The 57,478-nt window shown below is 61.2% G+C and carries 58 protein-coding genes (1 of these 58 cut by a window edge); 11 read left to right on the top strand and 47 right to left on the bottom strand.

Translation table 11 applies throughout. The annotated features are described in order from the left end of the window. Positions 1-108, top strand: the 3' portion of a protein-coding gene (tyrS, locus tag ABJ363_07850; GenBank protein ID MEP4378901.1) for a tyrosine--tRNA ligase. The gene continues 1,146 nt to the left of window position 1, outside the view; the window shows 108 of its 1,254 coding nt (coding positions 1,147-1,254); its start codon lies beyond the left edge, outside the window; the stop codon is at positions 106-108. Between the two features lie 16 nt (positions 109-124). Here tyrS and ABJ363_07845 read toward each other — a convergent pair whose 3' ends face one another. Further along, positions 125-3,220: an AsmA-like C-terminal domain-containing protein gene (locus ABJ363_07845; GenBank protein MEP4378900.1), complete on the bottom strand. Its 3,096-nt coding sequence runs from the start codon at positions 3,218-3,220 to the stop codon at positions 125-127. Positions 3,221-3,378: 158 nt separating this feature from the next. On the opposite strand from ABJ363_07845, the gene ABJ363_07840 reads away from it, so the two are divergent. From ABJ363_07840 to ABJ363_07825, 4 genes are read left to right on the top strand one after another with little or no spacing between them, the layout of a single operon-like run. Continuing rightward, positions 3,379-6,381: a bifunctional [glutamine synthetase] adenylyltransferase/[glutamine synthetase]-adenylyl-L-tyrosine phosphorylase gene (locus tag ABJ363_07840; GenBank protein MEP4378899.1), complete on the top strand. Its 3,003-nt coding sequence runs from the start codon at positions 3,379-3,381 to the stop codon at positions 6,379-6,381. Beyond that, positions 6,381-6,845, top strand: coding sequence for a thioredoxin-dependent thiol peroxidase (gene bcp, locus ABJ363_07835; GenBank protein ID MEP4378898.1), 465 nt, complete (start codon positions 6,381-6,383; stop codon positions 6,843-6,845). Before ABJ363_07840 ends, bcp begins: the two co-directional genes overlap by 1 nt. Continuing rightward, positions 6,842-7,690 (top strand): ferritin-like domain-containing protein, encoded by an 849-nt coding sequence (locus ABJ363_07830; protein MEP4378897.1) that lies wholly within the window; start codon positions 6,842-6,844, stop codon positions 7,688-7,690. Before bcp ends, ABJ363_07830 begins: the two co-directional genes overlap by 4 nt. A gap of 7 nt (positions 7,691-7,697) precedes the next feature. Further along, entirely contained in the window at positions 7,698-8,651 is a 954-nt protein-coding gene (locus ABJ363_07825) for a DMT family transporter (GenBank protein MEP4378896.1), read from the top strand. On the opposite strand, the gene prfB is transcribed toward ABJ363_07825, so the two are convergent. The 3 genes from prfB to ABJ363_07810 form a co-directional block, all read right to left on the bottom strand. After that, positions 8,648-9,794 (bottom strand): peptide chain release factor 2 gene (gene prfB / locus ABJ363_07820; GenBank protein MEP4378895.1). Its coding sequence is split into 2 segments (ribosomal slippage): positions 8,648-9,724 and positions 9,726-9,794, totalling 1,146 coding nucleotides; the frame shifts between segments, so codons are not numbered across the junction. The genes ABJ363_07825 and prfB overlap by 4 nt on opposite strands. Positions 9,795-9,879: 85 nt before the next feature. Beyond that, entirely contained in the window at positions 9,880-12,294 is a 2,415-nt protein-coding gene (locus ABJ363_07815) for a penicillin-binding protein 1A (GenBank protein ID MEP4378894.1), read from the bottom strand. 101 nt (positions 12,295-12,395) lie between these two features. Next, a complete protein-coding gene (locus tag ABJ363_07810) occupies positions 12,396-13,550 on the bottom strand; it encodes an N-acetylmuramoyl-L-alanine amidase (GenBank protein MEP4378893.1) in 1,155 nt (384 codons plus the stop codon). A gap of 492 nt (positions 13,551-14,042) precedes the next feature. Between ABJ363_07810 and ABJ363_07805 the strand changes: the two genes are divergently transcribed. Beyond that, a complete protein-coding gene (locus ABJ363_07805; protein MEP4378892.1) occupies positions 14,043-16,502 on the top strand; it encodes an Rne/Rng family ribonuclease in 2,460 nt (819 codons plus the stop codon). A gap of 26 nt (positions 16,503-16,528) precedes the next feature. Here ABJ363_07805 and ABJ363_07800 read toward each other — a convergent pair whose 3' ends face one another. Beyond that, entirely contained in the window at positions 16,529-17,677 is a 1,149-nt protein-coding gene (locus ABJ363_07800) for a pyridoxal phosphate-dependent aminotransferase (protein ID MEP4378891.1), read from the bottom strand. 7 nt (positions 17,678-17,684) lie between these two features. Further along, complete coding sequence (locus ABJ363_07795) at positions 17,685-19,208, bottom strand: gamma-glutamyltransferase (GenBank protein ID MEP4378890.1); 1,524 nt, start codon at positions 19,206-19,208, stop codon at positions 17,685-17,687. A 66-nt stretch (positions 19,209-19,274) separates the two neighbouring features. On the opposite strand from ABJ363_07795, the gene ABJ363_07790 reads away from it, so the two are divergent. Together ABJ363_07790 and ABJ363_07785 are read left to right on the top strand one after the other, a co-directional pair. Further along, positions 19,275-20,627, top strand: coding sequence for a M48 family metalloprotease (locus ABJ363_07790; protein MEP4378889.1), 1,353 nt, complete (start codon positions 19,275-19,277; stop codon positions 20,625-20,627). A gap of 122 nt (positions 20,628-20,749) precedes the next feature. Then, positions 20,750-21,559: a DsbA family protein gene (locus tag ABJ363_07785; protein MEP4378888.1), complete on the top strand. Its 810-nt coding sequence runs from the start codon at positions 20,750-20,752 to the stop codon at positions 21,557-21,559. Between the two features lie 6 nt (positions 21,560-21,565). On the opposite strand, the gene maiA is transcribed toward ABJ363_07785, so the two are convergent. Genes maiA through ABJ363_07765 form a run of 4 tightly spaced genes read right to left on the bottom strand, consistent with a single transcriptional unit; the run spans position 21,566 to position 27,840 of the window. Then, positions 21,566-22,210, bottom strand: coding sequence for a maleylacetoacetate isomerase (gene maiA / locus ABJ363_07780; protein ID MEP4378887.1), 645 nt, complete (start codon positions 22,208-22,210; stop codon positions 21,566-21,568). A gap of 24 nt (positions 22,211-22,234) precedes the next feature. Next, positions 22,235-24,157, bottom strand: coding sequence for a S9 family peptidase (locus ABJ363_07775; GenBank protein MEP4378886.1), 1,923 nt, complete (start codon positions 24,155-24,157; stop codon positions 22,235-22,237). Continuing rightward, entirely contained in the window at positions 24,154-25,551 is a 1,398-nt protein-coding gene (mgtE, locus tag ABJ363_07770; protein ID MEP4378885.1) for a magnesium transporter, read from the bottom strand. Before mgtE ends, ABJ363_07775 begins: the two co-directional genes overlap by 4 nt. A gap of 6 nt (positions 25,552-25,557) precedes the next feature. Continuing rightward, positions 25,558-27,840 (bottom strand): NADP-dependent malic enzyme, encoded by a 2,283-nt coding sequence (locus ABJ363_07765; GenBank protein MEP4378884.1) that lies wholly within the window; start codon positions 27,838-27,840, stop codon positions 25,558-25,560. A 185-nt stretch (positions 27,841-28,025) separates the two neighbouring features. Between ABJ363_07765 and lipB the strand changes: the two genes are divergently transcribed. Next, positions 28,026-28,667 carry a lipoyl(octanoyl) transferase LipB gene (lipB, locus tag ABJ363_07760; protein MEP4378883.1) on the top strand — a complete coding sequence of 214 codons (642 nt, stop codon included), beginning with the start codon at positions 28,026-28,028 and terminating at the stop codon, positions 28,665-28,667. 8 nt (positions 28,668-28,675) lie between these two features. Here lipB and ABJ363_07755 read toward each other — a convergent pair whose 3' ends face one another. After that, entirely contained in the window at positions 28,676-28,966 is a 291-nt protein-coding gene (locus tag ABJ363_07755) for an acylphosphatase (protein MEP4378882.1), read from the bottom strand. Then, on the bottom strand, positions 28,966-30,954 hold the full coding sequence (locus ABJ363_07750; GenBank protein ID MEP4378881.1) for an acetyl/propionyl/methylcrotonyl-CoA carboxylase subunit alpha: 1,989 nt from the start codon (positions 30,952-30,954) through the stop codon (positions 28,966-28,968). The genes ABJ363_07755 and ABJ363_07750 overlap by 1 nt, the downstream gene beginning before the upstream one ends. Before the next feature lie 107 nt (positions 30,955-31,061). Here ABJ363_07750 and ABJ363_07745 point away from each other — a divergent pair, with 107 nt between their 5' ends. Both ABJ363_07745 and ABJ363_07740 read left to right on the top strand, forming a co-directional pair. Next, positions 31,062-32,927, top strand: coding sequence for an adenylate/guanylate cyclase domain-containing protein (locus ABJ363_07745; GenBank protein MEP4378880.1), 1,866 nt, complete (start codon positions 31,062-31,064; stop codon positions 32,925-32,927). 10 nt (positions 32,928-32,937) lie between these two features. Continuing rightward, positions 32,938-33,672: a DUF1698 domain-containing protein gene (locus ABJ363_07740; protein ID MEP4378879.1), complete on the top strand. Its 735-nt coding sequence runs from the start codon at positions 32,938-32,940 to the stop codon at positions 33,670-33,672. Positions 33,673-33,687: 15 nt separating this feature from the next. Here ABJ363_07740 and ABJ363_07735 read toward each other — a convergent pair whose 3' ends face one another. From ABJ363_07735 to tuf, 35 genes are all read right to left on the bottom strand, one after another. Further along, on the bottom strand, positions 33,688-35,220 hold the full coding sequence (locus ABJ363_07735; GenBank protein ID MEP4378878.1) for an acyl-CoA carboxylase subunit beta: 1,533 nt from the start codon (positions 35,218-35,220) through the stop codon (positions 33,688-33,690). A gap of 79 nt (positions 35,221-35,299) precedes the next feature. Then, on the bottom strand, positions 35,300-36,034 hold the full coding sequence (locus tag ABJ363_07730; GenBank protein ID MEP4378877.1) for an ATP12 family protein: 735 nt from the start codon (positions 36,032-36,034) through the stop codon (positions 35,300-35,302). Continuing rightward, on the bottom strand, positions 36,009-38,924 hold the full coding sequence (locus ABJ363_07725; protein MEP4378876.1) for an AsmA family protein: 2,916 nt from the start codon (positions 38,922-38,924) through the stop codon (positions 36,009-36,011). The genes ABJ363_07730 and ABJ363_07725 overlap by 26 nt, the downstream gene beginning before the upstream one ends. A 129-nt stretch (positions 38,925-39,053) precedes the next feature. Continuing rightward, complete coding sequence (locus tag ABJ363_07720; GenBank protein MEP4378875.1) at positions 39,054-40,028, bottom strand: RluA family pseudouridine synthase; 975 nt, start codon at positions 40,026-40,028, stop codon at positions 39,054-39,056. Further along, positions 40,025-40,405: a fluoride efflux transporter CrcB gene (crcB, locus tag ABJ363_07715; GenBank protein MEP4378874.1), complete on the bottom strand. Its 381-nt coding sequence runs from the start codon at positions 40,403-40,405 to the stop codon at positions 40,025-40,027. The genes ABJ363_07720 and crcB overlap by 4 nt, the downstream gene beginning before the upstream one ends. Positions 40,406-40,445: 40 nt before the next feature. Next, complete coding sequence (locus tag ABJ363_07710; protein MEP4378873.1) at positions 40,446-41,783, bottom strand: replication-associated recombination protein A; 1,338 nt, start codon at positions 41,781-41,783, stop codon at positions 40,446-40,448. Next, positions 41,780-43,153 (bottom strand): Do family serine endopeptidase, encoded by a 1,374-nt coding sequence (locus tag ABJ363_07705; protein MEP4378872.1) that lies wholly within the window; start codon positions 43,151-43,153, stop codon positions 41,780-41,782. The genes ABJ363_07710 and ABJ363_07705 overlap by 4 nt, the downstream gene beginning before the upstream one ends. A gap of 145 nt (positions 43,154-43,298) precedes the next feature. Then, positions 43,299-43,730: a 50S ribosomal protein L17 gene (rplQ, locus tag ABJ363_07700; GenBank protein ID MEP4378871.1), complete on the bottom strand. Its 432-nt coding sequence runs from the start codon at positions 43,728-43,730 to the stop codon at positions 43,299-43,301. A 27-nt stretch (positions 43,731-43,757) separates the two neighbouring features. Further along, a complete protein-coding gene (locus ABJ363_07695) occupies positions 43,758-44,777 on the bottom strand; it encodes a DNA-directed RNA polymerase subunit alpha (protein MEP4378870.1) in 1,020 nt (339 codons plus the stop codon). 94 nt (positions 44,778-44,871) lie between these two features. Then, positions 44,872-45,264, bottom strand: coding sequence for a 30S ribosomal protein S11 (rpsK, locus tag ABJ363_07690; protein MEP4378869.1), 393 nt, complete (start codon positions 45,262-45,264; stop codon positions 44,872-44,874). A gap of 24 nt (positions 45,265-45,288) precedes the next feature. Then, positions 45,289-45,660, bottom strand: a complete 372-nt coding sequence (rpsM, locus tag ABJ363_07685; GenBank protein MEP4378868.1) for a 30S ribosomal protein S13 — start codon at positions 45,658-45,660, stop codon at positions 45,289-45,291. A 102-nt stretch (positions 45,661-45,762) separates the two neighbouring features. Continuing rightward, positions 45,763-46,341 carry an adenylate kinase gene (locus ABJ363_07680; GenBank protein MEP4378867.1) on the bottom strand — a complete coding sequence of 193 codons (579 nt, stop codon included), beginning with the start codon at positions 46,339-46,341 and terminating at the stop codon, positions 45,763-45,765. Between the two features lie 22 nt (positions 46,342-46,363). After that, positions 46,364-47,704, bottom strand: coding sequence for a preprotein translocase subunit SecY (gene secY, locus ABJ363_07675; protein MEP4378866.1), 1,341 nt, complete (start codon positions 47,702-47,704; stop codon positions 46,364-46,366). Between the two features lie 73 nt (positions 47,705-47,777). Beyond that, positions 47,778-48,332 (bottom strand): 50S ribosomal protein L15, encoded by a 555-nt coding sequence (rplO, locus tag ABJ363_07670; protein ID MEP4378865.1) that lies wholly within the window; start codon positions 48,330-48,332, stop codon positions 47,778-47,780. 12 nt (positions 48,333-48,344) lie between these two features. Next, positions 48,345-48,539 (bottom strand): 50S ribosomal protein L30, encoded by a 195-nt coding sequence (gene rpmD / locus ABJ363_07665; GenBank protein MEP4378864.1) that lies wholly within the window; start codon positions 48,537-48,539, stop codon positions 48,345-48,347. Continuing rightward, positions 48,532-49,146: a 30S ribosomal protein S5 gene (gene rpsE / locus ABJ363_07660; protein ID MEP4378863.1), complete on the bottom strand. Its 615-nt coding sequence runs from the start codon at positions 49,144-49,146 to the stop codon at positions 48,532-48,534. The genes rpmD and rpsE overlap by 8 nt, the downstream gene beginning before the upstream one ends. A 12-nt stretch (positions 49,147-49,158) precedes the next feature. After that, the gene (gene rplR / locus ABJ363_07655; GenBank protein ID MEP4378862.1) at positions 49,159-49,521 is read right to left on the bottom strand and encodes a 50S ribosomal protein L18; all 363 of its coding nucleotides are present in this window, start codon (positions 49,519-49,521) and stop codon (positions 49,159-49,161) included. After that, the gene (gene rplF, locus ABJ363_07650; GenBank protein MEP4378861.1) at positions 49,518-50,051 is read right to left on the bottom strand and encodes a 50S ribosomal protein L6; all 534 of its coding nucleotides are present in this window, start codon (positions 50,049-50,051) and stop codon (positions 49,518-49,520) included. The genes rplR and rplF overlap by 4 nt, the downstream gene beginning before the upstream one ends. Positions 50,052-50,081: 30 nt before the next feature. Further along, positions 50,082-50,480, bottom strand: a complete 399-nt coding sequence (rpsH, locus tag ABJ363_07645) for a 30S ribosomal protein S8 (GenBank protein ID MEP4378860.1) — start codon at positions 50,478-50,480, stop codon at positions 50,082-50,084. Between the two features lie 12 nt (positions 50,481-50,492). Beyond that, positions 50,493-50,798: a 30S ribosomal protein S14 gene (rpsN, locus tag ABJ363_07640; GenBank protein ID MEP4378859.1), complete on the bottom strand. Its 306-nt coding sequence runs from the start codon at positions 50,796-50,798 to the stop codon at positions 50,493-50,495. Between the two features lie 24 nt (positions 50,799-50,822). Continuing rightward, a complete protein-coding gene (rplE, locus tag ABJ363_07635; protein ID MEP4378858.1) occupies positions 50,823-51,365 on the bottom strand; it encodes a 50S ribosomal protein L5 in 543 nt (180 codons plus the stop codon). A gap of 7 nt (positions 51,366-51,372) precedes the next feature. Beyond that, complete coding sequence (gene rplX / locus ABJ363_07630) at positions 51,373-51,690, bottom strand: 50S ribosomal protein L24 (protein MEP4378857.1); 318 nt, start codon at positions 51,688-51,690, stop codon at positions 51,373-51,375. A 17-nt stretch (positions 51,691-51,707) separates the two neighbouring features. Then, complete coding sequence (gene rplN / locus ABJ363_07625; GenBank protein ID MEP4378856.1) at positions 51,708-52,076, bottom strand: 50S ribosomal protein L14; 369 nt, start codon at positions 52,074-52,076, stop codon at positions 51,708-51,710. A gap of 36 nt (positions 52,077-52,112) precedes the next feature. Then, positions 52,113-52,352 (bottom strand): 30S ribosomal protein S17, encoded by a 240-nt coding sequence (gene rpsQ / locus ABJ363_07620; protein ID MEP4378855.1) that lies wholly within the window; start codon positions 52,350-52,352, stop codon positions 52,113-52,115. Between the two features lie 11 nt (positions 52,353-52,363). Beyond that, complete coding sequence (rpmC, locus tag ABJ363_07615) at positions 52,364-52,558, bottom strand: 50S ribosomal protein L29 (protein ID MEP4378854.1); 195 nt, start codon at positions 52,556-52,558, stop codon at positions 52,364-52,366. Positions 52,559-52,563: 5 nt separating this feature from the next. Continuing rightward, a complete protein-coding gene (gene rplP / locus ABJ363_07610; protein MEP4378853.1) occupies positions 52,564-52,977 on the bottom strand; it encodes a 50S ribosomal protein L16 in 414 nt (137 codons plus the stop codon). A gap of 18 nt (positions 52,978-52,995) precedes the next feature. Continuing rightward, on the bottom strand, positions 52,996-53,688 hold the full coding sequence (gene rpsC, locus ABJ363_07605) for a 30S ribosomal protein S3 (protein ID MEP4378852.1): 693 nt from the start codon (positions 53,686-53,688) through the stop codon (positions 52,996-52,998). A 2-nt stretch (positions 53,689-53,690) separates the two neighbouring features. Next, a complete protein-coding gene (gene rplV / locus ABJ363_07600) occupies positions 53,691-54,068 on the bottom strand; it encodes a 50S ribosomal protein L22 (protein ID MEP4378851.1) in 378 nt (125 codons plus the stop codon). Positions 54,069-54,070: 2 nt separating this feature from the next. After that, positions 54,071-54,349, bottom strand: a complete 279-nt coding sequence (gene rpsS / locus ABJ363_07595; GenBank protein ID MEP4378850.1) for a 30S ribosomal protein S19 — start codon at positions 54,347-54,349, stop codon at positions 54,071-54,073. Positions 54,350-54,361: 12 nt separating this feature from the next. Next, complete coding sequence (gene rplB / locus ABJ363_07590; protein MEP4378849.1) at positions 54,362-55,186, bottom strand: 50S ribosomal protein L2; 825 nt, start codon at positions 55,184-55,186, stop codon at positions 54,362-54,364. A gap of 10 nt (positions 55,187-55,196) precedes the next feature. After that, positions 55,197-55,526, bottom strand: coding sequence for a 50S ribosomal protein L23 (locus ABJ363_07585; protein ID MEP4378848.1), 330 nt, complete (start codon positions 55,524-55,526; stop codon positions 55,197-55,199). Next, positions 55,523-56,143, bottom strand: a complete 621-nt coding sequence (gene rplD, locus ABJ363_07580; GenBank protein ID MEP4378847.1) for a 50S ribosomal protein L4 — start codon at positions 56,141-56,143, stop codon at positions 55,523-55,525. Before rplD ends, ABJ363_07585 begins: the two co-directional genes overlap by 4 nt. A 5-nt stretch (positions 56,144-56,148) precedes the next feature. Next, the gene (gene rplC / locus ABJ363_07575; protein MEP4378846.1) at positions 56,149-56,961 is read right to left on the bottom strand and encodes a 50S ribosomal protein L3; all 813 of its coding nucleotides are present in this window, start codon (positions 56,959-56,961) and stop codon (positions 56,149-56,151) included. Positions 56,962-56,970: 9 nt separating this feature from the next. Beyond that, a complete protein-coding gene (gene rpsJ / locus ABJ363_07570) occupies positions 56,971-57,279 on the bottom strand; it encodes a 30S ribosomal protein S10 (GenBank protein MEP4378845.1) in 309 nt (102 codons plus the stop codon). A gap of 60 nt (positions 57,280-57,339) precedes the next feature. Further along, positions 57,340-57,478, bottom strand: a 139-nt coding sequence (gene tuf / locus ABJ363_07565) for an elongation factor Tu (protein ID MEP4378844.1), incomplete at its 5' end; no start/stop codon positions are given.

The raw sequence follows: 57,478 nt of genomic DNA, 5'->3' as shown, positions 1-57,478 counted from the left end.
GCCATTAACGCGGAAACCCATGAAGTCGGCGTCGATGCCATCAATCCGGACGGGGTGATCAAGCTTTCGGCGGGCAAGAAGCGCCACGCGCTGGTCCGCCCGGTTTAGAACCCAGTCGCGCGCATCAACCGCCTTCGTCGGCGGACGGCTCGAGTTCTTCGTCGTTGCCCGCCCCGGGGCCATCCTCACGGCCGAAGCCCGTCAGCAAACGGCGCACAAATCCCGGCGTCAGCACCGACAGGGGATTCACCGATACGTCGGGATCGTCTATCGAGCCGCTGACCCGGAACGTCGCCGCGAAAATGCCGTCCGCCCCGCCGGACAACACAGTCCCGATCAACGGAATGTTCGCGAGCAGAGAATTCAGGGTGTAGGCCGGCGCAATTTCTCCCGTCAACTCCAGCTGGTCGGTTACCCGGTCGATCCGGCCGCTTGCCAGAATGCCGATATCCGCGCCGCGCGCCTTACCTTCCTTGATGATGATTTCGCTGTCCGTGAGCGTGAACGGAACTTCGACCCGCCGGAATGTGAGCCCCTGCCCGCCGAGCACATCGGCGATCCCCGAAAATGACGTGAGTGCCAGGATCTGGGCGCCCACCGGGCCCTCCGTGAGCAGAAAGTTCTGCATGTCCAGTTGGCCGGTGATTACTTCTTCATCGCCCGAGCCGGACATCTGTCCCTGCACGCGCATCTCGCCGCCACGAATTGTATCGATCCAGTCCAGCGCACTCAAAACGCCACCGGCATCGTCGGATTCGAAGTTCAGGCGCCGCACACCATCCAATGGTTCGACCCGCAGAAATATGCGTCCGCCCTGCGAAAGCCGCGCACGCAGGTCAACATCGTTCCAGTCAGTGCCGTCATTGAAGAACGTGCCGAAGGCGCCCAGTAATCGTGTTTCTTCGCCGAGGCGAATTTCGCCGACTGGCGATTGTTCACTGATCACGATCCGCATCGCTTCGTCGTCATCGCTTTCTTCCGATTCCTCGAACAGGCCTTCCATGACAGGGCGCAGATCAAGCGCGGCACCACCCACCGAAATGACCTGCGGCACGCCGTCGGGCAACTCGATATTCACGAAAGCATCCGTCTCGCCGAAGACCAGGCGCTCAAGCGTCAATCGCTGCAATTCCGGGCCGTCGCCGCCCTGTCTGAAAAGACCCGCGCCATCGATTTCCAGATCGCCTGCACGCACCGAAAGCTCGGGCATGGAGGTCAGCACCTGGTCCTGCACCAGGAACCGGACAAACGCCCGCCCCTCTTCTCCCGGCAGCTTCATCCAACCGAATGGATCCAGATCCACCGTTACGTCGGTGAGATCAATTTCAGCCGCCCCGACCGCCGTGCCGTCCCAGCCAATGGCGTATGTCAGCCCCAGCCCCGCCGGGCCGGACACGAACGGAATGCCGTCCAATCCCAACTCGGCACGGGCCGCATCGTCGAGATTGGCCCGCACCTTGTAACGGGTGCGAACGGTATCCCCTTCTTCGAAGCGTTCGCTCCAGGTCAGACCAACCGGCACACGACCGATCGCGGCGGTGCCGCTGACTTCCATCCCGTCGCGATTCACATTCAGCGTCAAATCGCCTTCGGTGACCGGCAACTCGAACACGGCATCCTCGGCACCGAATTCCACCAACCGCGACGCCGTCGCGACGGCAATCTGATCTATCAGGACATCATCGAGAAGCGGAAAGGCGAAAACGGCGTTCGTCCGGTGACTGCCGCTGGTGCGCCCGGGATCAAGCCCGAATCCCGAGATGAAGCCAAGCGGCTCCGCATCCAGAATTTCCAATGCATCGCGCACGGGTCCGGAGATCGTCACCTCGATCTTGATGCTTTCGCCCCGGGGCGGGCCATCAAGACCCAGGATCTCGACCCTGCCGGACTCGGCCACGAGATCGCGCAGCGTTCCACCACCGAGATCAATATTGAAAGCTCGTGTGTCGAAGCGTGCGACGCCGAACACATCGCGCACGGGCGGCAAGGGTCGCAGGTAGTGCACGGCCGTGCCCCGAAACCGTATTTCGCCGTCAAAATCCAGAACCTCGGCATCGGCCGGCGCCGCCTCCGGGACCTTTGCACGTACGCGCAAAACGGCGCTGTCGACATGCCCGTCTCTCAGATTTTCGGTAACCCAGGAACGCACGTTGGGCTCGACCTCCGCCGGCCAATAGGTCTCGATCGAGTTGACCGGAAGGCTGCGCACCTCGGCGATGACGCCCAAGTTCCACTGATCGAGCACATGACGCGCGGTGCCATTCAGCAAAATGGTCGATGAACCCATTTCGAGATGTGCGTTCTCAAGCACGAACGCATTGAAGCCACGTTCCGAGCGCACACGAAAATTTCCGGCATCAAACGGAACAGGCTCATCGAACATTGTGTCGAGATGGACCCGGCCCGCGCCTGCGCGCACGTCAACGCTCATACCCGACGGCTCCAAATCGGAATCCAGGGACAATGTCAGCGTACCCTCGAGCAGGGTGTCGAGTTGGGCGAGCGGTTCGAGTTCCGGCGCGAACTGCGACAGTGTGGCCGGCGCCACGTCGCTAAACACTAATCCGAGTTCGGTCGCACCGGACTCGACGCGGTAAATTCCCGACAGATCGGCGCGAATAGCCTTGTCCGACTCGCCGAATACAACGGACCCCTCGGCACTAATCCCTTCGGCGTCCCGCACGAGCGCGACGTTCGCGCGCGGCGTGCGCAATCGCATTCCGCGTTGAAAATCATCGAACTCGATCAATGCGCTGCGCACCGCCACACGCGTCAGATAACCGCTCGCCAGATCGGGGTTGGGCACTTGCAGAAGTTCTTCGATCAACCCCGGCGATGTTGCCGGGCCGCCATCCGCTTGCGGGCTATTGCCGATATCCATGCTGATATCGCCATTGGCTTCGCGGACGACCCGTACGCGCGGGCCGAACAATTCCAGGCTGGTCGGCGCCACGAGGCCCCGCATCAAAGCCCGGCCGCTGAACTTGACCGACATCTCCGGGATCGTTGCGCGAACGCTGTCACTCGAATCGACGAACTGCAGCCCGACGGCACGGATGTCCAGTTCTCGCTCGTCGGCAGCCCATGTCAGAATCGTATCGTGCAGGCGAATGCTGGCGTTGCCGCGCCCCGTGTCCAATGCGCGTTCGATGAGCGGCGTCAGAAAACTGAGGCTGATGGGACCGCGGCTGAGTTGCCAGATCAAAACGCTGAAGATCATCGCCAATCCAACAAGGGCGGCGGCGAAAAACAACAGCAACCATCGAGAGCTTCGGACGATCAATGGGGGACCTTTCGTAAAGCCCGACGCGGCCAAGCGAGAGCGCTTGACCGTCCCCCACGCCATACAGCAGTGTGCGTGAAAATCAAGCGGCCCTCATGAGCTTTGCATTCTCGCCAGATCCCGACCAGTTGCCGCGCCCCGCCGATCCCGAAAAGGTGGAACGGGGACTGGAGCGTTTTCGCGACGCCGCTGCCGCGTCGGATGACCCTGCCGTCTCGGCGATCGCCAACGATCTTGCCGACGATCAAGCCATGCACGGCTTGCTCGCTGGCGTCTTCGGAAACAGCGGTTTCCTCGGTCAATGTCTTGTCCGCGATATCGCGTTTGTTCCGCTGATTTTCAATGAAGGGTTCGATCACGCCTTCGACAGTGTAATGCAGGATCTTGCGACATTCGATCCACACGCTAGTTTCGCTGATACCGGCGTCGCATTGCGTCGCGCAAAGCGGCGCGTCGCCCTCCTTACGGCATTGGCCGACCTGTCAGGTATCTGGCCTCTGGCCACGGTCACGGAACGGCTGAGCCAGTTCTGCGGCGCCGCCCTTTCGACAGCGATCCGTCATTTGCTGACGGCGGAACATGCGCGCGGCCGGCTGCAACTGTCCCATCCGGATTCCTCCGAGACGGAGTCCGGCTACATCGTCCTTGGCATGGGAAAACTCGGTGCATTCGAACTCAACTATTCCAGCGATATCGACTTGATCGTACTGTACGACCCGGATGTCGTATCCGCTGCGGATGACGGAAAAATGCAGCAAGTTCTGGTGCGCATGACCCGCGAACTCGTCAAGCTGATGGATGAGCGCACCGGCGAAGGCTATGTCTTCCGCACCGATTTGCGTTTGCGCCCGGACCCGGGCGCCACACCGGTCGCGCTGTCCACTTTTGCCGCGGAAACCTACTACGAGAGTCTGGGACAGAACTGGGAGCGTGCGGCGATGATCAAGGCGCGGCCCGTGGCCGGAGACCTCGCCGCCGGGGAACGGTTCCTGGAGGCCCTGCAGCCATTTATATGGCGGCGCCATCTGGATTTCGCAGCCATCGACGATATTCAGTCGATCAAGCGGCAAATCCATGCCCACAAGGGCGGCAGCACGGTCGCCGTCGCCGGCCACAACGTCAAACTGGGGCGCGGCGGAATTCGCGAAGTCGAGTTTTTTACCCAGACACAGCAACTCATCTGGGGCGGCCGCGATCCCGAGCTGCGATCGCCATCCACGATTAAGTCCATCGAAGCCCTTGTCACGGCCGAGCGCGTCGCGCCCGAGGTCGCGCAAGACATGATCGGGGCGTATCGGTATCTGCGGCGGCTCGAGCATCGTCTGCAGATGGTCGAAGACCAGCAGACCCATAGCTTGCCCGACAGCGCCGAGGACCTGGAAGACATCGCGGCTTTCATGGGCTATGCGGACCGTGAGAGCTTCGAGGCGGAACTGATGCGCACCTTGCGCACGGTCGAAAATCACTACGCCGAACTCTTCGAAGAATCGGAATCGCTCGGCGGAAGCGGCACACTGGTCTTCACCGGCGGAGAGGATCATCCCGATACGCTGACCACTTTGCGCGGCATGGGCTTCTCCGACCCCGAAACGATTTCGACCGCAATTCGCGGCTGGCACCACGGGCGACATCGCGCCACCCGGACCACCCGTTCGCGTGAAATCCTGACCGAACTGATGCCCGTGATCCTGGAGGCATTGTCGAACACGGCAAACCCGGACGCCGCATTCCGGCGATTCAACGAATTTATTGCCGGCTTGCCTTCGGGCGTTCAGCTCTTTTCGCTGTTTCAGGCAAACCCGTCCCTGCTGACCCTGGTAGCCGATATTACAGGGGGCGCGCCGCGAATGGCCGAATGGCTCGGCCGGAACCCGCTCCTCCTCGATGGCGTCCTGGCCACCGATTTCTTTGACAGCCTGCCCGATGCGGACGCGATGGCGGCGGAACTTTCCGAGCGCATGGACCAGGCCAACGACATGCAGGATATTCACGACATCGCGCGGCGCTGGGTCAATGATGCGAAGTTCCAGGTCGGCGTTCAGATTCTGCGCAACAAGACAGATATCGACCGGGCGGACCGCGCCTACTCGGATATTGCCGACACGGCTATCCGGGCCTTGCTCCCGCCCATCATCGCGGAGTTTGCCGCACAACATGGTCAATGTTCCGGCGGCGGCCTGGCCGTCCTCGCGCTGGGAAAGCTGGGAGGCCGCGAACTCTCTGCCACCTCGGATCTCGATCTGGTCTTCCTCTACGACAGTCCCGCGTCAGCCGACGACACACCGATCATGTCGGATGGACCCAAGCCCCTTTCGATATCGCACTACTATCAGCGTCTTGGGCAGCGGGTGGTCAACGCCATGACCGCGTTGACCGGGGAAGGCCGGTTGTATGAGGTCGATATGCGTTTGCGCCCTTCGGGCAACGCAGGGCCGCTGTCGATCAGTCTCGAAAGCTTCGCCGCCTATCAACGCGAAAGCGCATGGACGTGGGAGCATCTGGCGCTGACCCGCGCGCGCGTCGTCTGCGCCGACCCCGATTTCAAGAAACGGATCGAAGCGGAATTGCACACCGCGCTCGCGATCGAACGCCCGGCCGACGATCTCCTCGTCGCCGTCGCGGAAATGCGGGAACGGATGGCAAAGGAAAACGGCACCGAAAACCCCTGGAGCGTCAAGCATGTGCGTGGCGGACTGGTCGATTGTGAATTTATCGCCCAGTATCTTCAGCTCCGTCACGCACATGAGAACCCCGAAATTCTCGACACCGGCACGACGACGGCGTTTGCGAAACTACGCGATTCCGGATTTCTTGCTCCGGATGCCGCCGAAGAACTCATCGCGGCGACAAGCCTCTGGCGGCGGATTCAGGGCCTGCTTCGTCTCACGCTCGAAGGCAAACACGACCCGGAAACCTTTCCACGCGCACTCGAGCAGCAACTGGCGAACGCAGCCGGCGTGGAGAACTATGAAACGCTCGACGCACTGGTGCGCGAAACCGCGCAACGGACCTATATTCACTTCAACGCCATCATCGCCGACCCTGCCAAAGCCATCAAAGACATGCAGATCAGCCAATCAAACGGAGAGACTGAATAATGAGTGTGAAAGAAGGCGGCAAGGCGCCCGCATTTTCGATGCCAACGGACGGTGACGGCAAAGTTGCCCTGAAGGACCTGAAGGGCCGCCCGGTCATTCTCTATTTTTACCCCAAGGATTCGACTCCCGGCTGCACCACCGAAGCATGTGATTTTCGCGACCTGACACCGGATTTCTCGAAGATCGATGCGGAAATCGTCGGGGTCTCCAAGGACAGCGTGAAGCGACACGACAACTTCAAGGCAAAGCATGATCTGCCCTTTTTACTCGCCAGCGATGAAGACGGCGATGTGTGTGAGCGATACGGAGTCTGGGTCGAAAAAAACATGTACGGGCGCAAGTTCATGGGCATCGAACGCGCGACTTTCCTGATCGACGGCAAGGGTGTGGTTCAAAAAATCTGGCGCAAGGTCAAGGTAAAGGGGCACGCGGAAGATGTGCTCGCCGCCGTGAAAGCGCTTTGACCAGCATTGCGGAAACCACACTACCGGCACCCGAGGCAGAGGGCGGCGCGACCTCCCTCGCCCAGGCCGCCAATGCGGTGCTGCGCACGGCAGATGCGCGGGAGAAATGCGCCGCAACAGCGGCGTTCGCGGCACGGTGGCGCGACGGCAGGATCGCCATGGTCGGCGACACAACGCCGCCCGAGCGCCCGGCGCGCCCGGCCAAACCCGACTTGCTGCCACCCGCCGACGTACCGCGGCGAAAGATCAACCGCGGGACAGCCGGCCGGATTGCGCAGATTCACGCGCTTGCCCATATCGAACTCAATGCCATCGATCTGGCCTGGGACATCATCGCGCGCTTCTCCGGGCGCAGTCTGCCGCGCGCTTTCTATGACGACTGGGTTCGGGTCGCGGAAGAGGAAGCCAGGCATTTCGGGTTGCTCGCCGACCGTCTGACGGATTTCGACGCAGTGTATGGCGATCTACCTGCCCATGACGGCCTCTGGGATTCCGCGATCGAGACCCGCCATGATCTGGCGGCGCGGCTGGCGGTGGTGCCGCTGGTGCTGGAAGCCCGCGGCCTCGATGTGACCCCGATGATGATCGCGAAGCTGCGAACCGTGGACGATGATGCAACCGCAGATTTGCTCGAAATCATCTACCGTGACGAAATCGGGCATGTCGAGATCGGTCAGCGCTGGTTCGAGTTTGAATGCGCGCGGCGCGGACTGGCGCCACAGGGCCACTGGCGCGATCTGGTGGCGCGTCATTTTCGTGGCCCGCTCAAGCCACCCTTCAACATCGAGGCCCGCGACGCCGCCGGCATGCCCCAGGACTGGTACCTGATGGCACCCACACCGTGACGGCCACGTGAGCGCGCCTACAAACGGTCCTGCGGCAGGTGGAACCGGCGACGCTGCCCAGCAGCGCGAACGCTCGCTGGCGATGATCATGCTCTTCATCGTCCCCGCCCTGTTCACGACCAACATCATCGTCGCACGCGCCGTCAACGACAGCGTGCCGCCGTTCGCGCTGGCCTACTGGCGCTGGATGCTCGCATTCCTGATTTTCCTGCCGGTTGTCGGCCCTGACTTCTGGCGCCATCGGGCCGCCATTGCCGTGGAATGGCGAGACCTGCTCGTGCTGGGCATACTCGGCATGGGGATCTGCGGTGCCTTCGTCTATATCGGCGCAGATACGACCAGTGCGACGAACATCGGACTGATTTTCGGCGCGGCACCGATCATCATCGCCGGGGCATCCACCCTCATGTATGGCGAACCGATGGGCCGCGGAAAGGCAGCGGGCATTTTTATTTCGCTGTTCGGCGTTCTGATTATCCTGTTCCGCGGAGACTTCTCCGCGCTGCGCTCCTTCAACTTCGTCCCCGGCGACTTGTGGATCGTGTGTTCGGCGCTCGCCTGGGCCATCTACTCGGTCATGCTCCGCCACCGCCCGGGAACGTTGCCCAACCGGATCAGATTCTCCGCAACAATGCTGTTTGGCGCACTGGCCCTGTTGCCATTTTATATTGCAGAGACGGTGCAGGGGGTCGTCCCGACGATGAATGTCGAAACCATCGCCGCGGTTTTGATTGTCGCAATTGTTCCCGGGCTTGCCGCCTACCTGGGTTATGCGCGCATTCAGCGCTCGCTGGGCGCCGGATCGACGGGTCTCATCCTGTACCTCGCACCTAGCTATGCGGCGTTATTCGGTTGGATCCTGCTGGGCGAGACCCTGGAGCCCTATCACTTCGCCGGTGCGGCCCTGATTCTGCCCGGCATTTTCCTGTCCACGCGGCGGGACAAGAAGCGCGACGCCTAGCCAGCGTCGGCGTCATCGCCAGCGTTCTCGTCCGCACCTTCTCCCTTGCCGAGCTGGGCCGCCAACGAGGCCTCCAGATACTTGTCGATGTCACCGTCGAGTACCGCCTGGGCATTCCCCGATTCCACATTCGTGCGCAGATCCTTGACCATCTGGTACGGGTGCAACACGTAGGACCGGATTTGATGACCCCAGCCGATATCGGTCTTCGTATCCTGTTCGGCCTGCGCCTCTTCCTCGCGTTTCTGCATTTCATGCTCGTAAAGGCGCGCGCGCATCATGGCCATCGCCTGCGCCCGATTGCGATGCTGTGAGCGATCATTCTGGCACTGCACCACGATGCCCGTGGGCAGATGGGTAAGCCGGACAGCGCTGTCGGTCTTGTTCACATGCTGGCCGCCGGCACCCGATGCGCGATAGGTATCGACGCGCAGGTCCTTGTCCTCGATCTCGATCTCGATCGCGTCGTCGATCACCGGATAGACCCAGGCCGAGGCAAAGCTGGTATGCCGGCGCGACTGACTGTCGAACGGCGAAATTCGCACCAGACGGTGCACCCCGGATTCGGTCTTCAACCAGCCATAGGCGTTGGGACCGGCAATCCGGAACGTCGCGGATTTGAGGCCGGCTTCCTCCCCGGCACTCTCTTCAATCCATTCGACCTTATAGTCATGTGCCTCGGCCCAACGCAGATACATACGCACCAACATCTCGGCCCAGTCCTGGGATTCGGTCCCGCCGGCGCCGGCATTGATTTCCATATAGCAATCATTGCCGTCGGCCTCGCCGGACAGGAGGCTCTCCAGCTCGAGCTTTTCGGCGCGCCGCTGCAAAGCCTCGATGACGGCTTCACCCTCGGCGACCACATCGCCGTCTCCTTCGGTCTCGCCAAGCTCAATCAGGGTCGCCGCGTCGTCGAGCTCCTGCTCGAGCCCGCGCACCTCCTCAATGGCCTTCTCAAGTCTTGTGCGGTCACGCAGGGTTTTCTGCGCCCGCTCCTGATCGTCCCAAAGCCCCGGGTCTTCGGCTTCCGCGTTCAGTTCCTCGAGGCGTGCAAGTGCGTTGTCCCAGTCAAAGATGCCTCCGCATGAGGTCCAGAGACGAGTTGATTCCCTCGATCAGATGACTGATTTCTGCGCGCATTCCAAGTTCCACTGAGACGGTTGCCGGGTCCGGCGATTTTGTTTCGCGAAGCCTAGCGTTCGCGCCACACGGGTCAATAGCGCAGTCAGTAAATACCGCGCCGCGGACCGCCCGCGTTCACGCCGCGCCCCAGATCCTCACCGACAATCGAGCCGAACTTGCGCGGCTCGGTGCCCGGTTTGAACGCTTCCAGAATTGTTGCCCGCTCGCCCGGCAGCGCCACCAGGCCGGTTTCGGGGTTCACACGCACAAGACGGATATCCGGCGGGACGCGGAACGGGATGACGGGCTTGCCTTCGAGTGCGCGCGCCATGAAGTCCTTGAAGATCGGCGCTGGCACGGACGAGCCGGTCTCGCGCGGCCCCAGCGTTCGCGGCGTATCAAACCCGACGAAAACCCCGACCGCGAGGTCGGGCGAGAACCCGATGAACCATGTGTCGAGCGAATCATTCGACGTGCCTGTCTTGCCTGCGAGCGGCAGTTTCAGTTGGCCGATACGCCGGCCGGTCCCGCGGTCCACGACCCCTTTCAGCATCGATACCATCTGGTACGCCGTGCCCGGTTGGATCAACCGTTCACGGGGGTCGGGCAAACTCGGCGGTGGCTGGTCGGCCCATGCCTCGACGGTGCAGGTTGCACAAGGGCGCTGGTCATGGCGGAACGTGGTGGTGCCGTTCCGATCCTGTATCCGGTCGATCAGGGTCGGCGTGATTTGCTTGCCGCCATTGACGACCGTCGCGTAGGCGGCGACCAGGCGCATCAATGTCGTCTCTCCCGCGCCAATCGACATGCTGAGCTGACGCGGCAGGTGATCGACCACCTTCAGCCGCTCCGCATAGCTCGCCACCTGCTCCATCCCGATTGTCTGCGCCAGGCGCACGGTCATGAGGTTGCGGGACTTCTCAATCCCGAGGCGCATCGGACTCGGCCCGTAGAACTTGTTGGTGTAGTTGGCCGGTTTCCACTTGCCCTGCCCCGGGCCCTGATCGATCACGAAGGGTGCATCGAGGATACGCGTCGACGGCGTGAACCCGCTGTCCAGCGCCGCCATATAGACCACCGGCTTGAATGCCGAGCCGGGCTGGCGCCACGCCTGGGTCGCGCGGTTGAACTCGCTGGCCCGAAAATCGAGCCCGCCGGTCATCGCAAGGATGCGACCGGTATGCGGATCGAGCGCCACAACCGCACCATTGATTTCCGGGATTTGCTCAAGACGGAACGTACCCGCGGGGTATGGCTCGGCCTCCGAATTCTCCGTGACGGCTGAAACCAGCACCACATCGCCCGGCGCCAGCACTTCATCTGCCGCCTTGACCGACGGGCCGCGTTTCTGGTCCGGCAGCCAGGCGCGCGCCCAACGCAGCTCGCTGAGCGGCACCGTCCCCATCGACCCGTCGACAAACCCGATCGAGGCTTGTGCGGCGTCCACTGCGACCACGGCAGCCAGTTGCCAATCGCCGGAGCCTGCCGGATGCTCGATCTTCGGCAACGCGGCCTGCCATGCGGCGGGATCCGCGAGGCGGGAAACGGGCCCGCGCCAGCCGTGCCGGCGGTCATACGCGATCAATCCGTCGCGCAGGGTAAGTTGGGCGATGCGTTGCAGGCGCGGGTCCAGCGTCGTGCGCACCGACAGGCCGCCCTCGTACAGCGCACCATCCCCAAACCGGTCAACCAGTTCGCGCCGCACTTCTTCCGCAAAATAGGGGGCCTCCACCAACGCCGTGTCGTCATTGCGGATGACAGTGATCGGGCGTTGGCGAAGCTCTTCCGCCTCACCCGGCGAGATGGCGCCATCTTCGGCCATGCGACCCAGCACATAATTGCGCCGCGCGACCGCCGCCGCGTTCTTGCGGATCGGGTGGTAGTTGTTTGGTGCCTTCGGCAACGCCGCCAGGAATGCCGCCTCGTCCACAGTGAGCTGGTCGAGGGGTTTGCCGAAATAGTTCAGCGCCGCCGACGCCACGCCGTAGGCTCCGAAGCCGAGATATATCTCATTCAGGTAGAGCTCGAGAATCTCTTCCTTCGAGAATGCGCGCTCCATCCGAAACGAAAGGATCGCTTCACGAACCTTACGGTCAAGCGAGACTTCCTTGGTCAGCAGGAAATTCTGCGCAACCTGCTGGGTGATCGTGGATGCCCCCTCGGGACGACGGCCGGAGCCCAGATTGCGGACGTTCGATACGACGGCGCGCATCACGCCCGTCACGTCGACGCCCGGATGTTTGTAAAAATTCTTGTCTTCCGCGGAAAGAAAAGCCTCTTTGACCAACGTCGGCATCGACGAAACCGGTACGAAAACCCGCCGCTGGACCGCGTATTCGGCCAACAGGCTGCCGTCACCGGCATGGACACGCGTGGTGACCGGCGGCTGATAATCGGCCAGCTGCGTATAATCCGGCAGATCCCGACCATACTCCCAGAACACCCAAAGCACGCCACCGACCAGCAGCAACGCGCCGACGAGAGCCAGACCTGCAAGAAATCCCAACCAACGAAGCATTCGGTATTCCAAATTTATTCGCGCCCGAGCATAGACGAGCATGGCCGCTGGATAAGCATCAAAATGTGGGGGGATTGTGGCGGTGTCGGATTGTGGGACGCCTACAGCGCCGCGCTTTGCGTGGTTTCAAAATAAACATCCACGGCCTCAACGATCGCGGCGGATAGTTTTCGACGATGTTTCGGCGTGACGAGCAGGCGCTCCTCACGTGCATTGGATATATAGCCCAACTCAACGAGGACCGAGGGAACGTCAGGCGCTTTCAACACTGCGAACCCGGCCGACCGCCACGGGCGGGTCAACAGTGAAGCGCTGGTTTTGACCTGCCCGACCAGAATATCGCGGGCGAACTTGACCGACAGTTCGTTGGTCTTGGCCTGGGCAAAATCGATCAGGATGTTTTGAACGTCGTCGCTGTAATTACCCAGATTAACGCCGCCGATTACATCCGACTTGTTTTCGAGTGCCGCCAGTGCGGCCGCTTCCTTGTCCGAGGCCCTGTCCGACAGCGTGTATACCGAAAATCCGCGGGTTGAACGCTTCGGATGGGTGTTCGCATGCATCGACAAGAACAGATCGGCACCGGCCGCTCGTGAAATCCGGACCCTTTCGCGCAGCGGCAGGAAAATATCCCGGTTGCGTGTCATCACCACTTCGTACTTGCCGCTCGCCTTCAGCAAACGCACGACTTCACGCGCGTAATCCAGCGCAATCTTCTTTTCATACACACCCGAAACCCCGATCGCACCGGGGTCGACGCCGCCGTGACCTGCATCGACAACGACAACCGGCCGCGCATTCTGCCGAGGGGTCGAAGGCACAGGCACAGCCGTTACAGGGTTCGGATTGTCGTCCGCGCTGGGACGCATCGAGGCAATGAAGTCGGCCCGGCTGGTTGGCGCGATGTCGAGCACCAGTCGCCATGGTTTGCCGCCGTCCGGCTTCAGAATGAATTGTTTTGTGACCTTGGAAGGGGATGTCAGGTCCAGAACGAACCGACTTGTGCCCGGCCGGAAAAGACCATACCGGAGCTTCGAGATCAAGCCCGCACCGTCGCCGATCCGCTCCTCGGGCAAGTCGAAATCAACCTCGGGAAGGTCGATCACAACCCGGAACGGGTCGGGGAGACCGAACACGCGCGGTTCCACGCGGTCGCTCAGTTCCACGACGAAACGCGTTGAGGCGGCATGAACGCCGATCCGGATGTCCTGTACTTTCAAATCCTGCGCGCCCGCAATACCGGGCGCCGCGACCATGGCAAAAATGATCGCCAGCCCCCCTATGAGGATTCGCCCGCGCTTGGCGCAACTTGATAAGCGTTTCAGAATCAATGACATCGCCGACAGGTATATCGCTACCAGTGAATGCGCCGCAACACACAAGCGTGGGAAGGGTACGCAATCAAATGCATTGTGGATCGGACTCGCGGCGGCTATTGTGGCCGCGCGGACACCCGCAATTCAACGGACGCGCGCTGCGTTTCATGGTCTGGGTGTGGGCAAGGGAGCCAGTTTATCGCCCTAGAGCCCGCGCAGACCAAGCAAAGTGCGCATCAGAATTGCGGTTTTGTGCAACTTCGAGGCCGCCGCACGGCAATCGCCGGGCGGGCCTTCGGATCAAAACCTTCCGTCCTGGTGCGATTTCGCCCGTTCGACGGTCCAGGTTCCGGGGCAGGCCTCTGAAAATGTGGAACCCCTCTCGCTTTTGTCCGCAAAGCGTTGAGTACAGGCCTCCACAGGGACATAGCCATGCCAAAGCGCATGTTGATCGACGCGACCCATCCGGAAGAGACCCGGGTCGTCGTCGCAGACGGTAACGAACTCCTCGAATACGACTACGAAACCTCCACCAAGCGCCAGATCAAGAGCAACATCTATCTGGCGAAGGTGACTCGCGTTGAGCCTTCGCTGCAGGCGGCCTTCGTTGATTTCGGAGGCGATCGTCACGGGTTTCTGGCGTTCAACGAAATTCATCCGGACTACTACCGCATTCCCATCGAGGATCGCGAAAAACTGCTGGCTGAATCCGACGCCGAGAACGAGGAAGAAGAAGAAGCCGGCGAAAACGGCGAGAGCGACGGAGAATCGGTCGAAGTCCTGGGGGATTCCCAGGACGAGGATATCCAGGAACTGAGCGATGCCCATCGTCGGCGCCTGCGCAAGCTGACCCGCAGTTACAAGATCCAGGAGGTCATCAAGCGCCGCCAGATCCTGCTGGTGCAGGTGGTCAAGGAAGAACGCGGCAACAAGGGGGCCGCCCTCACGACCTACCTCTCCCTGCCCGGACGCTATTGCGTGTTGATGCCCAACACTTCACGCGGCGGTGGAATCAGCCGGAAGGTGACGGACGCCAAGCATCGCAAGTCGATGAAGGCGATCCTGTCCGACCTTGAAGTCCCCGAAGGCATGGCCGTGATCATGCGTACGGCCGGCGTGGCGCGCACCAAGGCCGAGATCAAGCGCGACTACGAATATTTGCGCCGCCTGTGGGACGATATTCGCGAACTCACGCTCGATTCCACGGCCCCGGCCCTGATTTATGAAGAAGGCGACGTCATCAAACGCACGCTTCGCGATTTGTACGACCGCGACATCGAAGAAGTCCTGGTCGAGGGCGATGAAGCCTACAAGGCCGCCAAGGCGTTGATGCGAACGATGATTCCGTCTCATGCCAAGCGCGTCCAAAAGTACGAAGACACCGAGATTCCGCTGCTGAACCGCTATCAGATCGACCAGCAACTCGACGCAATTCACGAGCCGATCGTGCAGCTCAAATCCGGCGGCTATATCGTTATCAGTCCGACGGAAGCGCTGGTGGCAATCGACGTGAACTCCGGACGCTCGACGCGCGAACGCAACGTCGAACAGACGGCCTATCGGACCAATCTTGAGGCGGCCGACGAAGTTGCCCGCCAGCTCCGGTTGCGCGATCTGGCCGGCCTCATCGTGATCGATTTCATCGACATGGATGTCTCGCGCAACAATCATGCCGTCGAACGGCGCATGAAGGAGGCCATGAAATCGGACCGGGCACGGATCCAGATTGGCCGGATATCGGCCTTCGGTCTGCTGGAGCTGTCGCGCCAGCGTCTGCGCCCGAGCCTGCATGAGGCGCATACACAGGCCTGTCCGGTATGTCAGGGCACAGGGCTGATGCGGTCAACCGAATCGACCAGCATGGCGATCTTGCGTGAGCTTGAAGAAGAAGGTCAGCGCAAGCGTGCCAAGGTTGTGACCGTCACAACCCAGACAGACATCGCGCTGTACCTTCTCAACCAGAAGCGCGCCTCGTTGCAGGACCTGGAGGAACGCTACGGCTTCAGCGTACAGGTCATGGCCGATGCCAGTCTCACCGCATCTGACTATGAAATTGTGCATATCGGCCATGACGGTGTCGAAGGCGTCTCGACCAAGGAAGAAACACAGCGCGAAGAAAATGCGCCCAAGCGGCGGCGCAGCCGCGGTCGGCGTCGTTCGTCGGAAAACAACACCGACAATACCGAGGACGAAGCGAAGACCGATGCGACGGCCTCGGAAGAGCATGAGCAGTCCGACGATGACGAGGATGAAAATCGCAAGCGCGGCGGCCGACGGCGTGGCCGACGCGGCGGCCGGCGCCGGCGGAAATCGGACTCGGACGGCGAAACCGAGCAGGAAGCAACGTCGGACGCGGAGCCAGCTCCCGATTCCGACGGCGAGAACGAAACGGTCGACGAACAGAACGACGAAGATGGCGAAGACACTGGTCGTCGTCGTCGCCGGCGGCCCCGGCGCCGCGGACGCCGTGGCAGAGGTGCGTCGGAAGAAACTTCGACAGACGAGAACGCGGCCGAAGCCGGCGCGGACGCCGCCACACCGGACGACACGGCTTCGGACAATGACGACGACGCACTCGATTCTGAAATTGACATCCCCGAGCCGTCTTCCGAGGAAAATGATGGCAATAGTGAACCGGTCGCGGACGCTGCATCGGATGCCGACAATAGCCCTTCGGAAGACAGCGCCGACGAGGACGCCGCCAACGAAGAAGTCGAGCCCGAGGCGGTAACGGCGGCAGACGCGGATGAAACCGGCGAAGACGCGACGGAGACGCCCGCTGACGAGCCGGACGAAGAGCCTGCCGAGACAATGGCCGAACAACCTGAAGAAGCCGCCGAGGAAGACAACCGGCCGCGGCGATCGGGATGGTGGAACCGGGCAACGTCCTGACCGCAGGTTGGCGGTCTATCCCCTTTTCAGGGTCGCCAGGCACCCAGGCGGTCGATCGCCTGGCGCATGTCGTCTTCGGTCCCGGCGAATGAAAACCTGACGAAGGCGTTGCCGCGGTACGGATCGAAATCCAGGCCCGGCGTGGTCGCAACCCTCGCCTCCGTCAGCATCCGACGACAGAACGCATTGCTGTCGTTGGTAAGCTGCGCCACATCGGCATAGACGTAAAATGCACCGTCAGCCGGCGCGAGGCGGTCGAAACCGACCCCCGGCAAATCACTGAGCAGAATGTCCCTGTTGCGGGAATATTTCGCGACATTTTCACGTAGTTCGTCATGGCTGTCGAAGGCCGCCAGCGCGGCGTACTGCGACAAGGTGGGTGGCGATATAAACAGATTCTGCGCCAGACACTCCACGGATCGCAACATGGATTTCGGCACCACGAGCCACCCCAGCCGCCATCCGGTCATCGAAAAATATTTCGAGAAGCTGTTGATGACGATGGCCTCATCATCATGGGCCAGCGCAGTCACCGATTCATGGCCGTAAGTGATGCCATGATAGATTTCGTCGGAGATGAAACGCATCGATTGACGCCGGGCCAGACCCGTCAATGATCTCATCTCCGGATCACCGATCATCGTACCCGTCGGGTTCGACGGGCTGGCAACGATCAAACCGTCCAGTCCGCCGGGAACTTCGCCAATCACGCCGGGCGTTGGCTGGAAGCGGTCCTCGATGCTGGTCTCCACCACCACCGGCTCAACCCCGAGCGCGGACAGAATATTGCGGTAGGCCGGGTAACCTGGCGCCGCAAGCGCGACCCGGTCGCCAACATCAAACGCCGCCAGGAATGCGAGCAGGAATCCGCCCGACGAACCCGTGGTCACCACGATTCTCTCGGGCGCGACGGCGACCCCGTACATGCTCTCGTAATGCCCGGCGATCCGCTCGCGCAGGGCGGGAATGCCCAACGCGTCGGTGTAGCCCAGCCGCTCGTCACGGATCGCTGCCGTGGCCGCCTCACGCACTTTTGCCGGCGCAGATGTGCCCGGCTGACCGACCTCCAGATGGACGATATCCTCGCCCGCCGCGGCCAGCGCATTGGCCTCGCGCATCACGTCCATGACGATGAACGGGTCAATCTGACCGCGCGTCGAAACCTTCAACGGCATGCGGCGTCTACTCGTCGGAACTGACTGCCAACCCGAAGGACCGCGGATCCTTGACGAACTGGCAGGTCTGCACGCGGGGAAGCCCGCGCGGACAAAAGAATCCGTTTACCCGGCCGATACTCTGCACCTGTTCGATGTTGTGCCCGAGCGCATCAAGGGCTGCGCGTGCCGCATCCGGAGTCGTGGCTTCGACAAATGTGATATCGGGGTTTCCGGTATTGAACGCGCGTGGCAACGCCACGGCATCGACCATGTTCTCGTCCTCCCTGACAATCGTATCCAGTGCAACGCGCGCCAGCACGCCAGGGATCGGGCCCGCGCCGGCGGCAGCGAAAAATGTGAGCCCGATCTTCTCGTTCGCCATCAACGCGACGGTCGGCACGGAGGCACGTTCCGTTTCCAGCAACGGCGCCAGAAGAATGCCCGTACCGGGCGCGATCACCCCCGCGCCGAAGGGGCCGTTCATGGTGAAGGAACAAGCGACCGTACGGCCCTGATTGTCCACGGCGACGATACTGGCCCCGCTCATGACGGCATCGGCGCGCACGGCAATACTGGGCCGGGGGGCACTATGGGATGTTTCAGAGACGCTCGTTTGCAGCGCCGCGACGGCCGCCGCCGTGGTCGTATCGGCCGTGCCGGCCGCCTCGGCTTGATAGGCGCGCGCGCCCAGCTCGACGATGAGATGCGTGCGTGCCGCGTCGGCGGTGTCATCGTAGCGATCACCGTTCGACGCCGCAGCCCAGACCTGGGCTGCGACAGCCCCCCCGCCATCCGGGGCGAACGCCAATACATTGTTGCCGAGCTCAAACCGGATCGGCTCCTTGATCTCGGGTCGGTAATTACGCAAATCATCGAGCGTCATGCGACCACCAGCCGTGCTCACGGCCTCGACCAAGGAACGACCGAGCACGCCGTCATAGAAGGCTCCGGGCCCCTGTGTGCGCAAGTTGGACATGACCGCGCCCAGCTCCAGCTGCTGCAGCAACCGTCCTTCGGCAACGCCACCAGTGGACAAGCCGAAGATCGAGCTAGCCTCCGGACCAAATACGACGATCGGTCGGGCGGCCTCAATATCGCGAACAAATGCCCGCGAGACGGCATGTCCGGTCCGCGCAAAGTCTTCCGCAGGGAGCAGGATATCCGACCAGGCCAGTTCCCCGTACCGGGCATGCAGCAGGAACATTCCGCGCACATTCCCGGGAATCGAGAATCGCGCAGCGGAGTCCGCCGGCCGCTTCGGCAGGAACGAAATGGTTTCCGTGCGAACCTGCACGGCATCGTGAATCAGGCAAACACCACCGCCGCCAATGCTCGCGGCACCAGGCAGTGTCACGGCCATGGCGAAGTAGGTGGCGACCGCCGCGTCTGCAGCCGTGCCGCCTGCCGACAACACTTCGCGCCCGATCAGCGCGGCCCGCGGCTCGTCGGCGATCAGGCCGCCGAAAAAGCCATCTATGAAACCGATATCGCCCTGCTCGGGGCCGCCTCCGCCACATGCAGCGAGCGCGAACAGGCTGCCGAAAAGCATCCGGCGACCTGATTGACGCCACATTCGTGTGTACTTAGTTTGAGTATCGTTCCTGGAGATAGACACGTGCGCCCGTTCGTTCGTTTGGTTGGCTTGATCACCGTACTTGCCGTTGCGGCCAGTACATCTGCGTTTGGACAGAACCGAAATATCGGCCTCGTCCGCGACGCCGAAATTGAAAATATCATTCGCGACTATGCGACGCCAATTTTCAGTGCGGCGGGCCTCGACAGCAGTGTTGTCGAAGTTCACCTCGTGAATGATGCCCGCCTCAACGCTTTCGTTGCGGGCGGCCAACGTGTCTTCATTAACACCGGTTTGCTGGTTCGCGCCAAGGGTCCCGAGGAAGTGATCGGCGTGATCGCCCATGAAACCGGCCATATCGCCGGCGGACATCTCGCGCGTTTCCAGGATGAGTTGCGTAATGCCGAAACCAAATCGATCATCGCTCTGCTTGCCGGACTGGCGGCTGGAATCGCCACCGGCGACGGTCGGGTTGCCGGCGCCATCGTCGGAGGCGGGTCGAGCGCCGCCCTCACCGATCTGCTGAAGTACAGCCGGACGCAGGAATCGGCTGCCGACGCCGCGGCGTTGAAGTATCTCGATCAGACCGGCATATCCGCGCGTGGTCTGCTTGAATTTTTCGAGCTCCTGCAACGGGAAATTCGCCTGACCGGCGGGCGTGAGCACCCTTATCTCAGCACCCATCCCCTGACAAACGACCGCATCGCAACCGTGTCGGGGCATCTCGCATTATCGCGTTTTTCGAACACCCCGATCTCGCGGGATCTGGCGCGTAAGCATGCGTATATGCGGGCCAAGCTGATCGGTTTCATGGAGCCCCTCGAGAGCACACTCAAGATTTATCCCGAGGACCGGAACGAAGTACCGGCTCGTTATGCCCGCGCAATCGCCTACTACCGCAATGCCGAAATCGGCAAGGCCCTGCCGCTGGTCAACGGGTTGATCGCCGACGACCCGGACAACCCCTACTTCCACGAACTCAAGGGACAGATGCTTCTCGAAAATGGCCGGGTCGAGGATTCGCTGATCCCCTACGGACGGATGGTCGAGCTGGCTCCCAATGAGCCATTGCTGCGGACCGGACTGGGAAAGGCGCAGGTTGAATCCGGCCGGGCCGACCTTCTGCAGCCCGCGCTCGAGAATTTACGTGTCGCGGTTCGCCTCGACTCACAGATGCGTGACGCCTGGCGGCTGCTGACCATCGTCAATGGCAGGCTCGGCAATCAGGGAGACCTCGCATTGAGCCAGGCCGAATACACGCTCCTCGGTGGCGATGTAAAAGCAGCGCTGGCGCTCGCCGAACGCGCGACAAAATTGCTCCCGACCGGCGCACCGGGCTGGCTGCGCGCGCAAGACATCGTGAGCGAGGCCAGCCGCCAACTCGACAGAAAGTGATCGCATACGGTCAACATTGCGTGACACGCCACACCCCGGCTTGAACCACCCTTTGCACTCCACCATCATCCACCGCACGTTGCGCCGGCTACTCCGGTCTGTTTTGTTCGAGGAGAGGTCTTGTGTCGGAATCCCGTGGAGCCGTTCTTGTCGCCCTGATGATGGCCGCTGTCGTTGCATTGGCGATTCTGTTTCCCACCACCTCCAGACAGCCGACACAGATTGTTACTGAATCCACCGGGCCGGTTTCGGCAGCCGGTAACGCGCCTTTTACAGCGCTGCAGAAAAACGATATCCGAAATACCGTGCGCGAGTATCTCCTCGACAACCCCCAGGTCATCGTCGAAGCCATCGAAGCGCTCCAGGCACAGCAACAGCAAAGCCAGCAGCAGCAAAACCAGGGCGCCATCGCGGCCAACATGGAGCAGTTGGTCAACAGCCGCCGTGACCCGTTCATCGGTAATCCGGATGCGTCTGTGACAATCGTCGAGTTCTTCGACTACCAATGCCCCTACTGCAAGCGGATGGCGCAGGACCTCGCCAGGATCGCGGCGGAAGACCCCGATGTGAAAATCATCTTCAAGGAGTTTCCCGTTTTCGGACGTGAATCCACGTTGGCCACCCGTGCCGCACTCGCCGCAGCCAAGCAAGGCAAGTATGCGGAGTTCCATCTCGCAATCATGGGGTTGCGCGGCGCACCATCCGAGAACGCGATCCTCCGGATTGCGAGCCGGCTCGGCATGAATCTCGATCGGCTCCGTCGCGACATGCAGTCCCCGGCGATCGAAACTCAAATCCAGACGAATCTTCAACTCGCCCGACAGGTCGGCGTGCGCGGCACACCGGCATTCATCGTCGGTGATCAACTGGTCCCCGGTGCCATGAGCGCGGATCAGATGCGCCAGCTCATCGCCGAGATGCGCGGCAGCTAAAGGCCCCTATTCAGCGTCGGGCTGGTTATCCGGCAGTGCGTCGCGGAAGGCCGCCAGTTCGAGGCAAGCGTCATTCACCCGCAATGCCGTCAGGAAGGCCGACAAGTCGCACCCGAAACGCTGTGCGTTGTAGACCTGGGGCACAAGGCAGACATCGGCCATCGTCGGCGTATCGCCGTGGGAGAACCGGCCCGCACCACCGTCAGCGAGCAACCCTTCAAGCCCGCGCATGCCCTCATCGACCCAGTGTTTGTACCACTGCTCGTTCCGGGTATCCTCATCGAGGCCCAGTTCGGCGCCCAGTACGCGCAATACCCGTAGATTGTTGAGCGGGTGTATATCGCAGGCGATCGCCTGAGACAGGGCCCGCACCCGGGCACGCCCTTTCGCATCGACGGGCAACAGCGCGGTCGTTTCCGGCCTCGTTTCGTCGAGATACTCGATGATCGCCATCGACTGGGTCACTCGCGTGCCATCGTCGTCGATCAAGGTCGGCACAAGGCCTTGTGGATTGACCGCCAGATAGGCGTCCGACGATTGATCCTTTCGGCGGAGATGGATGTATTCCCGTTCGGCATCGAGCCCCTTCAGGTTGAGCGCGATGCGAATACGGAATGCGGCGGACGAGCGCCAATAGTCATAGAGTTTCATGAATATTCTCCCGATTTCCGACCGCTAGTCGTCCATATTCCGAATATTGAGCACGGGCAGATCATCCGCCGGTTCGAAACCGAAAATTCGTCCGTAGAATCCCAATTCCGATTCCAAGGCCCGACACACATTCTCCGACTTGCGGAATCCGTGGCCCTCGCCCTGGAAAAGGACATAGGCAACGGGAATACCCTTCCGGTCGAGGGCATCGACCATCGCCTCGGCCTGGTTTGGCGGCACGACCCTGTCATCCTCGCCCTGCAGGAAGATGACGGGGCAGTTCAACGCGTCCACATGTTCGATTGGCGAACGGTCTCGGTAGAGCTGCTCGGCCTCGGGCAGCGGCCCGATCAACATATCCAGATAGCGGCTTTCGAACTTGTGCGTGTCGCGCGCGAGCGTCATCAGGTCGCCGATTCCGTACAGGCTGGCACCGCCTGAAAAAGTGTCACGAAAAGCCAGCGCCGCAAGCGCCGTATACCCGCCGGCGCTGCCGCCGCGAATTGCCAGCCGGGATGGATCTGCCAGTCCCGAAGCCTCCAGATATTCTGCACCGCAGACCATGTCGTCCACATCCGCCTCGCCCCATCGCCCATAGAGCGCCTCGCGGTAGGCGCGACCGAACCCGGTACTGCCGCGATAATTCACATCCAGTACCGCAAACCCCCGGCTGGTCCAGAACTGGATGGCCAGGCTGAAGGACGACGACGTCGCACCCGTGGGACCACCATGACCGCGAACGATGAGCGGCGCTTGCGTATCCGTCAATGGTTCGTGGGTCGCACTGCAGGGCGGATAGTAGAATCCGTATGCGGTGTCACCGCCGGTGGTTTCGAACGCGATGGTTTCGGGGACCGAGAGCCCGGCGGGGTCAAGATCGACGGTGAGTGATGTCTGAAGCGTCTCGATAGCCCCCGATGCGGGGTCCAGGAGGAGAATCGCAGATCCCTCCCCGGGCGAGGCGCCGATGAAAACGATCTTGTCATCGACCCATTGGGGCGCGGCGATATCGGTGCAGGGCACTTCGATGTCTCGAAGTCCATCATCATCGATGCGCGCCAGCCGCCATGTCCCGTCACGCGTGTAGGCAGACACCACGCGACCCGACGGGTCCACATCGAATGTCCGCATCCCGAAGACCCATTGGGGAAGCCCGAACTCCGCCGCCTTGTCGTGCATGACCGAAACGGCATCTCCGTCCCAGCGGTGCAGATTCCACCAGCCGCCGGGGTCGGCCGCAAAAATCAGGCTCCCCCCCGGCGACCACATCGGTTGGAACGCCGATACACCCTTCCCACCGATTAGTTTCCTGGCCGTGCCGACGTCGCCCGCCGCATTCACCGGCGCCACCCGGACAGCCGCCGAATCCCAGGGCATATCCGGCAATTCCCAACTCACCCAACTCAGCGTCGATCCATCCGGCGACACGCGGGGATTCGAAACGAAATCATGGCCGCCGACGAGTGTCGCGCATGCGCCCGACCCCAGATCAACGGCGATCAGTTCATTGACCACCCCAACACTGGCATGGCGTTCACGAACGCACAAAATACGGTTGCGTGCCACGTCGTGGAACAGGTCTGCGTGGCGGTCACCGGTATCCGGTGTCACCGCCTCTGGCGCACCACCATTTTCCTGGCGATAGATTCGCTGATCGTCAAAATTGACGAAAAACGCCACGCCAGCCGACACAATCGCTGCGCCGCCGCCATATTCATGGACCCTTGAACGCGCGGAATATCCCGGCGGGATCACGTCGACGGGCCCGGCATCGGTCCGTCGCACCAGCACAACGCGACCACCCTCCGCGGGGCGGCCCTCCAGCCAGTAGATGTCTTCACCATCCACAAATACGCTCGATAGCGAGATCGTCGTGTCGGCAATCATCCCCGCCGTGATCGGCGACGGCCATGCGCCATACGGCGCCGCGACCTTCGTGCCAGTCATAGCAGGATGATGGCCGCGAGGCCGAGGAACGATACAAAGCCAACGACGTCGGTAATCGTCGTGAGGACGACCGCCGATCCGACCGCGGGGTCGATACGCAAGCGCTCCAGAAAAATGGGAATCGTCACGCCCGCGAAACCGGCGATGAGAAGATTGATCAGCATGGCGGCGGCGATGATGAAACCAATTATCGGTTCACCGAACCACAACCAGGCAACGACGCCCATGACGAGCGCGAACAGCATGCCGTTGATGCCGCCGACGATGACTTCCTTGCCCAGAATGCGCGCGGCATTGGCCGGAGTCAGCTCCTTCATCGCAAGCGCGCGCACGGCCACCGTCAGCGTCTGGGTACCCGCATTGCCCCCCATTGAGGCAACGATCGGCATGAGGATGGCAAGCGCGACCACCTGCTCGATCGCCGCGTCGAAAAGGCCGATGACCAGAGAGGCCGTAATCGCCGTTCCCAGGTTGACCAGCAACCAGGAAAATCGCGCCCGCGTGGTGCCCAGAACAGCTTCGTAGAAATCATCCTCCCGCACACCGCCGAGACGCAGGATATCCTCTTCCGCCTCTTCGTGAATGACATGGACGATATCGTCGGCCGTGATGACACCAACGAGTTGCCCGTTGTCATTCACAACGGGGGCCGACAGCAGCGCATACTGTCGGAACATCAGTGCCGCCTCTTCCTGATCCATCTCGACACGGGCCGAGCGAAGATCCGTCAGCATGATGTCGTCGATACGAACATCCCGCTGGTTTCGCATCAGCCGCGAAAGCGGAATGGTGCCGACCGGATGCCGGTCATCATCCACCACATAGATTTCATAGAAGTCACGCGGAAGATCCGCTGCACGTTCGCGCATGTAATCGATGCTGTTACCGACCGACCAGTCCTTCGGGACCGTGACCAGCTCGTGCTGCATCAGGCGTCCGGCACTGTCTTCGGGATAGGTCAGCGCCTGTTCAACGAGCGCCCGGTCGGATGGCGACAAACGCGCCAGGACACTGGCCTGATCCGCCTCCGCGACATCCTCGAAAACATCGATCGCATCATCGGTATCGAGCTCGGTGATGGCGGCGGCGACTTCGGCCGGCTCCAGCTGCTCAAGAACATCCTCACGCACCACGTCATCGAGATGGGTCAGTAGTTCGGGATCGAGACGATCGCGCACATGGTCGAACAGAATTCGTCGACTGTCGGTACTCAGTTCTTCGAGAAGATCCGCCAGATCGGACGCGTGGAGCCCGTCAATCAAACCATCGAGTTCATCGATCCGACCAACGGATAGAGCAATTTCGCAGGTCCGCACCAGCGATTCATCGACACCATAGCTGCGCTCGGTCTCGAGACCGGCCGCGCCCTCGTCGATATCCGGCTGGTGGGTCATGGGTGCCTAGTCCTTCGCCCGGGCGTCATGCTGCGCGCCCACTGCCGCGACCGCACTCATGTTCAATACGCCACGCGCCGTGACAGATGGCGTCAGCACATGGGCCGAACGTTCCGCCCCCACGAGGATCGGTCCGACAGCCAGACCATCCGCCAATGTTTTCAACAGGTTGAATGCTATGTTCGCCGCATCCTGGTCCGGCATGACAAGCAAATTCGCCTGTCCTTCAAGAACGCTATTCGGGAAAATTCGCTCCCGGATATCGGGATCGATCGCGGAGTCCGCATGCATCTCTCCTTCAACCTGCAGGTCCGGCTCGCGGTCGTACACCAGCTTCCGCGCCGCGCGCATTTTCTGTGCGGAGTCCGAATTCGAACTGCCAAAACTGGAATGGGAAAGCAGTGCCACTTTCGGCTCCAGACCGAACCGCCGCACTTCTTCGGCGGCCAGATGGGTCATTTCGGCAATCTCGACGACAGTCGGGTTGGGCGTGACATAGGTATCGGTGATGAAGACCGTGCCCTTCGACAGAATAAGCACCGACACCGCCGACAATTCATGCACTTCCTTGCGCAACCCGACAATATCCTGGACGTGTTGAAGATGTCTGTCGTACCGCCCTTCGGTGCCACAGATCATGGCATCCGCATCACCGCGCATCAGCGCCAGTGCCGCAATGACAGTAGAGTTCGTTCGCACCCGGGTCCGCGCCTCGTCCGGCGACACGCCCTTGCGCTCCGCCAGGCTGTGATAAAGCTCCCAGTAATCGCGATAACGCGGATCATCCTGCGGGTTGATGACCTCGCACTCCTCACCCGGCCTGAAATTGAGACCCAACCGTTCGACCCTGCTCTGCACGACGTCAGGGCGGCCAATCAGAATGGGGATGCCGATGCCTTCGTCGATGACGGCTTTGGCGGCACGCAACACGCGCTCATCCTCGCCTTCCGCATAGACGATCCGTTTTCTGTCCGCCCGGGCGAGGTCGAAAATCGGCCGCATCAACAGGCCCGAGCGGAAGACAAACCTGTCCAGTTTCTCGAGATAGGCGTCGAAATCCTCGATCGGGCGCGTCGCGACACCGCTCTCCATCGCGGCCCGCGCCACGGCCGGCGCCACCTCGCGGATCAGCCGCGGATCGAACGGGCTGGGGATAATCGAATCCGCGCCGAACTTCGCCACCTGCCCACCATAGGCTGATGCGACAACGTCCGATGTCTCGCGCATTGCCAGGTTGGCGATCGCGTCCACGGCGGCGATCTTCATCGCCTCGTTGATGTCCGTCGCGCCCACGTCCAGCGCGCCGCGGAAAATATGCGGGAAGCACAGCACGTTGTTGACCTGGTTGGGATAATCGGACCGCCCGCTGGCAATAATCGCATCGGGAGACGCGGCCTTGGCGTCTTCCGGCATGATTTCCGGGTTGGGGTTGGCCAACGCAAAGATCAGCGGCGTCGCGGCCATGGTTTTGACCATGTCCTGGGTCAGTACACCGGGGGCCGACAAACCGAGAAAGATATCCGCACCCGCGATGGCGTCGGCGAGGGTCCGCGCGTCGGTCTCCTGCGCATACGCCTCAAGATAGGGGTTCATCCCCTTCTCTCGGCCCTTGTACACAACGCCCTCGATATCGGTAAGCGTCACATTCTCCTTGGGCAGGCCCATTTCGATCAACAGCCCCACGCAGGCGAGCGCCGCCGCCCCGGCGCCGGATGTGACCAGACGGGCCTTCGAGATATCTCTTTCCGCGAGGCGCAAGCCGTTCCGGACGGCGGCCCCGACGATGATGGCGGTGCCGTGCTGGTCGTCGTGGAAAACCGGAATATTCATGCGCTCGCGCAAGCGCTTCTCGATCTCGAAACATTCGGGCGCCTTGATATCTTCCAGGTTGATCCCGCCGAACGTCGGCTCCAACGCGGCGACAATGTCCACGAAGCGTTCGACATCCGTCTCGTCGACTTCAATATCGAACACGTCGATGTCCGCGAATTTCTTGAACAGGACTCCCTTGCCCTCCATGACGGGCTTGGAGGCCAGGGGGCCGATCGCGCCGAGTCCGAGCACCGCGGTCCCGTTGGTTACCACACCGACGAGATTGCCCCGTACGGTAAGTTCCGCGGCAAGTGCCGGGTCTTCTGCGATCGCCAGTGATGCCTGTGCGACACCCGGCGTGTAAGCGCGCGACAGATCTCGCTGGTTGCCCAGAGGCTTGGATGCGACGACCTCGATCTTGCCGGGCCGTCCTTCGCGATGATACCGCAGAGACGCTTCACGAATATCTTCAGCCATGACATTTCTCCGCATTGCCGGAACGCCTTCACAGGAGGCGTTTGATCCGCGCTGAACTGGTTACCATGTTAGATGCGTGATCCGCTTGCGGGTAGCAACCGGAAATCAAGCAATACCGTGAGAACACGCGTATATTTCCGCCGGGTAAAATGCGCGAAACAATGACAATTCCAAATCTGTACCGGATGGCGCCGGGAACCGTCGTCTGGCAGACCACGCCGGGTCTGCAGGCTTACGACGAGGCGGTGTCGACAATGGAGGCACGGGTCGAAGCCGTCCGCCATGGCAAGGCCGACGAGTTGGTATGGCTCGTCGAGCACCCCCCACTCTACACCGCCGGCACCAGCGCCAAACCGGACGATCTGCTCGACGTCGACCGGTTCCCGGTACACGAAACCGGTCGAGGCGGGCAATACACCTATCATGGGCCCGGCCAGCGCGTGGCCTATGCCATGATCGATCTGCGCGAACGCGGCCAGGATCTGCGCGCGTATGTGCGCGGCCTTGAGGCATGGGTCATTGAGACCCTATCGACATTCGGAATCACCGGCGAACGTCGGGACGGAAGGGTTGGCATCTGGGTTGCCCGAGGCGATGGCCGGGAGGACAAGATCGCGGCCATCGGTGTCCGGGTGCGCCATTGGGTCACCTATCACGGCATTTCCATCAACGTATCGCCCGATCTGGAGCATTTCTCGGGCATCGTGCCGTGCGGCATCGGCGAAGCGCATCTGGGAGTCACCAGTCTCGCCGATCTGGGCATCGACGCCGACATGGACGATGTGGATGCGGCTCTGAAAGCCGGTTTCACGAAGATTTTCGGCTAACCGGCTGGCTAGACCGTGGATTTCTTTTGGAAGCCCATTCCGATCAGCGGTTCGGCGTCGATCCGCTCTTCGGTCACGTTTTCCACGACCGAGGCCGGCGGCCCCTCGTGACAGCTATTCACCATCCGATCGACAGCCTGGACCGGTCCGGCGAAAACCGCCTCAACCGAACCGTCGGACCGGTTGCGCACCCAGCCATCCAGGCACTGATCCCGCGCCACATTCTCGGTCCAGGCACGAAACCAGACCCCCTGAACACGGCCGCGGATGACGACCCGTACCGCAACCGTCTCGGCCATCACTCGAACTCGACGATGGCCTGATCGACCGCGAGGCTGTCGCCCGGTGCCGCATGCAGGGTCTTCACCACCCCGTCCGACGCGGCGCGAAGTACATTCTCCATTTTCATCGCCTCGACGACGGCGATTTCCTCGCCAGCGCGCACCGGCGTACCCTCTTCCACCGCAACGGAGACCAGCAGGCCCGGCATCGGCGACAGGACAAATCGGCTCATGTCGGGCGGCACCTTCTCGGGCATCCGGGCATCGAGTTCACCGCCGCGTGGTGTCAGCACCCGGACCACAGCCTCGACCCCGCGATGGGTCAGGCGATAGGCCACACCCATCCGATCAATCTGGAAGGTCGCCACGCCATCGTCAAAGGTCGCTGAGAACACCGGATTGCCGAGTGTCCAGTCTGTCGCGAAGGCCACCGCCCGTCCGTCGACCGCAACGTCCGCGCCGTCGGGTCGATATGTGACATGCACCTCGTTCCCGACGTCGCCCATCCGCACCTGCCACGGGATCACATTGGTCGGTAACACCGGTGCTCCGCCGGTACCCGACTGATGCGCACGGCTGGCAAATCTGCCATGTATATACGCGGCCACCGCCGCAAACCGGTCCCGCAGCGCCCCTTCCGGAGCCGCCGGGGCATAACCGTCGGGATATTCCTCGGCGATGAAGTTCGTGGTCAGGCGCCCCTCCGCAAACCGGGGATGGGCCATGATCGACGCGAGAAAGGCCGTATTGTGACCCGTGCCGCGGATGTAATATCCGTCGAGCGCATCCTGCATCCGGGCGATGGCCTGGTTCCGGTCGGCGCCGTAGGTCGCCAGCTTGGCGATCATGGGGTCGTAGAACATCGAGATTTCCGAGCCCTCTCCCACGCCGGTATCGATGCGTACATTTGCACCATCCTGCGCGGGCGCACGATAGCGCACGAGACGACCGATCGCCGGCAGGAAGTTACGGCTGGGATCCTCGGCATACACCCGCGTCTCGATCGCCCAGCCGTTGATCGCGACTTCCTCCTGGCGCAACGCCAGCTTCTCGCCGTCCGCGATACGGATCATCTGCTCCACCAGGTCAAGCCCGGTGATCATCTCGGTCACCGGATGCTCGACCTGCAGGCGGGTATTCATTTCCAGGAAATAGAAATTCCGGTCCTTGTCGACGATAAACTCAACCGTGCCGGCCGACCGGTATCCCACTGCCGCCGCCAGAGCGCAGGACTGCGCACCCATGGCCGCACGGGTTTCGGCGTCAAGGAACGGCGAGGGCGCCTCCTCCACCACTTTCTGGTGGCGGCGTTGAATCGAGCATTCGCGCTCACCGAGGTGAATCACGTTGCCGTGGGCGTCCGCCAGGACCTGAATCTCGATGTGGCGGGGTTCCTCGACATATTTCTCGATGAAAATCCGGTCATCGCCGAAACTGGAGCGCGCCTCGTTCTGCGCCGAGCGAAAACACTCTTCGACCTCGTCTTCGCTGAAGGCAATGCGCATCCCCTTGCCGCCGCCGCCGGCAGAGGCCTTGATCATTACCGGATAACCGATTTCTCCGGCGATCCGCACGGCCTCGGCCGCGTCCGCGATGGTGTCCATATGCCCCGGCACGGTGCTGACACCAGCCGCGTCGGCAAGCTTTTTGGATTCGATCTTGTCGCCCATCGCCGCGATTGCGTCGGGCGGCGGACCGATAAACGCCACGCCCTCCGCCTCGAGGGCGCGGGCAAACTCGGCATTCTCCGACAGGAACCCGTAGCCCGGATGCACCGCGTCCGCGCCGGTATCCCTGATCGCGGCGAGAATCTTATCGGAGACAAGGTAACTCTCGGCCGCCGGTGGCGGGCCGATATGCACCGCCTCATCGGCCATACGCACATGCAGGGCCCCCGCGTCCGCATCCGAATACACGGCCACCGTCGCGATCCCCATTTCTTTCGCACTGCGGATAACGCGGCACGCAATTTCGCCCCGGTTGGCGATCAGGATTTTCTTGAACATGGCGTTGAAACTACGAGAGCATGTTGCAGTGCGCAATTGGTGAATTCGATTGTGCATCAGCCGATGAACACGTGGACGAAGCGGCGAGACATCCCTAGCCTGACCCCATGACTGAATCGGCGCAGATACCGGACGATACGGTCCCCAGTCGACGGCGCGTTGGTCTCGCAACGATCCTCGTGGGGGGTGTCACACTCCTGATCCTGCTCGCCGTCGGCAGCGTTCTCGCGCTAACAGTGACCGGCGCCACCCAGAACACTTTCGCGCTGCTTGGCGCCCGCGCCACCACCACGCTCGACCTCGTCGAGTCACGCATCGACGGCCAGTTCGATCCGGTCGCGTCTGCCGCCGAGGAATTGAGTGCCCAGTTTGCCGATGGCCGACTCAACCTCGACAACCGCCGCGATCAGGTGTTCCGGACATTTTCCGGCATTCTGACCGCCTTACCCCAGGTCACGGCCGTCGTTTATGTCCCCGACCGAGGACCGGCGATGCGCGTGACGCTCACGGAAGGAATCGCGGTTGTGGTGCCCGACACTCCGGGATTGGTTCGACGGCAGGCGACGATTCTCGACTCGGCCCGCAAGATCGACGGAGGGTCTCAATGGTTGCCGCCGCTCTGGATCAAGGCGGTTTCACAACCGGTCGTCACGGTATTTTCGCCTGTCAAACGGGGGGAAGAATTCCGCGGTGTGGTCATACTGCCGGTGACCATGACGAAGATCGCGGATTTCCTGCAAATACTCGCCCAGAGGAACGACCTTCAAGCCTTCATCATTTACGACCGCGAGCGGGTTCTCGGGCATCCACAACTGCATAATGTCGATTTCGAGCCGACCGGCGCATCCAACGAAAACCCGCTGCCACGAATAGAAGACCTTTCCGACCCCGCCTTTGCGCTGTTCAGCGGCGGAGGCGACCGTGCAGCGTCTCTCCTGCGGAACGCACCGCGGGTCACCGACGCGCGGGTCGACAATGACCGGATCGTCATCACACGCGACACGAACCGGTACGGCGAACGCCCCTGGACCATCGGCGTCACCCTGTTGCGTGAGGACGTCGGGAACGAAGTCGAGCGCCTGGTCGGCATGACCGTCGTCGGTCTGATCATCCTGGTGATCGCCGTACTGATCGGGTTCTTGTTCGCGCGGCGCCTGAACCGTCAAATCAGCCGCCTTGTCACATCCGCAAGCGCCCTGACGCGCCTCGACGTGGCCAATGCCCCCCAAGTACCCGACAGCCGGATAGCCGAGCTCTCCGACGCCGCACAGGCATTCAATCGCATGATCAGCGCGCTTCGGCTGTTCGAAACCTACGTCCCCAAGCAGCTCGTCCTTGGCCTGATGCAGCGAGGCGAAACGATCGAGACATCCGAAGAACGGATCGTGACGATCATGTTCACCGATATTCGCGGCTTTTCAACCCGCGCAGAGCAAATGGGTGCCGGCGAGATCGCCGACATGCTGAACTCCCACTTCGAGATGCTGGCCAGCGCGATCGAAGCCGAAGGTGGGACGGTCGATAAATATATCGGGGACGCGATCATGGCGTTCTGGGGCGCACCGCAGCTTGTCCCCGATCACGCCGCGCGGGCGCTGCGCGCAGCGGCCAAAATTCAGCGACGCGTTACCGCCGATAACAACGCGCGGCGCGCGCGCGGAGATGAACCGCTTCGCATCCGGGTCGGCGTCCATACGGGGCGGGTAATTGTCGGCAATATCGGTTCACGGAACCGTGTGAACTACACCGTCGTCGGAGACGCCGTGAACACCGCGTCACGGATCGATTCCCTGGCAAGGGAATTCGCCTCAAACGAAGACTGCATCGTCCTGACCAGCGGTGACACCTGCGACCACGCGGGCACAACCAATGTCGGCATGTATGATCTCAAGAACCTTGGAGAACGTGAAATCCGCGGCCGCAAGGGTACCGTCTCGATATTTCAACTCGACGCCAGCGATGCATCCAGCTAGGTAGCCTTGCATGAATGCAGATGAACTCAACCGCCGGGTCGCGGCTTTTCCCTACTGGTACCACCGAATCGAACTCCCCGACGGGGTGGCCACCCCGGGCTGGGCGCCCATCGATGCGGCGTCCTACCGTATCCCCGGCGATCTCACGGGAAAGCGGGTGCTCGATATCGGCGCATGGGACGGCTACTGGTCGTTCGAGGCGCTGAAACGCGGTGCCGATCAGGTCATCGCAATCGACGACTTCTCCGACTTTATCGGCCAACTCGAGACCGAAGACAGAAAGGCGTGGGAGACCTTCGATTTGTGCCGTGAAGCACTCGGCTACGATGAAGATCGGTGTCAGCGCCACGAACTGACGATCTACGACCTGACACCCGAGACCTTCGGCACGTTCGATGTCGTATTCTGTTTCGGCGTTCTGTATCACCTGCGCTGGCCGATGTACGCAATCGACAAGCTGTCGTCTGTCTGCACCAGCGAACTGTTCATCGAATCCGCCATCGCCGATGATTTCAGTGCCTATCGCGGCGGTCTCGGCAAGGGCTTCGGCGCCGACATGGTGATGGAATTCTATCCGAACGACGAATATGGCGAGAACGAAACCAACTGGTGGGCGCCGACGCTGCGGGCCATGGGCGGCATGGTCAAGGCGTCCGGGTTCGAGACCGTACGCGGCTGGAAGCTTACAGATACCCCCGCCCGCGTATCGCAATGCCGTGGGTTCGTCTGGGGTACGAAGAGTTAGACAACTCTCCCGGCGCTAGAGCGGGATGTTGTCGTGTTTCTTCCACGGATTCTCGAGCGACTTGTTCTCGAGCAGGCGTAACGCCCGACAAATCCGACGACGAGTGCTGTGCGGATAAATCACGTCGTCGATGAAACCCTTCTGGGCCGCAATGAACGGGTTGGCGAAGCGCGCGCGATATTCCTCGGTCCGTGCCTCGATCTTCTCAGGATCGTCTCGATCCTCACGATAAATGATCTCGACTGCCCCCTTGGGGCCCATGACCGCGATCTCCGCCGTCGGCCAGGCATAGTTGATGTCGCCCCGGATATGCTTGGACGACATGACGTCATACGCGCCGCCATAGGCCTTCCGGGTGATGAGCGTCACCTTGGGTACCGTCGCTTCGGCGTAGGCGAAAAGCAGCTTGGCACCGTGTTTGATGATGCCGCCATATTCCTGCGAAGTGCCCGGCAAAAAACCCGGCACGTCGACGAACGTGACGATCGGGATGTTGAAACAGTCGCAGAAACGCACAAAGCGCGCCGCCTTCTTCGATGAATCGATATCCAGGCAACCGGCCAGCACCATCGGCTGGTTGGCGACAAAGCCGATGGTGCGCCCCTCCATCCGCCCGAAACCGATGACGATGTTCCCGGCATGGTTTGCCTGCAGTTCAAAGAAATCACCCTCATCGACGACTTTCCCGATGAGCTCCTTGATATCGTATGGCTTGTGCGGATCCGACGGAATCAGAGTATCGAGCGACGGCTCCTCGCGATCGAACGGATCGCTGGTCGGCCAGACCGGCGGCTGTTCACGATTGTTCATCGGCAGAAAGTCATAGAAACGGCGAAGCTGCAGCAGCATCTCCACGTCATTTTCGAACGCGCTGTCCGCGACACTCGACTTGGTGGTGTGGGTCGATGCCCCGCCAAGTTCTTCCTGGCTCACATCTTCATGGGTGACGGTCTTCACCACCTCCGGCCCGGTCACGAACATGTAGGACGTGTCCTGAACCATGAAGATGAAATCGGTCATCGCCGGTGAATACACCGCCCCGCCCGCACATGGCCCCATGATCGCAGAGACCTGGGGAATGACGCCGGAGGCGTTGACGTTGCGCTGAAACACATCCGCATAACCCGCGAGCGAGCCGACGCCTTCCTGGATCCGCGCACCGCCCGAATCGTTCAGGCCCAGAACCGGCACACCGGTCTTCATGGCCATATCCATGACCTTGCAGATTTTCTGCGCATGCGCTTCCGACAGCGAGCCGCCAAAGACCGTGAAATCCTGGGAAAACACGAAAACCTTGCGGCCATTGATCAGGCCCCAGCCGGTCACGACCCCGTCGCCGGGTATGGGCTCGACATCCGCCGTCATCTCGTTCGGCGCCTGCTCGACGAACATGTCAAACTCCTCGAACGAATTCTCGTCGAGCAGCAACTCGAGGCGCTCACGCGCCGTCAGCTTGCCCTTTCCATGCTGCGCCTCTATCCGGCGCTCACCGCCGCCGAGCCGTGCACGAACACGCCGGGCTTCGAGTTGGTCCAGAATATCTTGCATCGCGCGTCCCCAGCGAAACCTGATTGATGTTCCACATAGCAGATTTGCCGGGACTCGGGCCAGATCGGGCCCGGCCTGCTCAGTCCCTGCGCAACAGCTCCAGGAAGGACGCGGCGCACTCGATATCCGCCCGCAGTACATCCCGCCTGGCCTGTGCCTCGGCCTCCTCGCCCCACAACTCTACCTGATAGGACTCATCCAACTGGCCGATATCGAACGCCGTGGCACTGTCCAGATGCCCTTTTGACAAGGCCAGGGCCACGATGATCGATCCGCTTGCCGATGTGGCGACGCCCAGGGCCGCCAGTTCATAATCATCATGCGCCGCAACAGCCCCGCGCAACTGCGCCAGGGATTCGGGCGGTTGGTCGACCGGCAGCAAACCATCTGTCACCACCAGTTCGCTCCCGAATGTATCGCGTGCCCAGTCCAACAATGGCTGCCAGGCCTTTGACTGACGAATGACGAGCTCTGCCGGTGTCTGCGCCCGATAGCAGACCAAATCGGTCGCACCATAGGCGGCAATCTGGTCGATATATCCCTCGCGATCATCCGCTACCCGGTCCACGGCCGTGGCCGCGATCCGGGTCAGGGGCATGGTCTCGACATCGATCTCCTCGGCCTGGGCACGCCACTCATCCGCGATCGCATCCGCCAGCGACGGTCCGGGCACCTGCAATGGCCGGCGCATCGGCGTCCGTACGCCGCGCGCATCGAGATGAACCTCGAACGCACTTTCATCATCTGATGGCGCAGCCGCAACGTCCTTGTAAAACCGCTTCACGAGATCAACGGTCCGAGTTTTCGCCGACATTGGGGGCAAGCCGGGGATTCGTGACGGGACTCTTTTTGTCGTCGCCCAAGGGGCTCGACGGCGTGGGCGCCGCCTGCCCCTCGGTGGCTTGTGCATACTGCACGCAAGGATGGTTGTTGCCGCCGAGGTCGACCAGCCCGATCAACGCCGCCGGCGGGAACACAATACTGCCCAGAATGCTGCCGATCTTGGCCAGGGTGCCCAGAGGATCGGGGAGGAAACTGGGATCGTCCAGCGGGCCGCGAATGAGGACCGGAACCGCGAGGCTGAGATCGAAACCCCGCGAGCGCGGTCGGATCTTCATCTTGTACGCTTCCGCGCCCAGGTCGATTGAACCATCGGCGGTCAGGGTGATGACTTCTGTGCTCAGCAGGTTAACCCGGCTCGTCGCGATACCGTTCTCGAACTGGAAATCATTCGCCAGACAATCGACGGCCACCCACTTCTTGCCGCCGAGCGCTTCGCCGATTCCGGAGAATATGCCGCTTACATAGCCGAGGCCTTCATTCCGCATGCGACCCTTGCCCATCAACTGGCGCGCATGCCCGTTCAGGCTGGCGGCGATCGCAGCGACGGAGTCACCGGCCCCTGAAAGCGCGATGTCGACAGCGCCCTGCCCTTCGAGAACATCGAGATTGGCGAAATCCTTCAACAGTTGGCCGATCTGGAGGTTCGGTGCACGCAGTGACACGCCGATCAGGGGCAACTGTCCGCGGGCATCGAGGCTGATATCGCCGCGAAGATCGCTGTTTGCATAGCGCGCTTCGAGCGGACGCACATTCAGGGCATCTTCTTCCAGAACCACCCGGAGGTTCACGTTTTCGAACAAGCCGTATGGCGTCACGAGTTTCTTGGGCCTGAACGAAATATCGAGATTTGCCGTCCGCAGGAAGTCGAGTGGCAGAGGCTCGGTCGAAAATACTTTCGTCTGGCGCTCGGCGGGCACCGCCGCCCTGGCCTCTTCGGCCGAAATCAACTCGGGCGCGCGCGCCGGCTCGTAATCCGGAAACAAACGCGTGAGGTCGGTAACATCGGACGTCACCACCGCTTCGACCTCGATCGCGTTCGGATCGAACACCACGCGACCGCGGCCAGCCAGATCCGTCGTCACGCTGTGGAAGGAGAAATTGTCGATCGCCAGCTTCGCGAGATCACCTTGCACGGACGCGACCAGATCAACCGGGTCGAGTTCAGGCCACTTCACGCCCGTCAGCGGCTGGAACTTCGCAAGGTCCTGCCCGGTACTGGTCAGCTCGAGCCGATACCCCTTGAGGGGCTGCTCCGCATCAACATCCAGAGTGACTTCACCATTGGCCCGAACCTGATCGACAGCAAAACCCTCGAGCGTCAGCAGCATTGCCGGCAATGTCCCGGTCACCGCGACATTTCCGCCGACAGGCCCCAGATCCGCCATTTCGTCGCCAAGCATATCGCGTACAGGGTCGAGTGACTGATCAGTCGCCGCCAGCTTGAGGTCGAGTGTGACTCCCGGTTCGTCCGCTTCGAGCTTCGCGAGATCAACGCGTCCGGTTCCGCGCGTCCCACCGGCATTCAGCCCTGTTGTCTCGACCCGTGCCTTGTCCAGATTGCCGATCGCACGTATTTCGCCCCTGACGGGTCCGACCTTCGGCAGGGAAACGCCCACAATCGGCTCCACAACATCCAGCGTCTGACCGTCCGTCGTTAGGATCAAGTCATAGGCGACGTCAGGATCACCCAACATCGGCCCCACCGTAACCGAGCCCGACAGGAAACTGTCGGCGACCGCCACCCGGTTGGGCTCGAAACGCATCGATTCGAGATCGCCCTTGATGTTTACGACACCCCTCACAGGCCCCAGCTGGGCCAGGGTAATTCTGGCCAGAGGTTCCACCGGTGCCAGGTTCTGATCGCGGAATTCGGCCTTTAGGTCGAAGTCGAAATCCGAAAGATCGTCGGATAGAGCGAACCTGGTCGTTCCGGTAATGTGAATGTTTGCAACATCGAGGTGGACGAGGTTGACGACGGGGTTGCTCTGCCCGCCGCTGACATTCGCGGAAAGGGACATCGACCCCAACTTCGGCAGCGGGGTCTCGAGAAACGGCTGAATCGAGGCCACCGCGTCGCCCGCCATGAGGATATCCACGTCAAAACCCGACGGATTGTCGGGGCCGCGAACGGCACCGTCGATTTCGACACTCAGCCCCAGTGCCTCGCCCACAAGATCGAACGGCACCGTACGGTCACCCCGGATGATGTCGTTCCACGATCCGATCTGACCATCGAGGTCGATCTTGGCGATGCTGTCGCCAAGGCGTATGTCTGCCGCAATATCAATGTCGAGAGGCGCGCCCGGTTCGGACGGCAGCGCTTTCACGCGCTGGATGGTCCCGATCGTCTCGGTGCCCGCCGCGCCGTCGCGAACGGAGAACCGGACATCCTCGACCTCCAGTTCCGCGATCTCGAGATCGACACTCAATTTTCCGCCATCGTCGTCTTTGTTCGAATCCGTATCGCCATCGGCGAAGTCGAGGCTGCTTCGGCCGTCAGCTTCGGTCTCGAGAAACAGACGCGCGCCACGCAACGTCAAATTGTCGATGTCGATCCGTGCGGCCAGAAGCGGCAGGAGCGCGAATTTGATATCGGCCTCGGCGATCTGCACCATCTGCGGCGCCTGCGCCCAAGCCGGGTTGGACAGGCTGACATCCCGTACGGCGATCCGCGTAGTGCGACCCCATTCAAGATCGATCGGCCCTGCCATCGTCAGGGTGCGGCCCGTCTCACGCTCCACAAAGGCAGCGATCCGGTCCTTGTGGTCGTTTGGGTCGAGGTTGAAGACAACCGCAACAATTGCGACGAGCAGGGTCACAACAACGACGAAGCTTATCTTGAGGACCGTCCTGAGGCGCATGATGCGGAGATCTTCCTTCGATGAAACCGACGACGCGACTATGCCGATGGCACGTGACTATCCCACCTTGCGTGTGCGGGCGAGTGCCATTTATTGCGATTGCGGGAATTTCCACAGAATAGCCGCAATTCAGGTCATTTTCGCGTCAAACCCCACGAACGCCCAGCTTTTCGCAAGGACATCGTCCAACGGTGCTTCGAGCGTGAGACGTTCGCCGCCGGCGGGGTACGGCAAGGTCAACCCACGCGCATGCAAGTGCAGTCGCTGCGGCAGGCCCTCCACGTCGCTCTCGCGACCGCCATATTTGCCGTCACCCACGATCGGCGTTCCCATGGCCTTGCAATGCGCACGCAACTGATGGGTCCGGCCGGTTCGAGGTCGCAATTCGAGCCAGGCGATGCGCCGCGCGGCGTGATCTAGAATCCGATACTCGGTTTCCGCCGCCTGGCCGTCATCGACCGATTCGACGCGCTGGCTCCCATCGCCGCCACGTTTGGCAAGCCGGGCGTCGATCACACCGGACTCATGGTCCGGAATCCCGACAACGAGCGCCCAATAGGTCTTCTGGACTTCACGCCCCTGAAACAGAACAGCCAACTGCGAGGCCGTCTGACGGTCGCGTGCCAACAACAACAAGCCGCTGGTGTCCTTGTCGAGGCGGTGTACGAGGCGCGGGCGATCCTTGGCATCGAACTGCAATGCATCGAGCATGCCGTCCAGATGCCGGTGGGTCTTGGACCCGCCCTGCACGGCAAGACCGGCAGGCTTGTTCAAGGCAATCAGTTGTTCATCCTTATAGATAATGGATTCCCGCAAGGCGGCCGCGTCCGCCCGATCGACCGGGGGGCGGCGCCGCGCGGCGGGTCTCTCGGCTGTCCGCGATGGCGGCATGGGCGGGACGCGAATTTCCTGCCCCTGACTCACCCGCTGTCCGGGCTTGGCACGATGCCCGTCCACCCGAACCTGGCCGGTGCGCAACCATTTCGCCACCTGACCGTAGGAGACGTCCGGATAGTGGCGTTTAAACCATCTGTCGAGCCGCACTTCGCCGTCATCCGGCTGGACAGCCACATGGCGGACGGCTGAATGATCATCCTGGCTCATGCGATCACAATCCGCGCCAGGCGCAGGCCAACCAGCAGCGCGCCAATCGCACCGACGACCGATGCCAGCACGTAGCCCGCGGCAAACATCACCTGGCCCCGCTCGTAGAGGACAATCGCATCGAGCGAGAAGGTCGAGAACGTGGTGAATGCCCCGAGGCCGCCGACGGTGAGCAACGCCCTCACTTCCGGTGTCACGCTCCACGTGGTGGCCATGATATGGACCAGGACGCCCATCGCGAAAGACCCGACGATATTGACGGTGAGCGTCCCCCAGGGAATGCCGAGACCAACCCAGCTGGCCACCCCGACATTCACGAAATGCCGGCCAAGCGCACCCATCGCGCCGCCGAATGCGATCGCAAGCAACATGTTCATGCCGTGCACCATTGCGGGGTTTTCGAAACAGCCATTCTCATCAATCCTTCGGGCCGTCGCTCGCGACACGCCCGGCACGTAGCTTCGTCCAATATTCAAGCCGTTTGCCAATTTCGCGTTCGAACCCGCGTTCCACCGGCTTATAGAACTGGGTCCGCTCGATCCCGTCGGGAAAATAATTCTGACCCGAGAAACCGTCCTCAGCGTCATGGTCATACGCATAACCGTCGCCATAGCCCAGGTCCTTCATCAGACCCGTAGGGGCGTTGAGGATGTGTTTGGGCGGCGCCAGCGAACCTGTATCCCGTGCCATTCGCATCGCCGAACCAAATGCCTTGTACGACGCGTTCGATTTCGGGGCGCTCGCCAGGTAAATCACGCATTGCGCCAGCGCGAGTTCACCTTCGGGCGTACCAATCCGCTCATAGGCTTCCCACGCCGCCAGCGCTTGCGGCAGCGCTTGCGGGTCTGCCAGACCGATATCCTCGACCGCGGCCCGCGCCAGACGCCGCGCCACGAAGCGTGGATCCTCGCCGCCCGCCAGCATCCGGGCCAGCCAGTACAACGCTGCATCCACATCAGAACCGCGCAGGGATTTGTGCAGCGCGCTGATCAGGTTGTAGTGAGCCTCCTGGCTTTTGTCATAAAGCGGCGCGCGATTTTGTACGGTTTCAATAAGTCGCGCGGTATCAAGAATATCGTCGGGTTCACCGGTGCGCCGCAGCGCGAACAGTTCTTCCGCGAGATTCAGCAGGTAGCGCCCATCGCCATCGGCCATCGCCTTGAGCGCCTGGCGCGCCTGTCCATCAACGGGCAATCCCCGTTCCTCGAGGGCCTCGGCGCGCGCCAGCAATTCCTCCAGCGCCGCCTCATCGAGCCGGTTCAGGACGAACACCTGACAGCGCGACAGAAGCGCTGCGTTGATCTCGAACGACGGATTCTCGGTCGTCGCACCGATCAGCGTAACCGTCCCATCCTCCACATACGGCAGGAACCCGTCCTGCTGTGCCCGGTTGAAGCGATGAATTTCATCGATGAACAGCAGCGTACCCTGCCCGCCCGCGCGGCGTGCAGCGGCGCGTTCAAAGACCTTTCGCAGATCGGCGACACCCGAAAAGACAGCCGACAAAGGTTCGAACGCGAAGTCTGTTTCGCGTGCCAGCAGCCGGGCAATCGTGGTCTTGCCGCAACCCGGGGGCCCCCAAAGCACCATGCTGGCCAACCGCTCATTCGCGACCATTCGACCTATCGGGCCCTCGGTGCCGAGCAAATGCCCCTGCCCGACCACTTCCCCGATCGTTTCAGGGCGCAATCGATCTGCCAGGGGCCGCGGGGCCTGACCCGCGAACATCTCCGACTGGTTGTCGGGAATGCTCATCCCGCGACCGTCAATGAAAACAGCCGCCCATCCCGCCGGACGGTGATGGTCCATTGTGGTGCCGGCGCCGCGGTCAATTCACGAACATGGACGACCGACCGAACCTCCACCTGGTTAATCGCAAAAATCACATCCCCGATCTGAAAGCTCAAACGGTGCGCCGGACTCCCCGAGGCAATGGCCCGGACGACAACGCCTTTCTCGAAATGATCGCGCCCCATCTCTTCGGCCACGGCAGGCGACAGGTTGGCGACCGTCGCACCGGCGATCGGATGACGCCCTTCCAGCACGCGCTCATTACGGGGTGGGACCTCGGGCGGGAGTTCCAGCACGAGGCTAATGTCATGCTCGCCGTCCGGCCGGCGCACCGCAAGCTTCGCTTCATCGCCGACGATTCCCGTCGCGATCCGGAACCGAAGTCCCTCGGTATCGAACACCGGTTGCCCGTTATATGCCGTGATGATATCGCCGGACCGTAAACCCGCCCGCAGCGCCGGCCCCTGGTCATGAACGCCCGACAGGATCACCCCTTCCGGGCGCGCCAACCCGATCGCCTCCGCGATTTCAGCCGTGACGGTCTCGAAGGATGCACCCAACCAGGCCCGGCGCAAGGCGGTCCCGGCGGCGGCCCCGTCGATGACCGTTCGCACCATGTTCGCCGGGATGGCAAATCCGATGCCCTGACTTCCGCCGCTGCGCGAGAAGATCGCCGTATTGATACCGGCCAGAGTGCCATCCATGCGGAGCAACGCGCCGCCGGAGTTACCGGGGTTGATGGCCGCGTCGGTCTGTATGAAAAAATTGAAGTCGGAGATACCGACCTGGGTCCGTGCGAGCCCCGATACGATGCCGCTGGTGACTGTCTTGCCGACCCCGAACGGATTGCCTATCGCGAGCACGAGATCACCGACCTCCAACTCGTCACTGTCGCTCAACGCGATGGCCGGCAATGCCTCCGCGCCGGCATCGATCTTCAGAATCGCCAGGTCGGTCCGTTCGTCTTCGCGCAGGATGGTCGCGTCGAATTCCCGCCGGTCGGAGAGAACGACGGTAATACTGTCCGCGCCGTCGATGACGTGGAAATTGGTCACGATTAGGCCATCCGGACGCACGATCACGCCAGATCCCAGCGAATTCTCGACGCGCTCGCGCGGCTGGACCGAGCCCAGCGCGTCGCCGAAAAACCTGCGAAAGAACGGGTCGTTAAACAAGGGCGAAGCCGGCCCGCGGCGGCGCACGGCCTTGCGCGTGAAAACGTTCACGACGGCCGGGCTCGCCGCACGGACCAGCGGGGCGAAGGACAGCATGACCTGTTCGCGCGTATCGGGCACAGCATTCTGGGCCTGCGCCAACCCAGGTGGAAGCAACATTGCCACCAACAGGACCGACCCGATGAGGATATGAGATGCCGTTCGCATAGTTCGATTTTAACCCCGTTCGGGCCGCGATTCACGGACCCAGACGCAAAAGGCCGCCCGAAGGCGGCCTTTCGGAATTCAATTCGCTGAAAGCCGCTCAGGCAACAGCCTCCTGGAGCACTTCATCATCCGCAAACTGTACCGGGCCGGAATCGAGGCCCTTGGCGTCCTCGTCACGGTCCACAAGCTCGATGATGGCGATCGGCGCGGAATCGCCATAGCGATAGCCCGCCTTCAATACCCGGGTGTACCCGCCAGGACGGTCGGCATATCGCTCGGCCAGCGTCGAGAAGAGTTTTTCGACCAACGCGCGATCACGCAACGTGCTGAGCGCCTGACGGCGGGCATGCAGATCGCCGCGCTTGCCGAGCGAAACGAGCTTGTCGACGACACGCCGCAGCTCCTTGGCCTTCGGCAAGGTGGTCGTAATCTGCTCATGCTTGACCAGCGCTGCCGCCATATTGGCGAACATGGCCTTGCGATGACTGCTCGTCCGATTGAGCTTCCGCGGACCCTTACGGTGACGCATCTTAACTACTCCTGATTCCGTGGACCGCTAGAACGGTTCCTCGAGGCGTTTTGCCAGATCTTCGATGTTCTCCGGCGGCCAGGCCGGAATCTCCATACCGAGGTGCAGTCCCATCTGGGCCAGCACTTCCTTGATTTCGTTGAGCGACTTGCGCCCGAAATTCGGGGTCCGCAGCATCTCGGCTTCGGTCTTCTGAACGAGATCACCGATATACACGATGTTGTCGTTCTTCAGGCAGTTGGCCGAGCGGACGGAAAGTTCCAGTTCATCCACCTTGCGCAGCAGATTGCGGTTGAACTCGAGCTCGTCATCGATTTCTTCGACTGGCTGGGCCGCCTTGGGCTCTTCGAAGTTTACGAAGAGCTGGAGCTGGTCCTGGAGAATGCGGGCGGCCAGCGCCATGCAGTCTTCCGGCGTGATCGCGCCATTGGTCTCGATGTCCATGGTCAGCTTGTCCAGATCGGTCCGTTCACCCACACGTGCGTTACCGACGTGATAGGAGACCTTCGTGATCGGCGAGAACAGGGCATCGACCGGGATCAGGCCGATCGGCGCGTCCGCCGCGCGATTCTGCGCCGCCGGGACGTAACCCTTCCCGGATTCGACCGTGAGTTCCATGACCACCCGCGCGCCCTGATCGAGCGTCATCAGAATGTGATCGGGATCCATGATCTCGATGTCCGGGCCGGTCTCGATCTGGCTGGCCTTGACCTCGCCAGGCCCGGTCGCCGTCAGCGTCATGCGCTTGGGACCCTCGCTGTGCATACGTAGCGCCATTCCCTTGATGTTCAGGACGATGTCGGTGACATCCTCACGCACGCCGGGAATCGAGGAGAATTCGTGAAGAACACCTTCGATCTGAAGCGACGTTACGGCAGCGCCCTGAAGCGACGACATGAGAACCCGGCGCATCGCATTGCCGAGGGTCAATCCGAAGCCACGCTCGAGGGGTTCGGCGACAACCGATGCCTGGCGTGACGGGTTGGAGCCGCCGGCTATGTCGAGCTTGCTAGGCTTGATCAGTTCGGTCCAATTTTTCTGGAGCATCTGGATTCGTCCTCAAATCTTGTCCGGCGCAGCTGCGCCGGGTTTCGGCATCTGCCGATGAAATTTAGTAGTCAGCACCCGGTTGGGTGGAAAATCAGACGCGCCGACGTTTGCGCGGCCGGCAACCGTTATGCGGAACCGGGGTCACATCGCGAATGGCGGTGATCTCGAATCCGACTGCCTGCAACGCACGCAGCGCGGACTCACGCCCCGAACCCGGCCCCTTCACCTCAACGGCGAGGGTTTTCATACCGTGTTCCTGCGCCTTGCGACCCGCATCTTCTGCCGCCATCTGCGCGGCATACGGGGTCGATTTACGCGAACCCTTGAATCCCTGGGAACCGGCGGACGACCAGGCAATAGCATTGCCCTGCGCATCCGCGATCGTGATGTGAGTGTTGTTGAATGTCGCGCTTACATGCGCAACACCCGAAGTGATGTTCTTGCGTTCGCGTCTACGGACACGCGCTGTCGCGGCCTTTGCCATTACTTTTCTACCTTGTCCTGCGCCCTAGACTTTTTTCTTGCCGGTAATCGGCCGAGCCTTGCCCTTGCGGGTGCGCGCGTTTGTGTGTGTGCGCTGTCCGTTTACGGGCAAGCCTTTGCGATGGCGCACGCCACGATACGAACCGAGGTCCATGTATCGCTTGATGTTCATCGCAACTTCACGCCGCAAATCACCTTCGACCTGATAGCTCTGGTCGATCATCTCGCGAACCCGAATGACCTCATCGTCGGTCAGTTCATGGACACGCCGTTCCAGCGGAATATTGCACTTCTCGCAAATCTCTTCCGCCTTCGTGTGACCGATCCCGTGGATATAGGTCAGCGCGATCGGAACCCGCTTCTGTGTTGGAATGTTGACACCAGCAATACGCGCCACGTTCCGAACTCCTTCATGGTTACGGTGCGGTCAAAACGGCCAAATTTGGTAAGGTTGCCCGAGCGGCGGGATTATATGAATTTCCGCCATAGGGTCAACAGCTTAGCCCGCCGAAATGATCGCCTCTATCTGTTTAGACACTTCGTCGATCGACTGCATTCCATCGACTTTCTTCAACATGCCCCGGGATTCGTAATACGGCAGTATCGGGGCGGTTTGTTCGTGATACACCGAAAGCCGATGCTTCAGCGTTTCTGCATTGTCGTCGTCACGCCGGTCCGCTTCCGGCGTCTCGGCGACACGCGCATTAATCCGGTCGATCAGGACAGCATCATCGACCGATATTTCGATCACATGATCCAGCGGAAGTCCTTTTTCTTCCAACATCTTATCCAATGCATTCGCCTGCGCCGTCGTGCGCGGGAAACCATCGAGAATAAACCCGTTCACACAGTCCGGCTCGGCGATACGCGCCGAAATAATCTCCACCATAATGTCATCCGGCATCAGTTTGCCGGCGTCCATCACCGTTTTCGCCTCGGCACCGAGCGCGCTGCCCGATGCAACCGCCGCGCGAAGCATGTCACCGGTCGACAATTGGACGACGCCATGATTGTCGACAAGCAGCTTGGCTTGCGTTCCCTTGCCCGCGCCCGGCGGCCCCAGAAGGATAAAATTCATCGCCCCAATACCCCGCAAACCGTTAGCCGCGTCGGCCCTTCAGCTTGGCCTTACGGATCAGGCCTTCATACTGATGCGCCAACAGATGGCTCTGGATCTGCGCCACTGTATCCAGTGAAACCACGACGACGATCAACAGGCTCGTACCACCGAAGAAGAACGGCACCGAGAATCTCGAAATCAGGATCTCGGGCAACAGGGCGACCAATGTGAGATAGCCCGCACCTACTACCGTCAATCGTGTGAGGACATAGTCAAAGAATTCTGCCGTATTCTTGCCGGGACGAATGCCGGGCACGAAGCCGCCGTTTTTCTTCAGATTGTCCGCCGTCTCTTCGGGATTGAAGACAATCGCCGTGTAGAAGAACGCAAAGAAAATGATGAGCGCGGCAAACAACAGGAAAAACAGCGGTTGCCCGCGTCCGATCACGGCCGTCACGGAATTCAGAATTCCGCCGCCGCCGCCCGAGAAACCTGCGATTGAAACCGGCGTCAGCAGGATCGACGTTGCGAAGATGATCGGAATGACGCCCGACGTGTTGAGCTTCAGCGGTATATGGGACGATTCCCCGCCGAACATGCGGTTACCGACCTGGCGCTTCGGATACTGAACGATGATCCGGCGCTGCGCGCGTTCGAAGAACACGATGAAGGTAATGACCGCCACGGCGAAAATCAGGAAGCCGATGATGAACAGCGCCGACAGTGCCCCGGTACGTCCCAGTTCGAGGGTCGATGCCAGCGCCGTCGGCAAGGCCGCCACGATGCCGGCGAAAATAATCAGCGAAATGCCATTGCCGACACCACGTGCCGTGATCTGTTCGCCCAGCCACATCAGGAACATGGTGCCGCCGACGATGGTGATCACGGTGCTCGCGCGGAAGAAGAGACCCGGATTTTCGACCGCGGCACCCTGGGACGTCGCCAGGCTCTCAAGCCCCACCGAAAGCCCGTAGGCCTGCACGATCGCCAGGCAAACCGTTAGATATCGGGTGTACTGGTTTATTTTTTTGCGGCCGGATTCGCCTTCTTTCTTGAGCTGCTCCATGCTCGGCGATATGGCCGTCATCAACTGCATGATAATCGCCGCGGAGATATACGGAATAACATTGAGCGCGAAGATGCTCATGCGAGACAGGGCACCGCCGGCGAACGCATCGAACACGCCGAGAATTCCATCCGACTGCTGGGCAAAAATATCGCCAATAATGGCCGGATCGATGCCCGGGATCGGGATGAACGTGCCCAGCCGGTAGACGATCAGTGCCCCCAGGGTAAACCACAGGCGCTTCTTGAGTTCTGTCGCCTTCGAAAAGGCTCCAAAGTTCAAGTTCGAGGCGATTTGCTCGGCTGTACTCGCCATCTAATATTCCGTTCGCAACGTTTCGTCACGATCCATGTGGGTGATCACGGTCTCGGATCAATACAAAATCCGTTTACGATTCCGTGCTTTCCTCATCGGCGTCGTTCTCCGCCGGCGCCGCATTGCCATCGGGCACTGTCTTGACGGTACGCGGGGTCTTTTCTTTCGGCTGAATCGACACGGTGATCGAACCGCCGGCCTTCTCCACCGCCGCAATAGCACCGCGTGTGGCACTGGCCAGTTCAAGGCTGACCTTGGACGTGAGTTCGCCGGTCGCCAGAAGACGAACACCATCGAGTTTGCGGCGCACCACACCGGCGGCGACGAGCGCATCCTCGGTGATCGCACTGCCGGCATCAAGCTTCTTGCTGTCGATCGCAGCCTGCAGGCGGCCCAGGGTGAGTTCAGCCAGATCGGCGCGGTTCGGCTTGGTAAAGCCGCGCTTGGGCAACCGCCGATAAAGCGGCATCTGGCCACCCTCGAAACCCTTGATTGCCACGCCGGAGCGTGACTTCTGACCCTTCATGCCGCGACCGCCGGTTTTGCCGAGCCCGGATCCCGGGCCACGACCAACACGTTTGCGTGCGCGACGGGCACCCTGATTGTCAGATAATTCGTTGATATTCATGATCTCTATCCGTCAGTCCGCATCTTCGACACGAACGAGATGCTTCACCTTCTCGATCATGCCGCGCACGGCAGGGGTATCTTCCAATTCACGTGTGCGATGGCGCTTGTTGAGGCCAAGACCGATCAACGTCTGACGCTGATCACCCCGGCGCCCGATTGCGCTGCCATGCTGCGTGACACGAACAGTTTTCTTTGCATCAGCCATTTTCGGCCTCCGCCTCTGCCGTCTCGGCCTCTTCACCGCCGCCGACCGAATCCTGGACACCGCGGCGTCCGATGATGTCGGCAACTTTCAACCCACGACGCGCAGCAACGGCGCGCGGCGACATCATGTTCTCGAGCGCCTCGAAGGACGCCTTGATCATGTTATGCGGGTTGGACGTGCCGATGGACTTCGCCACGACATCCTGAACGCCGAGGCATTCGAACACCGCGCGCAGCGGACCACCGGCGATGATACCCGTACCCGCCGGCGCAGCCCGCAGGACCACGTGACCGGCGCCAAAATGGCCCTGTACATCATGATGCAGCGTGCGCCCTTCGCGCAGCGGCACACGGACCATCCCCCGCTTAGCCGATTCCGTCGCCTTGCGAATAGCCTCGGGAACTTCGCGGGCCTTGCCGGAACCATGTCCGACCCGGCCGTTCTGGTCGCCGACCACGACGATGGCCGCGAAACCGAACCGTCGTCCGCCTTTTACAACCTTCGCCACACGGTTAATGCTGACGAGGCGTTCGACGAACTCGCTGTCTTCACGATTGTCGCGACGACCGCCGCCATCACGCCGATTGCGTTGTGGTGCCTGTGCCATTCCTGACGACCCCTAGAAGTTCAAACCGCCGCCACGCGCGGCTTCGGCCAGGGCTTTCACCCGGCCATGAAAAAGATAACTGCCGCGATCGAACACGACGTCCGAGACACCGGCGGCCTTGGCGCGTTCGGCAATCAACTTGCCGACTTCCGACGCACCATCGATATTCCAGCCCTTGCCGGTCTTGAATTCCTTGTCTTTCGATGAGGCCGCGGCGAGAGTCGCGCCGGCGGTATCGTCGATGACCTGCGCATAGATATGCCGGCCGGAACGGAACACGCTGAGACGCGGCCGACTGCTCTTCGCGACGCGCCGCAGCTTCGAGCGAACGCGATTGCGCCGCCGGATTGCCAGATTGCGTAGGGTCGACGTCATTTCTTCTTACCTTCCTTGCGAATGATTACCTCACCCGCGTACTTGATACCCTTGCCCTTGTAGGGCTCCGGCTTGCGATAGCCGCGAATCTTTGCGGCGACCTGACCCACAGCCTGCTTATCGGCTCCCGAAATCACGATCGTCGTCTGACCTTCGCAAGTGATCGAAATCCCCTCGGGGATCGGGAAATTCACATCGTGACTGAAACCGAGCTGCAGGTTCAGGGTCTTGCCCTGTACGGCCGCACGATAGCCAACGCCCGTGATCTCCAAAGTCTTGGTGAAACCGTCGGTGACACCCAAGACGAGGTTGTTCACCAATGCGCGCGACGTACCCCATGACATGCGGGCACGCTTGCTGGTTGACCGTGGTTTGACGACGATATCGCTGCCATCCTGAGTCACTTCGACATCGGAAGGCAATTCAACCGCCAGCTCGCCCAACTTGCCCTTGACCGAAACCATTTGGCCGGAAATCTGGACGTCGGTACCGTCAGGGACGGCGACCGGGCTGCTTCCTACTCGCGACATACTCCGTGTCTCCTTTAACCGTGCCCACGTCTAGAAGACGTGGCACAGCACCTCGCCGCCGACATTCTCCGCACGCGCGGAGTTATCCGACAGCACGCCCTTGGGCGTCGACAAAATTGCAATCCCGAGCCCGCCATAAACCTGGCGCAAGTCGCGGATCTTCGAATATACGCGGCGACCGGGGCGCGATACGCGCTGAATTTCGCGGATGACCGGTGTGCCTTCCTGATACTTCAGCTCAATCGTGATCTCGGAAATACCCTGACGCATCTCCGCCACACTGTATCCGCGGATAAACCCTTCGGTCTGCAGAACGTCAAGCACGCGCTCGCGCATCCGGGACGCCGGCGACACCACGGAGCCGAGGCCCGCGCGCTGTCCGTTGCGAATTCGCGTGAGCATATCGCCCAGAGGATCAGACATCGACATATGTGCGCTCCCCTACCAGCTCGACTTCACAAGACCGGGAATACGGCCTGTGGAACCCAGTTCACGCAGGGCAATCCGCGACATGCGGAACTTGCGGTAATACGCCCGCGGACGCCCCGTCAGTTCGCACCGGTTACGAATTCGAACCTTTGCGGAATTGCGCGGCAGTTTCGCGAGTTTCATACGCGCTGCGAACCGCTCTTCGGGCTGACGTGAAGAATCGCGCGCAATGGCCTTCAGCTCATCACGCTTGGCAGCATACTGGTCAACCAGCTTGCGCCGCCGCTTGTTCTTCTCGATCGCACTCTTCTTTGCCATATCGTTAGGTCTCCTGACCGACGTCTATTCGCGGAACGGCATTTCGAAGCCGCGCAGAAGTTCGCGCGCTTCGTCATCCGTATCTGCGGTCGTGCAAATGATGACATCGAGGCCGCGAATTTCGTCGACCTCGTCATAATTGATTTCCGGGAACACAATCTGCTCACGCAGCCCCATCGCGTAGTTCCCACGTCCGTCAAAACTGGTCGGACGCAAGCCGCGAAAATCGCGGACGCGCGGCAAAGCGATTGTTACCAAACGGTCCAGGAACTCGAACATCCGCTCACGACGCAACGTTACCTTGCAGCCGATTGCCACCCCTTCCCGGAGTTTGAAGTTCGCGATCGATTGCTTGGCAGTGGTGATTTGTGCCTTCTGCCCGGCGATCAAGCCCATCTCGTTCGTCGCAGTTTCGATCTTTTTCGAATCCTGCGTCGCTTCGCCAAGTCCCATATTGAGAACAATCTTGTCCAGGCGCGGAACCGCCAGGTCGTTCGGATACCCGAACTGTTCCTTCAGTTTCGGCTTGAGGACGCTCTCATAATGCTCGGCCAATCGTGTTGTCATGTCACACCTATTGGTCAATGATCTCGCCGGACCGCTTGGCAAAGCGAACTTTGCGGCCGTCGTCGAGAGTCTTGTAGCCGACACGGGTCGGCTTTCTTGTGTCAGGGTCAATCAAGGCGACGTTCGATACATGGATCGACGCCTCGAACTCGTTTATGCCGCCGGGCGATGTCTGGGTCGGGCGCTGATGGCGTTTGGCCATATTCACGCCCTGAACCAGAACCCGGTTGCGCTCGCGATCGACGCGCAGCACTTCGCCGGTCTTGCCTTTGTCACGGCCCGTGAGAACGACGACCTGGTCGCCGCGCTTCACCCGCATCTTGATATTCGCAGTTGTCGCCATCAAAGCACCTCCGGCGCCAGCGAAATGATCTTCATGTAACGCCGCGCGCGAAGTTCACGCGTCACCGGACCGAAAATGCGTGTCCCGATGGGCTCGCCTTGCGGGGTGATGAGTACGGCAGCATTGCTGTCGAAACGGATCGTGCTGCCATCCGAGCGGCTGATATCCTTCTTCGTGCGCACGATAACGGCACGATGGATTTCACCCTTCTTCACGCGGCCGCGCGGAATGGCTTCCTTAACGGACACCACAATCACGTCACCCACGCCGGCGGTCATGCGCTTTGATCCGCCCAGCACCTTGATGCACTGCACCCGGCGCGCGCCGCTATTGTCAGCGACTTCCAGGTTGGTCTGCATCTGAATCATTGTCTTCTGTCCTCAATGACGGCCCTGGCAAATGCCTTAGGCGCCAACCTTTTCAATCACTTCGAAATGCTTGGACTTCGAAATCGGACGACATTCACGTATGCGAACCACATCGCCAATTTCGAGGCTGTTTTCTGCGTCATGGGCCGCAATCTTCTTCGATTGGGTCATGAACTTCTTATAGATCGGGTGGCGAACACGCCGGTCCACGCGAACCGTGACCGATTTGTCCATCTTGTTGCTCACCACCGTGCCGGTAAGAACGCGTCGCGGCATCCTGCTAACTCCTATTGCGCCAGACGGCGCTCGTTGAGCACTGTCTGCACGCGCGCGATATCCCGTCGCACATCGCGCACCCGCGCCGTATTCTCTAGTTGGCCGCTCGCCTGCTGAAACCGCAGGTTGAACGCCTCTTTCTTCAAACCGCGCAGTTCGTCACGCAGTTCATCTTCGGTTTTTGCCCGGATATCCGTCGCTTTCATGACAATTATCCCAACATCCGCGACACGACACGTGTCTGAAGCGGCAACTTCGCCGAAGCGAGTTCAAATGCTTCGCGCGCGACATCATCCGGCACGCCATCGATCTCGAACATCACCCGACCCGGCTTGACCCGGACCATCCAATATTCGGGGGTACCCTTGCCCTTACCCATGCGCACTTCCGCCGGCTTCTGACTGACGGGCACATCGGGAAAAACCCGGATCCACACACGACCGGCGCGCTTCATATGACGCGTCATTGCACGGCGGGCAGCCTCAAGCTGGCGGGCCGTCACACGCCCCGGCGTGATCGCCTTCAGCCCATAGGAGCCGAAATTCAGCGAATTGCCGGATTGGGCAACGCCATGCAGGCGGCCCTTGTGCTGTTTGCGGTACTTTGTTCTTTTTGGACTTAGCATCTCTAGACCTCCGGGCGGCTACCGAGCCGGCATTCCGCCCGACTGCTGTTCCTCGATCCGGCGGTCTTGTGCCATCGGATCATGTTCCATGATGTCACCGCGGTAGACCCAGACCTTCACGCCGCAAGTGCCGTAAGTGGTCATGGCAGTCGCCGTGCCGTACTGCACGTCGGCGCGCAGGGTGTGCAGGGGCACACTACCTTCGTGATACTGCTCGGTCCGCGCGATTTCGGCGCCGCCGAGACGGCCACCACACATCACACGTACGCCAAGCGCACCCAGGCGCATGGCATTCTGCACGGCGCGCTTCATCGCCCGGCGGAAACCGACGCGACGCTCAAGCTGCTGTGCGATATTCTCGGCCACCAGTGCCGCATCGATCTCGGGCTTGCGCACTTCGACGATGTTGAGGCTCACCTCGGAACCGGTCATGCGTGCAATATCGCTACGCAATTTCTCGATGTCGGCGCCCTTCTTGCCAATCACCACGCCCGGGCGAGCCGAGTGAATGGTGATGCGTGCTTTCTTGGCCGGCCGCTCGATGATGATCCGGCTGACACCGGCACCCGCGAGGCGCTTTTCGAGCACGCGACGCAGTTCCAAGTCCTCCATCAGGAGGCTGCCATAGGCCTGACCTTCGGCATACCACCTGGAATCCCAGGTCCGGTTGATACCGAGCCGAAGCCCTATCGGGTTGATTTTCTGACCCATACTTATGCCTCTCCCTGCTCGCGAACGACGAGCGTGATCTGGCTGAACGGCTTGTGAATTCGCGCAACGCGTCCGCGCGCGCGCGCGCGCCAGCGTTTCATCACGAGTCCTTTGCCAACAGTGGCCTCGGCAACGACCAGGCGGTCGACGTCGAGTTGATGATTGTTTTCCGCATTCGCGATTGCACTTTCGAGGCCAGCCTTGACCGACTGCGCAATGCGCCGACGCGAGAATTCCAGATCCATGAGCGCGCGCTGCACCGGCTTGCCGCGGATCTGCGCCGCGACAAGGTTCAGCTTTTGCGGACTGACCCGGAGGTTCTTGATAACGGCGCGGGCCTCGGTATCAGCCAGGTTCCGCGGTGTGGCTTTCTTGCCCATGACTATGCCCGCCTCGACTTACGGTCGGCCGTATGCCCGAAGTAGGAACGGGTCGGCGAGAACTCGCCGAACTTCTGCCCCACCATGTTCTCTGTCACGAGAACCGGAATAAATTTCTGACCGTTGTAGACACCGAATGTCAGACCGACGAACTGGGGCAGGATCGTGGAACGGCGCGACCAGGTCTTGATCACATCGTTACGGCCTGACGCCCGCGCCACTTCTGCTTTCTTGAGCAGATAGCTGTCGACAAACGGACCTTTCCATACAGAACGTGCCACTGCCGTTCTCCTCTACTTCGCGCGCCGACGCAGGATCAGCGAATCGGTCTTCTTGTTAGACCGTGTCCGCTTGCCCTTGGTCGGCTTGCCCCATGGGGTTACAGGATGGCGACCACCGGACGTCCGGCCTTCGCCACCACCATGAGGATGATCGATCGGGTTCATGGCAACGCCGCGAACAGACGGACGCTTGCCAAGCCAGCGTTTACGGCCGGCCTTACCCAGTTTGATGTTGCCCTGGTCCGGGTTCGACACCGCACCGATAGTCGCCATGCATTCCTGACGCACCATTCGCACCTCGCCCGAGGCGAGCTTTAGCAGCCCGTAACCGCGGTCACGGCCAACCAGCTGCACATAGGTACCCGCCGCGCGCGCCATCTTGCCGCCGGCACCGGCCTTGAGCTCAACATTGTGAATGATGGTCCCGATCGGGATCGAGCGCAGCGGCATTGCATTGCCCGGCTTCACATCGGCGCGCTGTGCGGCGACGACCGTGTCACCGACATTCAGGCGCTGCGGCGCCAGGATGTAGCTCTTCTCACCATCTTCGTATGCGATCAGCGCAATGAATGCCGTACGATTGGGATCATATTCGATCCGCTCGACGGTCGCCGGCACATCATATTTGCGACGTTTGAAATCGACATGCCGGTACAGGCGCTTGTGCCCGCCACCGCGACGTCGCGCGGTAATCCGACCGGTGTTGTTGCGGCCACCCTTCTTGTTCAGACCTTCGGTCAGTGCCTTTTCAGGGCCACCTTTCCAAAGTTCCGAACGATCAACGAGGACGAGTCCACGTTGTCCCGGGGTGATCGATTTGAACTGCTTTAGTGCCATTTCGAACCCTCTAGACGCCCGTCGTGATGTCGATCGAATCGCCATCGGCGAGACTCACAACGGCCTTCTTCACATCATTTCGGCGACCCGGCTGACCGCGCCAGCGTTTGGTCTTGCCTTTCTGCAGGATCGTGTTCACGGCCGTTACCTTGACGTTGAACAGACCTTCGACCGCAGCCCGAATTTCAGGCTTGGTCGCGTCCACCGGTACCCGGAACATGACCTGGTTATGCTCCGACACCAGCGTCGCTTTTTCGGTAATGATCGGCGAACGAACGAGCTCGTACATACGCTCATTCGAAACCTGAATTCGGCCGCGGGGCTTGCGATTAGAGCTCATCGGAGGCGCTCCTGAAGCTGTTCGACGGCCTGGCGCGTCAGCACCAGCGTGTCGCGGCGCAGAATGTCGTAAACGTTCGCGCCCTGTTGGGGCAGAAGGTCGACACCGTGAATATTGCGGGCCGCCAACTGGAAATTACGATCCAGCTCGGTGCCGTCGACAATGAGAGCCGATGAAAGCCCGAGAGCCTTGAGCTGTGCAGCGATTGCCTTTGTCTTCGGCTCAGCAGCGCTCGCAGTGTCGAGTACAACCAGTTTGCCGTCCGCATGCTTGGACGAGAGAGCAACTCTCAGTGCCAGCTTGCGCACCTTCTTCGGCAGATCCATCGAATGGTCGCGCGGCTGCGGGCCGAATGTCGTCTGACCACCGCGCCAATGACCGGCCTTGCGGTCACCCGCACGTGCACGGCCCGTACCCTTCTGGCGCCACGGTCGCGCGGTACTGCCATTGATCTCGCCACGGGTCTTGGTCTTGTGTGTACCCTGACGGCGCTTGGCGAGCTGATAATTGACGGCACGCGCCAGCAGATCCTTGCGGAGCGGCGCGCCAAAGATGCCGTCATCGAGATCGATTTCTCCGGCAGCCTTGTTTTCAAGATTGACGACCTTGAGTTTCATGCGGGTCAGTCCTTCGATTCCGTATCGTCCGAAGCGGCGGTATCCGCGCTGTCGGCACTATCGTCAGCAGGCGCCTCAGCCGCGGTGGCGTCTTCGACACCCTCGTCGGCGGCAACAACTTCTTCCGGGGTATCCTCAACCGGCGCATCCGATGCGACTGTCGGATAGGGCACATCCTCGGGAAGCGTCTTCTTGATCGCGTCCCGCACCAAGACGTAGCCGCCTTTGGAGCCCGGCACCGCACCCTCAACGAGGATCAGGCCTTCGTCCAGATCGGTCCCCACGATACGCAGATTCTGGGTGGTCACCCGGGTTGCACCCATATGACCGGCCATTTTCTTGCCCTTGAATACCTTGCCCGGATCCTGACACTGCCCCGTTGAACCGTGACTTCGATGGGAAATCGAAACACCATGAGTGGCCCGCAGTCCACCGAAGTGATGTCGCTTCATCGCACCGGCAAAACCTTTACCAATCGATGTGCCGGTGACGTCAACGAACTGGCCCGAGACGAAATGTTCGACGCTGATCCGCGAACCAATATCCAGCAACGCATCCTCGGCGACACGAAATTCCGTGACCCGGCGCCGCGGCTCGACCTTCGCCTTGGCGAAATGGCCACGCATGGCCTTGCCGACACGTTTGGGTTTCGCGTTGCCGGTACCGACCTGGAGGGCCGTATATCCGTCGCGTTCAATGGTGCGCTGATCGACGACATCACAGCCGTCGACCTTCAAAACCGTGACCGGGATGTGATTGCCGCCGTCGTCGAAGACGCGGGTCATACCCAGTTTCTCTGCAATGATGCCGGTACGCATCTCGGCCCCTTAAAGCTTGATTTCCACGTCGACACCCGCCGCCAGGTCGAGCTTCATAAGCGCGTCAACCGTCTGTGGCGTCGGGTCGATAATGTCGAGCAGACGTTTGTGGGTACGAATCTCGAACTGCTCACGCGCCTTTTTATTGACGTGCGGCGAACGAAGAACCGTAAATTTTTCAATTCGTGTTGGCAAAGGGATGGGACCCCGAACCTCTGCACCGGTCCGCTTGGCCGTGCCGACGATCTCGCTCGCCGACTGGTCGAGCACGCGGTGATCAAAGGCCTTAAGCCGGATCCGTATGTGTTGACTATCCATTTCGGTGTCCCGTTAAAACGACCGGCGGTCCCATGAGGGAACCGCCGATCCGTTGTATGCCTATTCGATGATGGAGGTGACGACGCCGGCGCCGACGGTGCGGCCACCTTCGCGAATGGCGAAGCGCAGACCGTCATCCATCGCAATCGGTGCAATCAGGTTCACAACCATCTGGATGTTGTCGCCCGGCATCACCATC

The sequence above is a fragment of the Alphaproteobacteria bacterium genome, from assembly GCA_039980135.1.
In the GTDB taxonomy this organism is placed as follows: domain Bacteria; phylum Pseudomonadota; class Alphaproteobacteria; order UBA6615; family UBA6615; genus UBA8079.
This window is presented reverse-complemented; position numbering and strand designations above follow the sequence as displayed.

Excerpts from the sequence above, each read along its gene's own strand:
- ABJ363_07845 (MEP4378900.1), bottom strand. The coding sequence starts at position 3,220 with ATGATCTTCAGCGTTTTGATCTGGCAACTCAGCCGCGGTCCCATCAGC.
- ABJ363_07840 (MEP4378899.1), top strand. The coding sequence starts at position 3,379 with ATGAGCTTTGCATTCTCGCCAGATCCCGACCAGTTGCCGCGCCCCGCC.
- bcp (MEP4378898.1), top strand. The coding sequence starts at position 6,381 with ATGAGTGTGAAAGAAGGCGGCAAGGCGCCCGCATTTTCGATGCCAACG.
- ABJ363_07815 (MEP4378894.1), bottom strand. The coding sequence starts at position 12,294 with ATGCTTCGTTGGTTGGGATTTCTTGCAGGTCTGGCTCTCGTCGGCGCG.
- ABJ363_07810 (MEP4378893.1), bottom strand. The coding sequence starts at position 13,550 with ATGGTCGCGGCGCCCGGTATTGCGGGCGCGCAGGATTTGAAAGTACAG.
- ABJ363_07805 (MEP4378892.1), top strand. The coding sequence starts at position 14,043 with ATGCCAAAGCGCATGTTGATCGACGCGACCCATCCGGAAGAGACCCGG.
- ABJ363_07800 (MEP4378891.1), bottom strand. The coding sequence starts at position 17,677 with ATGCCGTTGAAGGTTTCGACGCGCGGTCAGATTGACCCGTTCATCGTC.
- ABJ363_07795 (MEP4378890.1), bottom strand. The coding sequence starts at position 19,208 with ATGCTTTTCGGCAGCCTGTTCGCGCTCGCTGCATGTGGCGGAGGCGGC.
- maiA (MEP4378887.1), bottom strand. The coding sequence starts at position 22,210 with ATGAAACTCTATGACTATTGGCGCTCGTCCGCCGCATTCCGTATTCGC.
- ABJ363_07775 (MEP4378886.1), bottom strand. The coding sequence starts at position 24,157 with ATGACTGGCACGAAGGTCGCGGCGCCGTATGGCGCATGGCCGTCGCCG.
- mgtE (MEP4378885.1), bottom strand. The coding sequence starts at position 25,551 with ATGACCCACCAGCCGGATATCGACGAGGGCGCGGCCGGTCTCGAGACC.
- ABJ363_07765 (MEP4378884.1), bottom strand. The coding sequence starts at position 27,840 with ATGGCTGAAGATATTCGTGAAGCGTCTCTGCGGTATCATCGCGAAGGA.
- lipB (MEP4378883.1), top strand. The coding sequence starts at position 28,026 with ATGGCGCCGGGAACCGTCGTCTGGCAGACCACGCCGGGTCTGCAGGCT.
- ABJ363_07755 (MEP4378882.1), bottom strand. The coding sequence starts at position 28,966 with ATGGCCGAGACGGTTGCGGTACGGGTCGTCATCCGCGGCCGTGTTCAG.
- ABJ363_07750 (MEP4378881.1), bottom strand. The coding sequence starts at position 30,954 with ATGTTCAAGAAAATCCTGATCGCCAACCGGGGCGAAATTGCGTGCCGC.
- ABJ363_07745 (MEP4378880.1), top strand. The coding sequence starts at position 31,062 with ATGACTGAATCGGCGCAGATACCGGACGATACGGTCCCCAGTCGACGG.
- ABJ363_07740 (MEP4378879.1), top strand. The coding sequence starts at position 32,938 with ATGAATGCAGATGAACTCAACCGCCGGGTCGCGGCTTTTCCCTACTGG.
- ABJ363_07735 (MEP4378878.1), bottom strand. The coding sequence starts at position 35,220 with ATGCAAGATATTCTGGACCAACTCGAAGCCCGGCGTGTTCGTGCACGG.
- ABJ363_07730 (MEP4378877.1), bottom strand. The coding sequence starts at position 36,034 with ATGTCGGCGAAAACTCGGACCGTTGATCTCGTGAAGCGGTTTTACAAG.
- ABJ363_07725 (MEP4378876.1), bottom strand. The coding sequence starts at position 38,924 with ATGCGCCTCAGGACGGTCCTCAAGATAAGCTTCGTCGTTGTTGTGACC.
- ABJ363_07720 (MEP4378875.1), bottom strand. The coding sequence starts at position 40,028 with ATGAGCCAGGATGATCATTCAGCCGTCCGCCATGTGGCTGTCCAGCCG.
- crcB (MEP4378874.1), bottom strand. The coding sequence starts at position 40,405 with ATGAACATGTTGCTTGCGATCGCATTCGGCGGCGCGATGGGTGCGCTT.
- ABJ363_07710 (MEP4378873.1), bottom strand. The coding sequence starts at position 41,783 with ATGAGCATTCCCGACAACCAGTCGGAGATGTTCGCGGGTCAGGCCCCG.
- ABJ363_07705 (MEP4378872.1), bottom strand. The coding sequence starts at position 43,153 with ATGTTGCTTCCACCTGGGTTGGCGCAGGCCCAGAATGCTGTGCCCGAT.
- rplQ (MEP4378871.1), bottom strand. The coding sequence starts at position 43,730 with ATGCGTCACCGTAAGGGTCCGCGGAAGCTCAATCGGACGAGCAGTCAT.
- ABJ363_07695 (MEP4378870.1), bottom strand. The coding sequence starts at position 44,777 with ATGCTCCAGAAAAATTGGACCGAACTGATCAAGCCTAGCAAGCTCGAC.
- rpsK (MEP4378869.1), bottom strand. The coding sequence starts at position 45,264 with ATGGCAAAGGCCGCGACAGCGCGTGTCCGTAGACGCGAACGCAAGAAC.
- ABJ363_07680 (MEP4378867.1), bottom strand. The coding sequence starts at position 46,341 with ATGAATTTTATCCTTCTGGGGCCGCCGGGCGCGGGCAAGGGAACGCAA.
- secY (MEP4378866.1), bottom strand. The coding sequence starts at position 47,704 with ATGGCGAGTACAGCCGAGCAAATCGCCTCGAACTTGAACTTTGGAGCC.
- rplO (MEP4378865.1), bottom strand. The coding sequence starts at position 48,332 with ATGAATATCAACGAATTATCTGACAATCAGGGTGCCCGTCGCGCACGC.
- rpmD (MEP4378864.1), bottom strand. The coding sequence starts at position 48,539 with ATGGCTGATGCAAAGAAAACTGTTCGTGTCACGCAGCATGGCAGCGCA.
- rpsE (MEP4378863.1), bottom strand. The coding sequence starts at position 49,146 with ATGGCACAGGCACCACAACGCAATCGGCGTGATGGCGGCGGTCGTCGC.
- rplR (MEP4378862.1), bottom strand. The coding sequence starts at position 49,521 with ATGACGTCGACCCTACGCAATCTGGCAATCCGGCGGCGCAATCGCGTT.
- rplF (MEP4378861.1), bottom strand. The coding sequence starts at position 50,051 with ATGTCGCGAGTAGGAAGCAGCCCGGTCGCCGTCCCTGACGGTACCGAC.
- rpsH (MEP4378860.1), bottom strand. The coding sequence starts at position 50,480 with ATGTCGATGTCTGATCCTCTGGGCGATATGCTCACGCGAATTCGCAAC.
- rpsN (MEP4378859.1), bottom strand. The coding sequence starts at position 50,798 with ATGGCAAAGAAGAGTGCGATCGAGAAGAACAAGCGGCGGCGCAAGCTG.
- rplE (MEP4378858.1), bottom strand. The coding sequence starts at position 51,365 with ATGACAACACGATTGGCCGAGCATTATGAGAGCGTCCTCAAGCCGAAA.
- rplN (MEP4378856.1), bottom strand. The coding sequence starts at position 52,076 with ATGATTCAGATGCAGACCAACCTGGAAGTCGCTGACAATAGCGGCGCG.
- rpsQ (MEP4378855.1), bottom strand. The coding sequence starts at position 52,352 with ATGCCGCGACGCGTTCTTACCGGCACGGTGGTGAGCAACAAGATGGAC.
- rpmC (MEP4378854.1), bottom strand. The coding sequence starts at position 52,558 with ATGAAAGCGACGGATATCCGGGCAAAAACCGAAGATGAACTGCGTGAC.
- rplP (MEP4378853.1), bottom strand. The coding sequence starts at position 52,977 with ATGCTAAGTCCAAAAAGAACAAAGTACCGCAAACAGCACAAGGGCCGC.
- rpsC (MEP4378852.1), bottom strand. The coding sequence starts at position 53,688 with ATGGGTCAGAAAATCAACCCGATAGGGCTTCGGCTCGGTATCAACCGG.
- rplV (MEP4378851.1), bottom strand. The coding sequence starts at position 54,068 with ATGGGCAAGAAAGCCACACCGCGGAACCTGGCTGATACCGAGGCCCGC.
- rplB (MEP4378849.1), bottom strand. The coding sequence starts at position 55,186 with ATGGCACTAAAGCAGTTCAAATCGATCACCCCGGGACAACGTGGACTC.
- ABJ363_07585 (MEP4378848.1), bottom strand. The coding sequence starts at position 55,526 with ATGAGCTCTAATCGCAAGCCCCGCGGCCGAATTCAGGTTTCGAATGAG.
- rplD (MEP4378847.1), bottom strand. The coding sequence starts at position 56,143 with ATGAAACTCAAGGTCGTCAATCTTGAAAACAAGGCTGCCGGAGAAATC.
- rplC (MEP4378846.1), bottom strand. The coding sequence starts at position 56,961 with ATGCGTACCGGCATCATTGCAGAGAAACTGGGTATGACCCGCGTCTTC.
- rpsJ (MEP4378845.1), bottom strand. The coding sequence starts at position 57,279 with ATGGATAGTCAACACATACGGATCCGGCTTAAGGCCTTTGATCACCGC.